50 protein-coding genes, 1 tRNA gene and 1 pseudogene (1 of these 52 only partly in view) are annotated in these 57,474 nt (G+C 72.5%); 28 read left to right on the top strand and 24 right to left on the bottom strand.

The window, feature by feature from the left end:
- Positions 1-438: 438 nt before the first annotated feature.
- Positions 439-756, top strand: a pseudogene (locus F8271_RS02845) (tyrosine-type recombinase/integrase); the annotation flags it as partial.
- Positions 757-823: 67 nt separating this feature from the next.
- Here the strand turns inward: F8271_RS02845 and F8271_RS02850 are convergent.
- Both F8271_RS02850 and F8271_RS02855 read right to left on the bottom strand, forming a co-directional pair.
- Positions 824-900 (bottom strand) — tRNA-Pro (locus F8271_RS02850).
- Positions 901-1,065: 165 nt separating this feature from the next.
- Positions 1,066-1,959, bottom strand: a complete 894-nt coding sequence (locus F8271_RS02855) for a metallophosphoesterase (RefSeq protein ID WP_151488025.1) — start codon at positions 1,957-1,959, stop codon at positions 1,066-1,068.
- A 25-nt stretch (positions 1,960-1,984) separates the two neighbouring features.
- On the opposite strand from F8271_RS02855, the gene F8271_RS02860 reads away from it, so the two are divergent.
- A complete protein-coding gene (locus F8271_RS02860) occupies positions 1,985-2,440 on the top strand; it encodes a GatB/YqeY domain-containing protein (protein WP_151488026.1) in 456 nt (151 codons plus the stop codon).
- 166 nt (positions 2,441-2,606) lie between these two features.
- Here the strand turns inward: F8271_RS02860 and F8271_RS02865 are convergent, their stop codons facing one another.
- Positions 2,607-5,030, bottom strand: a complete 2,424-nt coding sequence (locus F8271_RS02865) for a transglycosylase domain-containing protein (protein WP_151488027.1) — start codon at positions 5,028-5,030, stop codon at positions 2,607-2,609.
- Positions 5,031-5,434: 404 nt separating this feature from the next.
- Between F8271_RS02865 and F8271_RS02870 the strand changes: the two genes are divergently transcribed.
- Complete coding sequence (locus tag F8271_RS02870) at positions 5,435-5,755, top strand: WhiB family transcriptional regulator (protein WP_151488028.1); 321 nt, start codon at positions 5,435-5,437, stop codon at positions 5,753-5,755.
- Positions 5,756-5,761: 6 nt separating this feature from the next.
- Here F8271_RS02870 and F8271_RS02875 read toward each other — a convergent pair whose 3' ends face one another.
- The 3 genes from F8271_RS02875 to F8271_RS02885 are packed head-to-tail and all read right to left on the bottom strand — an operon-like array spanning position 5,762 to position 8,646.
- Positions 5,762-6,913, bottom strand: a complete 1,152-nt coding sequence (locus F8271_RS02875) for an ArsA-related P-loop ATPase (protein WP_192580115.1) — start codon at positions 6,911-6,913, stop codon at positions 5,762-5,764.
- Between the two features lie 54 nt (positions 6,914-6,967).
- Positions 6,968-7,945 (bottom strand): ArsA-related P-loop ATPase, encoded by a 978-nt coding sequence (locus F8271_RS02880; protein ID WP_151488030.1) that lies wholly within the window; start codon positions 7,943-7,945, stop codon positions 6,968-6,970.
- 26 nt (positions 7,946-7,971) lie between these two features.
- Positions 7,972-8,646, bottom strand: a complete 675-nt coding sequence (locus F8271_RS02885) for a hypothetical protein (protein WP_370461848.1) — start codon at positions 8,644-8,646, stop codon at positions 7,972-7,974.
- Between the two features lie 530 nt (positions 8,647-9,176).
- On the opposite strand from F8271_RS02885, the gene F8271_RS02890 reads away from it, so the two are divergent.
- The 7 genes from F8271_RS02890 to F8271_RS02915 all read left to right on the top strand — a co-directional run bounded on the left by F8271_RS02890 (position 9,177) and on the right by F8271_RS02915 (position 17,109).
- Positions 9,177-9,662, top strand: a complete 486-nt coding sequence (locus F8271_RS02890) for a hypothetical protein (RefSeq protein WP_151488031.1) — start codon at positions 9,177-9,179, stop codon at positions 9,660-9,662.
- Between the two features lie 44 nt (positions 9,663-9,706).
- Entirely contained in the window at positions 9,707-9,862 is a 156-nt protein-coding gene (locus F8271_RS32135) for a DUF4177 domain-containing protein (protein ID WP_007466198.1), read from the top strand.
- Between the two features lie 55 nt (positions 9,863-9,917).
- A complete protein-coding gene (locus F8271_RS02895; RefSeq protein ID WP_151488032.1) occupies positions 9,918-10,379 on the top strand; it encodes a RidA family protein in 462 nt (153 codons plus the stop codon).
- Positions 10,380-10,499: 120 nt separating this feature from the next.
- Positions 10,500-11,336 (top strand): MBL fold metallo-hydrolase, encoded by an 837-nt coding sequence (locus tag F8271_RS02900; RefSeq protein WP_151488033.1) that lies wholly within the window; start codon positions 10,500-10,502, stop codon positions 11,334-11,336.
- Positions 11,333-14,932 carry an adenylate/guanylate cyclase domain-containing protein gene (locus F8271_RS02905; protein ID WP_151488034.1) on the top strand — a complete coding sequence of 1,200 codons (3,600 nt, stop codon included), beginning with the start codon at positions 11,333-11,335 and terminating at the stop codon, positions 14,930-14,932. Before F8271_RS02900 ends, F8271_RS02905 begins: the two co-directional genes overlap by 4 nt.
- A gap of 113 nt (positions 14,933-15,045) precedes the next feature.
- The gene (locus tag F8271_RS02910) at positions 15,046-15,579 is read left to right on the top strand and encodes a hypothetical protein (protein WP_225854131.1); all 534 of its coding nucleotides are present in this window, start codon (positions 15,046-15,048) and stop codon (positions 15,577-15,579) included.
- Between the two features lie 30 nt (positions 15,580-15,609).
- The gene (locus F8271_RS02915) at positions 15,610-17,109 is read left to right on the top strand and encodes a serine/threonine-protein kinase (RefSeq protein WP_151488035.1); all 1,500 of its coding nucleotides are present in this window, start codon (positions 15,610-15,612) and stop codon (positions 17,107-17,109) included.
- Here the strand turns inward: F8271_RS02915 and F8271_RS02920 are convergent.
- A complete protein-coding gene (locus tag F8271_RS02920) occupies positions 17,096-17,437 on the bottom strand; it encodes a hypothetical protein (protein WP_151488036.1) in 342 nt (113 codons plus the stop codon). The two genes, F8271_RS02915 and F8271_RS02920, sit on opposite strands and share 14 nt — an antisense overlap.
- A 156-nt stretch (positions 17,438-17,593) precedes the next feature.
- Here F8271_RS02920 and F8271_RS02925 point away from each other — a divergent pair, with 156 nt between their 5' ends.
- The 5 genes from F8271_RS02925 (at position 17,594) to F8271_RS02945 (ending at position 22,350) form a co-directional block, all read left to right on the top strand.
- Positions 17,594-18,535 (top strand): transporter substrate-binding domain-containing protein, encoded by a 942-nt coding sequence (locus F8271_RS02925; protein WP_151488037.1) that lies wholly within the window; start codon positions 17,594-17,596, stop codon positions 18,533-18,535.
- Complete coding sequence (locus tag F8271_RS02930) at positions 18,532-19,677, top strand: hypothetical protein (protein WP_151488038.1); 1,146 nt, start codon at positions 18,532-18,534, stop codon at positions 19,675-19,677. Before F8271_RS02925 ends, F8271_RS02930 begins: the two co-directional genes overlap by 4 nt.
- A 193-nt stretch (positions 19,678-19,870) precedes the next feature.
- Complete coding sequence (locus F8271_RS02935) at positions 19,871-21,049, top strand: DNA cytosine methyltransferase (protein WP_151488080.1); 1,179 nt, start codon at positions 19,871-19,873, stop codon at positions 21,047-21,049.
- Positions 21,042-21,848: a GIY-YIG nuclease family protein gene (locus F8271_RS02940; RefSeq protein WP_192580116.1), complete on the top strand. Its 807-nt coding sequence runs from the start codon at positions 21,042-21,044 to the stop codon at positions 21,846-21,848. The genes F8271_RS02935 and F8271_RS02940 overlap by 8 nt, the downstream gene beginning before the upstream one ends.
- 73 nt (positions 21,849-21,921) lie before the next feature.
- Positions 21,922-22,350, top strand: a complete 429-nt coding sequence (locus F8271_RS02945) for a very short patch repair endonuclease (RefSeq protein ID WP_225854132.1) — start codon at positions 21,922-21,924, stop codon at positions 22,348-22,350.
- Between the two features lies 1 nt (position 22,351).
- Here F8271_RS02945 and F8271_RS02950 read toward each other — a convergent pair whose 3' ends face one another.
- The 9 genes from F8271_RS02950 to F8271_RS02990 all read right to left on the bottom strand — a co-directional run bounded on the left by F8271_RS02950 (position 22,352) and on the right by F8271_RS02990 (position 33,216).
- Positions 22,352-23,542, bottom strand: coding sequence for an acyl-CoA dehydrogenase family protein (locus F8271_RS02950; RefSeq protein ID WP_151488039.1), 1,191 nt, complete (start codon positions 23,540-23,542; stop codon positions 22,352-22,354).
- Complete coding sequence (locus tag F8271_RS02955; RefSeq protein ID WP_151488040.1) at positions 23,539-25,515, bottom strand: biotin carboxylase N-terminal domain-containing protein; 1,977 nt, start codon at positions 25,513-25,515, stop codon at positions 23,539-23,541. The genes F8271_RS02950 and F8271_RS02955 overlap by 4 nt, the downstream gene beginning before the upstream one ends.
- Positions 25,516-25,585: 70 nt before the next feature.
- Positions 25,586-27,187, bottom strand: a complete 1,602-nt coding sequence (locus F8271_RS02960; protein WP_151488041.1) for an acyl-CoA carboxylase subunit beta — start codon at positions 27,185-27,187, stop codon at positions 25,586-25,588.
- A gap of 55 nt (positions 27,188-27,242) precedes the next feature.
- Entirely contained in the window at positions 27,243-28,439 is a 1,197-nt protein-coding gene (locus tag F8271_RS02965) for an acyl-CoA dehydrogenase family protein (protein ID WP_151488042.1), read from the bottom strand.
- On the bottom strand, positions 28,436-30,112 hold the full coding sequence (locus F8271_RS02970) for an acyclic terpene utilization AtuA family protein (RefSeq protein WP_151488043.1): 1,677 nt from the start codon (positions 30,110-30,112) through the stop codon (positions 28,436-28,438). The genes F8271_RS02965 and F8271_RS02970 overlap by 4 nt, the downstream gene beginning before the upstream one ends.
- Positions 30,109-30,906, bottom strand: coding sequence for a TIGR03084 family metal-binding protein (locus F8271_RS02975; protein ID WP_151488044.1), 798 nt, complete (start codon positions 30,904-30,906; stop codon positions 30,109-30,111). Before F8271_RS02975 ends, F8271_RS02970 begins: the two co-directional genes overlap by 4 nt.
- A gap of 37 nt (positions 30,907-30,943) precedes the next feature.
- Positions 30,944-31,549: a TetR/AcrR family transcriptional regulator gene (locus F8271_RS02980; RefSeq protein ID WP_151488045.1), complete on the bottom strand. Its 606-nt coding sequence runs from the start codon at positions 31,547-31,549 to the stop codon at positions 30,944-30,946.
- Between the two features lie 135 nt (positions 31,550-31,684).
- Entirely contained in the window at positions 31,685-32,428 is a 744-nt protein-coding gene (locus F8271_RS02985; protein WP_151488046.1) for a metallophosphoesterase, read from the bottom strand.
- 110 nt (positions 32,429-32,538) lie between these two features.
- Positions 32,539-33,216 carry a Crp/Fnr family transcriptional regulator gene (locus F8271_RS02990; protein ID WP_007073398.1) on the bottom strand — a complete coding sequence of 226 codons (678 nt, stop codon included), beginning with the start codon at positions 33,214-33,216 and terminating at the stop codon, positions 32,539-32,541.
- A 143-nt stretch (positions 33,217-33,359) separates the two neighbouring features.
- Here F8271_RS02990 and F8271_RS02995 point away from each other — a divergent pair, with 143 nt between their 5' ends.
- The 5 genes from F8271_RS02995 to F8271_RS03015 all read left to right on the top strand — a co-directional run bounded on the left by F8271_RS02995 (position 33,360) and on the right by F8271_RS03015 (position 37,561).
- Complete coding sequence (locus tag F8271_RS02995) at positions 33,360-34,022, top strand: adenosylcobinamide amidohydrolase (RefSeq protein ID WP_151488047.1); 663 nt, start codon at positions 33,360-33,362, stop codon at positions 34,020-34,022.
- 172 nt (positions 34,023-34,194) lie between these two features.
- Complete coding sequence (gene nth, locus F8271_RS03000; protein WP_347403782.1) at positions 34,195-34,983, top strand: endonuclease III; 789 nt, start codon at positions 34,195-34,197, stop codon at positions 34,981-34,983.
- Positions 34,980-35,630 (top strand): TlpA disulfide reductase family protein, encoded by a 651-nt coding sequence (locus F8271_RS03005; protein WP_151488049.1) that lies wholly within the window; start codon positions 34,980-34,982, stop codon positions 35,628-35,630. The genes nth and F8271_RS03005 overlap by 4 nt, the downstream gene beginning before the upstream one ends.
- Positions 35,627-36,319, top strand: a complete 693-nt coding sequence (locus tag F8271_RS03010) for a CoA pyrophosphatase (RefSeq protein ID WP_151488050.1) — start codon at positions 35,627-35,629, stop codon at positions 36,317-36,319. The genes F8271_RS03005 and F8271_RS03010 overlap by 4 nt, the downstream gene beginning before the upstream one ends.
- A 63-nt stretch (positions 36,320-36,382) precedes the next feature.
- Positions 36,383-37,561: a MarP family serine protease gene (locus F8271_RS03015; RefSeq protein ID WP_151488051.1), complete on the top strand. Its 1,179-nt coding sequence runs from the start codon at positions 36,383-36,385 to the stop codon at positions 37,559-37,561.
- A 13-nt stretch (positions 37,562-37,574) separates the two neighbouring features.
- Here F8271_RS03015 and F8271_RS03020 read toward each other — a convergent pair whose 3' ends face one another.
- The 4 genes from F8271_RS03020 to eccCa all read right to left on the bottom strand — a co-directional run bounded on the left by F8271_RS03020 (position 37,575) and on the right by eccCa (position 44,546).
- Complete coding sequence (locus F8271_RS03020; RefSeq protein WP_151488052.1) at positions 37,575-38,279, bottom strand: phosphatase PAP2 family protein; 705 nt, start codon at positions 38,277-38,279, stop codon at positions 37,575-37,577.
- Between the two features lie 37 nt (positions 38,280-38,316).
- The gene (locus F8271_RS03025) at positions 38,317-39,105 is read right to left on the bottom strand and encodes a phosphatase PAP2 family protein (RefSeq protein WP_151488053.1); all 789 of its coding nucleotides are present in this window, start codon (positions 39,103-39,105) and stop codon (positions 38,317-38,319) included.
- A gap of 56 nt (positions 39,106-39,161) precedes the next feature.
- On the bottom strand, positions 39,162-40,490 hold the full coding sequence (mycP, locus tag F8271_RS03030; RefSeq protein ID WP_151488054.1) for a type VII secretion-associated serine protease mycosin: 1,329 nt from the start codon (positions 40,488-40,490) through the stop codon (positions 39,162-39,164).
- 75 nt (positions 40,491-40,565) lie between these two features.
- Positions 40,566-44,546, bottom strand: coding sequence for a type VII secretion protein EccCa (eccCa, locus tag F8271_RS03035; protein ID WP_151488055.1), 3,981 nt, complete (start codon positions 44,544-44,546; stop codon positions 40,566-40,568).
- Positions 44,547-44,647: 101 nt separating this feature from the next.
- Here eccCa and eccD point away from each other — a divergent pair, with 101 nt between their 5' ends.
- Positions 44,648-46,051 (top strand): type VII secretion integral membrane protein EccD, encoded by a 1,404-nt coding sequence (gene eccD / locus F8271_RS03040; protein ID WP_151488056.1) that lies wholly within the window; start codon positions 44,648-44,650, stop codon positions 46,049-46,051.
- 31 nt (positions 46,052-46,082) lie between these two features.
- On the opposite strand, the gene F8271_RS03045 is transcribed toward eccD, so the two are convergent.
- Positions 46,083-46,589: an inorganic diphosphatase gene (locus F8271_RS03045; RefSeq protein WP_039907066.1), complete on the bottom strand. Its 507-nt coding sequence runs from the start codon at positions 46,587-46,589 to the stop codon at positions 46,083-46,085.
- Between the two features lie 572 nt (positions 46,590-47,161).
- On the opposite strand from F8271_RS03045, the gene dacB reads away from it, so the two are divergent.
- The 3 genes from dacB (at position 47,162) to tilS (ending at position 50,738) form a co-directional block, all read left to right on the top strand.
- Positions 47,162-48,562 (top strand): D-alanyl-D-alanine carboxypeptidase/D-alanyl-D-alanine-endopeptidase, encoded by a 1,401-nt coding sequence (gene dacB / locus F8271_RS03050; RefSeq protein ID WP_192580117.1) that lies wholly within the window; start codon positions 47,162-47,164, stop codon positions 48,560-48,562.
- Between the two features lie 101 nt (positions 48,563-48,663).
- On the top strand, positions 48,664-49,734 hold the full coding sequence (locus F8271_RS03055; protein WP_151488058.1) for a zinc-dependent metalloprotease: 1,071 nt from the start codon (positions 48,664-48,666) through the stop codon (positions 49,732-49,734).
- 11 nt (positions 49,735-49,745) lie between these two features.
- A complete protein-coding gene (gene tilS, locus F8271_RS03060; RefSeq protein ID WP_151488059.1) occupies positions 49,746-50,738 on the top strand; it encodes a tRNA lysidine(34) synthetase TilS in 993 nt (330 codons plus the stop codon).
- A gap of 2 nt (positions 50,739-50,740) precedes the next feature.
- Here the strand turns inward: tilS and F8271_RS03065 are convergent, their stop codons facing one another.
- On the bottom strand, positions 50,741-51,703 hold the full coding sequence (locus F8271_RS03065) for a GlxA family transcriptional regulator (protein WP_151488060.1): 963 nt from the start codon (positions 51,701-51,703) through the stop codon (positions 50,741-50,743).
- 138 nt (positions 51,704-51,841) lie between these two features.
- Between F8271_RS03065 and F8271_RS32140 the strand changes: the two genes are divergently transcribed.
- From F8271_RS32140 to folE, 4 genes are all read left to right on the top strand, one after another.
- Entirely contained in the window at positions 51,842-51,991 is a 150-nt protein-coding gene (locus F8271_RS32140) for a hypothetical protein (RefSeq protein ID WP_192580118.1), read from the top strand.
- 100 nt (positions 51,992-52,091) lie between these two features.
- Positions 52,092-52,667 (top strand): hypoxanthine phosphoribosyltransferase, encoded by a 576-nt coding sequence (hpt, locus tag F8271_RS03070; RefSeq protein ID WP_030328005.1) that lies wholly within the window; start codon positions 52,092-52,094, stop codon positions 52,665-52,667.
- A 464-nt stretch (positions 52,668-53,131) separates the two neighbouring features.
- Positions 53,132-55,150 carry an ATP-dependent zinc metalloprotease FtsH gene (gene ftsH, locus F8271_RS03075; protein WP_151488061.1) on the top strand — a complete coding sequence of 673 codons (2,019 nt, stop codon included), beginning with the start codon at positions 53,132-53,134 and terminating at the stop codon, positions 55,148-55,150.
- A gap of 35 nt (positions 55,151-55,185) precedes the next feature.
- Positions 55,186-55,851, top strand: a complete 666-nt coding sequence (folE, locus tag F8271_RS03080; RefSeq protein WP_151488062.1) for a GTP cyclohydrolase I FolE — start codon at positions 55,186-55,188, stop codon at positions 55,849-55,851.
- A 72-nt stretch (positions 55,852-55,923) separates the two neighbouring features.
- Here the strand turns inward: folE and F8271_RS03085 are convergent, their stop codons facing one another.
- Together F8271_RS03085 and F8271_RS03090 are read right to left on the bottom strand one after the other, a co-directional pair.
- Entirely contained in the window at positions 55,924-56,622 is a 699-nt protein-coding gene (locus F8271_RS03085) for a hypothetical protein (protein WP_151488063.1), read from the bottom strand.
- Between the two features lie 28 nt (positions 56,623-56,650).
- Positions 56,651-57,474 carry the 3' portion of an FtsK/SpoIIIE domain-containing protein gene (locus F8271_RS03090; protein WP_151488064.1) on the bottom strand. The gene runs 1,738 nt beyond the window's last position, so the window shows 824 of its 2,562 coding nt (coding positions 1,739-2,562); its start codon lies beyond the right edge, outside the window — the gene reads right to left on this strand; its stop codon occupies positions 56,651-56,653.

Consider the following 57,474-nt stretch of genomic DNA (forward strand, 5'->3'; position numbering starts at 1 on the left):
CGATCACCAACCTCACCGCCGAGCAGGCCGACCCCGCCGAACTAGCCGACTGGCTACGCGGTCACTGGTCCATCGAGGTCCTACACCACATCCGCGACACCACCTACCGCGAAGACGCCAGCCGCCTGCGGACCGGCAACGCACCCCGCGCCCTGGCCACCCTCCGCAACACCGCGATCAGCCTGCTCCGCCTGGCCGGCATCACCTCGATCGCGCAAACCCTACGACGAAACAGCCGGGAACCCGCACCGATCCCTACAACTACTCGGAATCGACTAAACGGGCATACCTCCACCTTGCGAACGCCCTGCCCGGTTCACCGAGGCGTGCGATGCGCCCAGCACGTCGAAGACTGTGCGGGAACCCTGTCGCTCAAGGCTCGGTGCGATTCGCAAACCCGGCCGCACGGCTCGGAGCTCTTGGACGGGCGTGCTCCGCAAGGACTGGCAGCCGCTCGGGCTGGTCTTCGCCTTGACTGTCGGCACTGCCCTCGATGCGGCCAACGTCCGCCGGGCCTTCCGCCGAGTCGTCACCCTGGCTGGCCTCGATCCGGCCGCCTGGACACCTCGTGAGCTGCGGCACAGCTTCGTGTCACTGCTCTCCGACAGCGGGGTGAGCCTGGAGGACATCGCCGACCTGTGCGGGCACTCCGGCACCACCGTTACCGAGCTGGTCTACCGTCACCAGCTCCGGCCGGTGCTGCTCCAGGGCGCGGCGGTCATGGACCGCATCTTCGCGCCGACCAGTGAGGCGTAGTCACTCAGTTGGTCACCCAGGACGCACCAGAGGGCACATCCATGGATCGGATGTGCCCTCTGACCTCTGGTCGGGGTGGCCGGATTCGAACCGACGACCTCTTCGTCCCGAACGAAGCGCGCTACCAAGCTGCGCCACACCCCGAGGCGTGCCGACAAATAGTAGCCCATCCGCCCCGATGGTCAAACTCGGTACCCCGCCCGGACGGGTCGGCAGCAACATCCCTGACGTTGTGCGGATCCCGCCACCGGGGACGGCCCGGGACGGCGGCGCCGGCGGGGGTGCCACCGGCGCCGGCGGGGGTGCGCGTCAGCGGGGGATGAGGGTGAGGATGCTGGCCTCCGGGGGGCAGGCGAAGCGGACCGGCGCGGTCGGGTGGGTGCCCAGGCCGGCGGAGACGTGCAGCCAGGAGTCGGATCCCGGCCACCGGTGCAGGCCACGCGCCATCGAACGGGGCAGCCCGCAGTTGGTCACCAGCGCCCCGTAGCCCGGTACGCAGACCTGCCCGCCGTGGGTGTGCCCGGCCAGCAGCAGTCCGAAGCCGTCCGCCGCCATCTGGTCGAGCACCCGCGGTTCGGGGGAGTGCGTCAGCGCGATGGACAGGTCGGCCGAGGACGAGACCACGCCCGACACGGCCGGGTAGTCGTCCCGGTCGATGTGCGGGTCGTCCACGCCGACCACGTCGATCTGCCGTCCGCCGGCCTTCAGGGTGGTCCGCGCGTTGTTGAGGTCCATCCAGCCGGCGCCGGCGAACACCTGGCGCAGCTCCTCGTAGGGCAGGTCGACGCCCTCGGTGTACTCCCGGTCGGGCAGGAAGTAGGTGAACGGGTTCTTCAACACCGGCCCGGTGTAGTCGTTGGAGCCGAACACGAACGCGCCCGGAAAGTCCAGCAGGGGTTGCAGCGCCCGCAGCACGCCCGGCACCGCGCCGGGGTGCGCCATGTTGTCGCCGGTGACGACCACCAGATCCGGGTCGAGAGCGGCCAGCGACGCCACCCAGCGCTGCTTGCGCGCCTGGTCGGGCATCATGTGCAGGTCCGACAGGTGCAGTACGCGCAGCGGCTCCGCGTCGGCCGGCAGCATCGGCACGTCGTACCGCCGCAGGGTGAACATGTTGCGCTCGACGAGCGACGCGTACGCGAGGGTGGCCGCGCCGACCGTGGCGGTTCCGGCGGCAAGCCGGAATAGTGTGCGCTTTCGCATGGCGTTCAGGGTAGTTTGACCGACCATGAGCACGCTGAAGGACCGCCTCACCGCCGACATGCGTTCCGCGCTCAAGGCGCGCGACGAGCTGACCACCTCCACGCTGCGGATGGCCCTGGCCGCCGTCGGCACCGCCGAGGTCGCCGGCAAGGCCAAGCGTGAGCTCACCGACGACGAGGTGCTCGCGGTGCTGACCAAGGAGTCCAAGAAGCGCCGCGAAGCGGCGACCGCGTTCGCCGACGCCGGTCGCTCCGAGCAGGCCGCGAAGGAGACCGCCGAGGGTGAGGTGTTGGACCGCTACCTGCCCAGGCAGCTCTCGGACGCCGAGCTGACCGAGCTGGTGGCGGGGGCGCTCGCCGAGGGCGGCTTCACCGGCAAGGCCCAGATGGGCCCGGCGATGAAGGCGGCCCAGGCCGCGGTGGCCGGCCAGGCCGAGGGTGGCCGGGTGGCTGCCGAGGTACGCCGACAGCTCGGTCTCTGACCCGTCGGCTCTGCGGCGCGCGGCACCTGCCCCCGGCAGCGGGCGCGGCCCTGCGGCGTGGATCGGCAACTCTGCTCGCGGCCGTCCGGCAGCGGCAGGTCCGGCCAGACGAAACGGGCGGGCACCCGACGTGGGTGCCCGCCCGTTCGCGCGTACTGCTGGTCGATCAGCCGCCGGGGCGGCCAGGTGGGTTGCCGGGTTGGCCGGGCTTGTTGCCGGCCGGCGGGGTGCCACCGCCGCTGCTGACCTGGATACTGACCACGCCGCCCTTGATGGTGCGCCCGTCGGGGCTGGTGCCGGCGGCGGTGCCCGCCGGGCAGGACGACGCCACCTTCGTGTCGGAGACGACCGGCTCGAAGCCCGCGCCCTTGATCCGGGACTTCGCGGTGTCCACCGGCTGGCACTTCACGTCGGGGATGCTGCGCTGGTCACCCTCGGAGATCTTCTGCCCCGGAGGCTCGAAGTTGATGCGCGGCTTGCCCTTCATGGCGTCGCGCAGCGTCTCGTACACCGGAGGGTTGATGCCGTCCTTCTCCGCGTGCTTCATCTTGACGTTGGTCTGCGGCCAGTCCGGGTCGGCCATGATGCCGGCCACCGCGTACTGCTTGGTCATCGCGACGATGGAGGCGGTCTTTCCCGAGTCGGTGGTGCCGGTCTTGCCGGCCACCGGCGCGTCGACGATGCCCTTGACCACGCTGGCGGTGCGGCTGTTGCCGCACTTGCTGGTCGAGGAGTTGTCGCCGAGCGGGCAGCGGGCGGCGTCCACGGCGGCCCGGGCCACGTCGGTGCTGAACCGCTTCTCGCAGCGCGGGTTGGCGACGTCCAGCTTCTTGCCCTCGGGGTCGCGGATCTCCTGCACCGGGATCGGATCGCAGTACTTGCCGTCTGCCGCGAAGGTCGCGTACGCGTTGGCCAGGTCCAGTGGCGTGGTGGCGGAGACGCCCAGGGTAAAGGCACCCCACTGGTGCGCTGCCTCTTTGGTCCCGCCGAACTTGGCGTCGCTGCTGGACCGCAACTGGATGCCGGCCCGCTTGGCGGCGTCGACCACGTTCTCCGCACCGACCTGCTGCTGTAGCGGCACGAAGTAGGTGTTGATCGACTGGGCGAACGCGGTCCACATGTTCTGCGGGCCGGCGGCCTTGAGGTTGGCGTTCGTCGGGCAGTAGAAGTGCGTGCCCTTACAGGCGGCCGGACTGCTGCTGTCGATGATGTACTCCGACTTGAACTGCTGTGGCGCGTTGATGGTGTAGCTGAGCGGTATGCCCTTCTCCAACGCGGCGACGATGGTGAAGAGCTTGAACGTCGAGCCGGCCTGGTACCCGGCGACGCCGTCACCACCGGTGATCAACGGGTTGACGGTCGCCGGGTAGTTGCCCCGGATGCCCTGCTTGCTCTTCGCCGGATCGCTGGACAGTTTGTTCTTCGGGTGCCGCGGGTCGTCGAGCTTGAACTGCCGGTTCACCGCGAGCGCCCGTACCCGGCCGGTGCCGGGCTCGACCACCGCGACCATGGCGGCTTCCTTGCTGTTCTCGCTCTTGGCCTTGCGGACCGCCTTGTCCGCGCTCCGCTGCGCCTGCACGTCGATCGACGTCACGACGGTGTAACCGCCGCTCTTGAGCCGCCGCTCCCGGTCGTACGTGGTCGAGCCGAACGTCTCCTGCTGCATCCACCAGCGGTAGAAGTAGTCACAGAAGAAGCCCCAGCTGTTGACGTTGGCGGCGATGCAGCCGTTCGGGGTGCGCTTGTCCTTCACCGCCAGCTTCGTCGCCTTGGCGGCGTCGGCCTCCTGCTGGGTGATGGCCTTGATGTCGACCATGTTCTGGATGACGTAGTCGCGCCGGTCCAGGGCGAGCGGGTAGCCGGCCTTGGTGGTCGGGTCGTTGGTGGTCGGCGCCTTCACCATGCCGGCCAGCAGCGCCGCTTCCTCGATCTTGAGCTTGCTCGGCGGCTTGCCGAAGTAGACCTGGCTGGCGGCGTAGATGCCGTACGCCCCGTTGCCGAACGAGGCGAGGTTGAGGTAGCGGGTGAGGATCTCGTCCTTGGAGAACTCCTTGTCGACCTGGAGGGCCAGCCGCATCTCGCGGAGCTTGCGGGCGCTGGTGTCCTCGGTCGCCGCGACCACGTCGGCCGGGTGAGTGGCCGAGTAGGCGATGGCCAGCCGGACGTACTGCATGGTCAGCGTCGAGGCGCCCTGCCGGCCGGAGCCTTCGCTCTGGTTGTTCACGAACGCGCGGGCGACACCGTTGATGTCGACGCCGTTGTGCTTGTAGAACTCATGGTCCTCGGCCGCGATGATGGCCTTCTGCATGTACGGGGAGATGTCGGCGAGCTTCACGTCCCGCCGGTTCTCGTCGTACATCGTCGCGAGCGGTGTCTTGCCGTCCGAGGCCAGCAGGTAGCTGATCTGTGGCGCGCGGGCCACCGTGAACTCCGTCGGCAGGGCGCCGAAGGTCTCGGCGCCGGCCTTCGCGGCCAAGCCGGACATCGCCACCGCGGGGAAGGCCGCCGCTGCGACCACCACGCCGGCCAGTAGGCCACACACAAGCAGCGATGCGGCGTTGGTCAGCACATTGTGGTCACGTTTCCGCATCCAGGTCACCTCGACAGGGTACGCGAGTAGGGAACGAGGGGCGCTGGGGCGTTCTTTCCCCATTTCCTGCGCGCGCTGCCCTCGTTGTGCTAAACGCACGACCCCCGGTGCGTGGTTGCGTGTGACCTGCCGCGAGTCTCCTCCGATCGGAAGAGGCCGCGCAGCGTTTTCGCCGACCTCGGCGGGGTAACCGGCGGTCGAGCGCCCGGGAAGCCGGGACTGTCCGGAATGATGGATTTCGTCGACAACGTTGCGTAATCAGTCGACTACAGAGCATGATGGGGGCGGCGACAGCGCCACATGTCGTCCGCGCCGCCTTGGGGAAGGCAGGCCGGGCGATCGGGGGGAATTGCCGGCTGACGCGCATCGAGGTCGGTAGGTACTGCAAGGGGGGACGTGTACACATGGGCATGATCACTGACTGGCCGTCGCTGGCGGCGTGTCAGAACGGGGACCCGGACGCGTTGTTCGTACAGGGCGCCGAACAGAACGTGGCAAAGCGGATCTGCCGGAGCTGCCCAGTTCGGTACGAGTGCCTGGCCGACGCACTGGACAACCGGATCGAGTTCGGTGTGTGGGGTGGCATGACCGAACGCGAACGCCGGGCGTTGCTGCGTCGTCACCCTCAGGTGACGAGCTGGCGCAAGATGTTCGAGGCCGCGATGAAGAAGAACAGCAAGGACAAGTCCGGTAAGGACAAGATCCTGGTCAGCGCGGCCACCTGACGCCGATCACGGCCGGCTGATCGCCGTGCCGATCGTCCGCAGCCCGTCGACGTCGTGCACGTCGGCGGGCTGCGCCGTCACCGACACCGCCGGCACGGCCGGGAACGCCTCGGTGAACCGCGCGGCCACCTCCTGCTCGCGTACCGCCTGGCGGGCCAACGCGGCGTGCGCCCGCAGCACGTCGGCGGTGGCCTCATGCCCACCCAGCTCGGTCAGCCGCTCCGCGGCGGCCCGGCTCTGCGCGGCGTCCAGCTCCGGCACCGCCGGCCGGTGCACCCGGTTGAGCACCAGACCGGCCAGCGGCATCTTCTCCTCCCGCAGCCGGCCGGCGAAGTAGGCGGCCTCCCGGACCGCGTCCGGCTCCGGGGCCGCGACCAGCACGAATGCCGTCTCCCGTGCCTGCAGGATGCGGTACGTCTGCTCGGCTCGCTGCCGGAATCCGCCGAACATCGAATCCAGTGCGGCCACGAACCCGGACAGGTCGGTGAGCAGTTGCGCGCCGAGCACCTTCTGCACCACCTTCGAGAACATCCCGAACGAGGCCGTGACCAGGGTGAACATGCTCCGGCCGCCGCTGCGGGCCGGAGCCAGCAGCAGGCGCAGCATCCGGCCGTCGAGGAAGCGGGACAGCCGGGCCGGCGCGTCCAGGAAATCCAGTGCCGAGCGCGACGGCGGAGTGTCCACGACGATCAGGTCCCACTCGCCGCGGGCGTGCAACTGGCCCAGCTTCTCCATCGCCATGTATTCCTGCGTGCCCGCGAAGGTGGAACTCATCGCCTGGTAGAACGGGTTCGCGAAGATCTCCGCGGCCTTCGCCGGATCGGTGTGCTGAAGCACCACGTCGTCGAAGGTGCGCTTCATGTCGAGCATCATGGCGTGCAGTTCGCCGCCGCTGGTCTCGACGTCGATCCCCTTGACCTGGCGGGGGGTGTTGTCCAGCTCGGTCAGGCCCAACGACTGGGCGAGCCGGCGGGCCGGGTCGATGGTGAGCACCACCGTGCGCCGGCCGTGCTGCTCGGCGGCCCGCAGCGCCAGCGCCGCGGCCGTGGTCGTCTTTCCCACCCCGCCGGCACCGCAGCACACGATGATCCGCACGCCGGGGTCGGCGAGGATCTGGTCGACGTCCAGCCGCGGCGCCGCGTCTTCGGAAGGCACCAATCGAGCGTATCGGGCCGCGTGGGTCCGTGCGCCCGTGCCGAGCTCAGGTGTGAGTCAATCCGCCCTGACGAGGGCCTGGGCCAGTGTCGTGAGACCCGCCCGGTCCACCCCGTCCGGCAGCAACGGCAGCTCCACCATCGGCAGCCCCAACTCCACCAGGTCGGCCCGGAGCGAATCCTCCAGCTCGCGGCGGATGAGTTGGTCACGGGCCTCGTCGTGCAGACCGGCCACGATGTCCCGGTCGGCCGGCAGACCCGCGGCGACCAGCCCGCGCTTCAGCTCCGCCGCGGTGACGGCCCGACCGGCGGGCAGTGGCGGGCGGGTGCCGTTGACGATCACCTTGCCGACGCCGAAGCCGAGCGAGGTCAGGTCGGCGATCGCGTCCACCGTCTCCTGCACCGGCATCTCCTCCAGCAGCGTGACCACGTGCACCGCGGTCATCGGGGACCGCAGCAGCGCGGCGACCCCCTCGCTCTGGGTCTTGATCGGGCCGACCTTGGCCAGGCGGGCCGTCTCGGCGGTGACGTTGAGGAACCGGCCGATCCGCCCGGTCGGCGGGGCGTCCAGCACCACCGCGTCGTACGCGCGCCGTTGACCCGAGGTGCGGGTGGTGGCCTCCTTCACCTTGCCGGTGAGCAGCACGTCGCGCAGGCCGGGGGCGATGGTGGTGGCGAAGTCGATGGCACCCAGCTTGCGCAGCGCCCGGCCCGCCGCACCCAGCTTGTAGAACATGTCGAGGTACTCGAGCAGGGCCTCTTCGGCGTCCACCGCGAGCGCGCGCACCTCACCACCGTCCGGCGCGTCCGTGAGGTGCCGCTCCTCGTAGGGCAGCGGGTCGATGCCGAAGAGTTGGGCGATGCCCTGCCGGCCCTCGACCTCCACGAGCAGGGTGCGCCGGCCGCCGGCGGCCAGCGCCAGGGCCAGCGCCGCCGCCACGCTGGTCTTGCCGGTGCCGCCCTTGCCGGTCACCACGTGGAGACGCGCCGACCATCCGGTACCGGCCGGGTCGGTCGGCCGCTCAGCTGCACGCACCCGTCGAGCCTATCCAGGCCCGCGGGTCACGCGACCTCGCAGACCCACCAACCCGTCTTCTGCACCACCGTGAAGCGCAGGTCCTGGTCGGCCACCTTCTCGTCGGCGGTGGTCATGGTGACCCGGGTGGAGACGGTGGCCCGGTCCCCGGTCTGGTTGTCCACCTTCGGGGTGGTCCACCGGAAACGGGGGTTCTGGTACTCGGAGGCGTACTTCTGCACCTCGGCGACCTTCGCGGAGATCTTCTTGTCGTCGCGGGACGCGGCGCAGACGTGGCTGGCCGCCTTGCTGGCGTCGCGATCCTTGTAGATCGCGGTGAGGAACTCGTCGACGGCCACAGCCGGCTCCTTGGCGCCCTCGCCGTTCTCGGCGTTACGCAGGGTCAGGAACGCCACCGCGCCGCCGCCCACGCAGAGCACCATGATCACGACCAGTGCGATCGCCGCGATCAGCAGGCCGCGCTTCTTCTTCGGCGGCTCGACGGCAGCCTGGTAGGGCGGGTAGGCAGGTGGTGGCGGCGGGATCGACCCCGGGGCCTCGGTGCCCGGTTCCGACGGGGCCGCCGCGCCGCCGGAGGTGTCCGGCTGGGGGACACCGGCCGGCGCACCGGGCTGGGTGGGGACGGTCGGCTGCGCCGGGAGCGCCGGCCGGGCGGGCTGCGCGGGAAGGGCGAGCTGGCCGTGCTGCTCGGCGGCGGGCAGCTGCGCGGGCTGAGCGGGGATGGACGGAGCGCCGGGCTGGCCGGAGGTGGCTGCCGGGACGCCGGGCTGGCCGGAGGTGGCTGCCGGAGCGCCGGGCTGGCCGGCGGTGTCCGGGTGGTCGGCCGACGGGAGAGCGCGCGGGCCGGCCTGGTCGCCGCTGGGCGGTTGGGTCATCTCGTTCCCCCGGGGGTGCGGCGCCCGGCCGCCACCGGTGGCGCCGAGCGTGATCGAGCGGGCGGCCGGGCGCAGCGCGACCGTCCGACCGGAAGGGTAGCGGTCAACCAGGGGGTCGGTGTCGCCCCTACTGCGCCGTCCGGCCCATCGGCTCGACCGACCGGGCGGCGAAAACAGTCGCAGTCGGGATTCCTACCTCCAATGTGTCACATATGTGACTCTACGTGACTGATCGTGCGCGCCCTGTTGGCGGGACTGCCACTGCGGACCTACCTTCGTCCCGGTGCGGGGGGGCCGGAATGGACGAATCGTCCGGACGGTAAGCGAGATCCGACTGGTACGACCGGAGGCAATGCATGCGCGACGCGGACAACATCCCTCGCACCCAGTTCCCGACCAACGACCGGCTCCGCCGGACGGGTTCCGTGGGTGAGGCGGCCAGCGGGCTGTTCGGCAGCCTGCCTGTCAACGAGCGGTCGTACCGTCGGTTTCCCGAGCCGCCGGAGGTCGTCCGCGCGTCCAGCCGTCCCAACGAGCGGGTCCGGGACGACGACGAGCCGGGCTTCGTCATCCACCTGCCGATCCGGGTGCCCGACCTGGCGGCGGCCACCGTGCTGGCCGGTCGGGTCGCGGAATCCCTGGGTTTCCTGCCGGAGCTGGACGCCGGCGAGACCACCGTGTCGAACGCCGACGACCAGAACAACCGGCACCGGGTCTTCTGCGACCTGCTGCTGCCCGACCGGTCGCGCTGTCCCCAGGGGTACGAGCACGCCGGGCCGTGCGGTGAGCTTCCGGCGCCGCCGGAGCAACGTCCCGCACCTCGCTCGGCCAGCGGACCGTAGGCTGTGCCTCGAACAATTCCGCACCGAGAGGGAGCCCTTCAGCGATGCAGAAGTGGGAATATTCCACGGTCCCGCTGCTGGTCCACGCGACCAAGCAGATCCTCGACAACTGGGGCGAGGACGGGTGGGAGCTCGTCGCCGTGGTCCCCGGCCCGAACCCGGACCAGCTGGTCGCCTACCTGAAGCGGCCCAAGGCGTGAGCGCGAGGAGTGCAGCGCAGCGGAGCCCCGCAGTCGCGAACAACGGGGTGACGCGATGAGCAGCGGCCCGCACGCGAAGCTCGCCGAGTTGGGTCTCGAACTGCCCGAGGTGGTGCCGCCGGTGGCCAGCTACGTGCCGGCCGTGCAGTCCGGGCAGCACGTGTACGTCTCCGGTCAGCTTCCGATCGCCGAGGGGAAGCTGCTGGCGACCGGCAAGGTCGGCGCCGGCATCTCTGCCGAGCAGGCGAAGGATCTGGCCCAGCGCTGCGCGCTCAACTCCCTGGCGGCGGTCGATTCGCTGGTCGGTCTGGAGAACGTGGTCAAGGTGGTCAAGGTGACCGGATTCGTGGCCTCCGCGCCCGGCTTCACCGGCCAGCCCGCCGTCATCAACGGCGCCTCCGACCTCTTCGGCACCGTCTTCGGCGAGGCCGGACGCCACGCCCGCAGTGCCGTAGGGGTGGCCGAACTCCCCCTGGACGCCCCGGTCGAGATCGAGCTGATCGTCGAGGTCGCCTGACCCGTCCGCCTCCCGCGATCTTGCACTTTCTGCCCCGACGAATGTCGTGAACGGGCACGAATCAGGTGCCGCAAGTGCAAGATCGCGGGGCGTGGCGAGCGGGGTCGTACGATCGCAGCCATGAGTGGGCACGTGACGGGGGCGGTGGCGGCGCTTGCCGACGAGCTGCCCCGCTGGGTTTCGCTGCTGCGTGCTCCCAACCCGGGGCCGATGACCCTCGACGGCACCAACACCTGGGTGCTGCGCGCCCCGGAGGCGGACCACTGCGTCGTGGTCGACCCGGGGCCGGCCGACGAGGGGCACCTGGCCCGGATCGCCGAGCAGGGCCCGGTCGGGCTGATCCTGATCACCCACGGCCACCTCGACCACACCGAGGGCGCCGCCCGACTGAGCGAGCTGCTCGGCGGCGTGCACGTCCTGGCCGTCGATTCCGCACACACCATCGGCGGTGACCCGCTCACCGAGCCGGCCGAGCAGCTCGGCGGCTTCGGCCTGGAGATCCGCCTGCTGAACACCCCCGGGCACACCGCCGACTCGGTCTGCTTCCTCGTCGAGCACGGCGGCGAGCGGGTGGTGCTGACCGGTGACACCATCCTCGGCCGGGGCACCACCGTCGTCGCCCACCCGGACGGGCACCTCGGCGACTACCTGCGCAGCCTGGAGCTGCTCTCCGCGTACGCCGGGATCCCGGCTCTGCCGGGCCACGGCCCGGCGCTGGCCGACTGCGCCGCCGCCGCCGACTTCTACCTGGCCCACCGGCACGCCCGGCTGGACCAGGTCCGGGCGGCGGTCGACGCTGGCGCCCACACCCCCGCCGAGGTGGTTGGGGCGGTCTACGCGGACGTGGACCGCTCGCTGTGGTGGGCGGCCGAATGGTCGGTCCGTGCCCAACTGGAGTATCTGGGCGTCGGCACCGGGGAATCAGCGCCGGGGGTCAGTGGGTTGGAGCACACGTGACCTGCCCGGTGTGCGGAACCGTCGCCGTACCCGGCGCACGGTTCTGCCACAACTGCGGTGCCGCGCTGCCGGCCGCCGCGACGTTGCCGGCGGCCGAGCGCCGGGTCGTCACCGTGCTCTTCGGCGACCTCTCCGAATTCACCTCATGGTCGGAGGATCTCGATCCGGAACGCGTCGGCGCGGTCACCGACCGGGTGCTCGCCGCCCTCGCGGGCGCGGTGAAGACCTTCGGTGGGCACGTCGACAAGCTGACCGGCGACGGGATCATGGCGGTGTTCGGGGCCCCGGTCGCGCACGAGGACGACGCCGAACGCGCGGTCCGTGCCGCCCTGTCCATGCAGCGGGCGGTCCGCCGGGTGCTCGACGACGAGCGGGGCGGCGGTGCGCCGCTCGGGCTGCGGGTGGGGCTCAACACCGGTGACGTGATCGCGGGCATCCAGGCCGCCATCGAGTACACGGTCATCGGGGACACGGTGAACACCGCCGCTCGACTGGCCGACGCCGCCGCCGTGGGCGCGGTCTACGCGGGTGGCCGGACCGCCGCCGCCACCCGGCACGTCGCGTCCTGGCGGGCGCTGCGTCCGCTGCGGCTCAAGGGCAAGCGTGAGCCGGTCGAGGCGTACGAGCTGCTGGGTCTGCTGGACGCGCCGGGCACCCGTTCGGGGCTGGGCGACGAGGCACCGTACGTGGGCCGGGAGACCGAGATCGGCCGGGTGGCCGGCCGGCTCGCCGAGGTGATCGACCAGGGCGACCCGCGGGTGCTGTTGATGACGGCCGAGGCGGGCATCGGCAAGTCCCGGTTCGCCGCCGAGGTGGAACGCCTCGCCGCCGGGTACGACGTGGGCGCCGGCCGGTACGCCGCGCACACCGGCGCCCGGGTGCTCTCGGTGCGCTGCGCCGCCTTCGGTGAGCGACGCCGACTCGCGCCGCTGGCCGACCTGGTCCGCGCCGCCGTGGGCCTGCCGAGTGACGCGGCCACCGCGTTGACCCGCCCCGCCGTGGAGGAGCGGCTGCGTCGGCTCGGCCAGCGGCTCGTCCGTGCCGACGCGGACGCGCCCCCGATCGCCGTCGACCAGTTGCTCGCCCTGCTCGGCTACGCCGAACTCCCCGTGCACGCCGGCACCGACAACGGCGAGTGGGGCGGCGCGGGCGTGCCGGCCGACGCCGAGGCGGTGCCGAACGCGGTCGCCGACCTGCTCAGCGGGCTCGCCGCCGAGGCACCGCTGGTGATCGTGGTGGACGACCTGCACGACGCCACCGCCGAGACGATCCGCGCCCTCGGGGTGACCCTGTCCCGGCTCACCGGCCCGGTGCTGGTGCTGCTGCTCGGTCGGCCCGAGCTGGTGCGTACCGCCGGCGCCCTGACCCGGGTCGCGGACGCCGAGGTGCACTCCCTGCCGCCGCTGCGCGGTGCCGACGCGGCCCGGCTGCTCACCAGCTATCTCGGCGGCGGCAAGTTGCCCCAGGCCGACGCCGACCGGCTGCTCGCCACCGCTCAGGGCAACCCGTTCTACCTGGCCGAGCTGGTCACCCTGCTCATCGAGCGGGGCGCGCTCACCACCGCGGAACGGCCCGCCCCCGGCGTACGGGACCAGGGTCCGGCGTCCGGCTGGCGGTTGGTGCCCGGCTCACTGGGCAGTCGGCTGCTCTCCCGGGACCTCGCCGCCGTGCTGGCCGCCCGGATCGACGCGCTGCCGACGGACGCCCGCTCGGTGCTGCGCGACGCCGCGGTCGTCGGTGACACGGTGCCGACCGGTGCGCTGGAGGCGCTGCGGGAGCAGCGCGCCGGCCGGGACGGCCGACCGTCGGCGGTGGTCGCCGTGGAACTCGACCGGGCCGTGGAGGAGCTGCTGCAACGCCGGATGCTGCACCGCACCCGTGCCGGCTACGCGTTCGCGACGCCCCTGATGCGGGAGGCCGCGTACGCCGGGGTGAGCAAGGCGGAGCTGGCCGAGCGACACGCCGCGCTGGCCCGCTGGGCGGCACCGGTGGACGGGACCACGGCCGGCACGGTGGGCGGGTTCAGCGAGGAGGCCCGCGACGACTTCGTGGCGACGCACGTCGAGCGGGCCGCGAGGCTCGCCGACGCGGTGAAGCTGCGCCCCGACGCGTCGGCCCGGGCGGTGGGCCCGCTCGGCGTCGCCGCGCTCGGTCGGGCCGCCCGCCGCTCGCTGTCCGCCGGGGAGCCGGCGATGGCCGTGGAGTACGCCGAACGCGCCGCCGACCTGGCCCGCGACGGGGTGCCGCCGGCCGACCGGGTCGTGCACGCGCGGGCGTTGCTCCAGATCGGCCGGGTCGTCGACGCGCTCGCGTTCGCCGAGAAGATCGCCGCGAACACGGGCGACGAGGCGGTGCGGGCCAGTGCCCTGCTGCTCGCCGGTCAGGCCCAGCAGACCCTCGGCGACCAGGACCGGGCGGTGTCCGCCTGGCAGGAGGCGTTGCAGGTCGCCACGGCCGGCGAGCTGCCCACCCTGCGCGCCTCGGCGATGCGCCGGCTCGGCATGGCCGACTTCGTGGCTGGACGGCTGAGTCAGGCCAGCAGCCGGCTGGCCGCCGCGTACCAGGTGAGTCTCAGTGCGCAGGATCGACACGGGCAGGCCTGGTCGTTGCAGAACCTGGCCTGGGTGACCACCACCCGGGGTGACTTTGCCGGCACCGACGCGGTGCTCGGCCGGGCCGCCCGGCTCTTCGCCGAGCTGAAAGACCCGTACGGGCGCGCCTGGCTGCGGGGTACCACCGCGTTCGCGCGCCTGCTCGCCGGTCGGTTGGGCGAGGCGTGTCGGCTGGCGCAGGTCTTCCTGCCGTTCGGTGAGCGGGTCGGCGAGGCGTGGGCGGTGGGCACGCTGCGCGCGGTGGCGGCGTACGCCACGGCCGAGCTGGGTGAGCTGGCCGAGGCGGACCGGGAGGCCCGTCGGGCGTACCGCGAGTTCGCCGCCGCGTCCGACGACTGGGGGCGCGGGTTCGCGCTGGTGGTCCGGGCCGTGGTGGCGCGTGGGCTGGGCGAGCCGGAGCACGCGGCGGACCTGCTGACCGACGCCCTGTCGTACGCGGAGCTGACCTCGCATCCGCTGCTCACCGGGATGGCCGGGACGCTGCGCGGCTTCGTGGCCCTCGACATGGGCGACTGCCAGACGGCCGAGCGGGTGGCCCGTGAGGTGCTGACCGCCGTGGAGCCGCACAACCCGCAGGCACCGGCGCAGGTCGCGCCCCGGGTGCTGCTGGCCACCGCCCGGCTGGCCGGCGGTGACTCGGCGACCGCGGTCGGGCTGCTCGCACCGGTGGCGACCGCCGCCGCGAGCGCGCCGTCACTGCTCTTCTCCCGTCGCCAGACGATGGCCCGGTACGCGTCGGCGCTGCTGGCGCACGGCCAGCGGGAGCAGGCGTTGGACTGGGCGCGGCGGGCGGTCAGCGCACCGGCCGAGGACGTGCGCAGCCAGGTGATCGCGGCGGGTGTGCTGGCCGAGGCGTTGGCGGCCTGCGGTCACCCGCAGGAGGCCCGGTCCTGCGCGGACGAGGCGGTCCGCCTGGCGTACGCCACCGAGCAACGCAGCGAACGTGCCGCCGCGGACGCGCTGCGCCTCCGCCTCTCTTCGTGACCTGAATCTGGCGGTTTCGGGGATGTGGTTCGTCGGGCCCAGGGGCTAGCGTGGTAGCACCGTCGACCGGTCCACAGTGGTGGCCGTCGCCGTCGTGCCTGGGGAGGCCTGTCATGAAGCTGCCGCGTTCCATCGCGGGCTGGACCATCGCGGTCTTCGGTGTGCTGGCGCTGGTGATGGGTGCGCTCGGGCTGCTCTGGCCGGAGGTGCAGCTGCGCATGCTCGGGTTCGAGGTGCCGGCGACCCGTGCCGCCGGTGACTACACGGGCACGTTCCTGCTGGCGTCCTCGATGGCGGCGTTCAACATGGGCGTCTACTACCTGCTCGCCTCGGTCACCGAGTGGCGGGTGTTCTACCGGTTCACGGTGGTCTTCCGGCTGGTCACGTTCACGGTGTTCACCATCGCGGTGCTGGCCGACATCGCACCGGACCGGTTCTTCGGGGTGGCGGCCTGGGAGGGGCTGGGCGCGGTGGCCACCGCGATCGGTCTGCGCCTGGACGCCCGCAGGGCCGCGTCGGGCGACACCGACGCGACGTCCGGCGGTGCCGAGGGGACGCCCTCCGGCCGCGACGTGACGTCGTCCGGTGGCGGTGCGGCGGGCGACGTCGGGGACGCCGGGGCCGCTCCGGCGGACGCGGTGCGCTGAGCCGTCGGCCGGGTTGGGTATTTTCGAGCAGTGACCGACACCCCGACCGGCGGCTTGCCGGTGCCGATCGTGCCCGGTCTGACCGATCTGCGGGTCTTTGCCAGGGGCGGTTACGCCACCGTCTACCAGGCCACCCAGATCTCGGTGGGGCGCGAGGTCGCCGTCAAGGTGGAAAACCGGACGCTGGGCAACGAGCGCGACCAGGCCCGCTTCCTGCGTGAGGCGCGGGCGGCCGGCCGGATGTCGTCGCACCCGCACGTGGTGGATCTCTTCGACGTCGGGGTCACCGTCGACCAGCACCCCTACCTGATCATGGAACTCTGCGACGGGTCGTACGCCGAACGGATGCGCACCTCGCCGCTGGGCCCGGTCGAGGCCCGCGATCTCGGCATGAAGATCGCTGACGCGCTCGCCCACTCCCACGCAGCCGGAGTGCTGCACCGGGACGTGAAGCCGGCGAACATCCTCTACTCGAACTTCAACTCGGCGGTGCTCGCCGACTTCGGCCTGGCCGTGCTCGCCGAGGCCCGGGACGCCTCGGTCACCCTGGAGGTGCTCACCCCGGCGTACGCGCCGCCGGAGATGTTCAGCCACAGCCCGCCGTCGCCCGCCGTCGACGTGTACGCCCTCTGCGCCACCCTCTACGCGGTGATGCACGGCCGGCCGCCGCGCTGGCAGTCCGAGCGCAATCCCAGCCTGGTCACCGTGCTGGAGATGTTCAACCAGCCGCTGCCCGGCCTGCCGGGCGTGCCGGACGAACTGATCGACGTGCTGCGCGCCGGCATGGCCAACGATCCGGCCGAGCGGCCCTCCGCCCTCGAACTGCACGAGATGCTCGCCGGGCTGCCCCTCGGCCCACCGTCGGCGCCGGTCAGCGGTGCCCCGGTCAGCGGAGGCGCGACCTACGCCGGGCCGTACGTCACCAGCCAGCCGCTTCCCCGCCCCGCCGTCGAGGATGCCCATCCGACGGCCCCCGCCGGTCGGCGCTGGCGGCGACGCTGGTTCCTCGGCGGTGCGGGTGCGCTCGCGCTCGCCGCCTCGGCCACCGCCGGTGCCTGGGTGGCCGACAGTTCGCCGCCGGCCAACCCGTCGCCCTCGGCCAGCCAGGTCGCCGCGCTGGCGACCGGGCCGCTGCCCGGCTGCACCACCGGCCCCGGGGCACCGACCGCCCTGCCCGACGGTGCCCGTTGCCTGCCCGAGCTGGAGTGCTTCGGCCCGATGCGGATCCGCGGGACCCGCGCCGAGGCGGCCCGCGTCCCGTGCGCGGGGACGCACACCTGGGAGACGTACGCCGAGGGTCTGCTGCCGGTGTCGCTGGTCGGCGCCGAGTACGACGAGGTGGTCGCCGCCGAGCCGGTACGGCAGGTGTGCAGCGCCACCACCTTCCGGTTGACCACCGGGATCGCCGAACCGACCGGCTGGCACCTGGAGGTGCTGCCACCCGTCGAGGGCAGCGTCGACCGCGCCTACCGCTGTCTGGCCGGGCGGGGCGTGAACGCGCTCAGCGCGCCCACCCTCACCGATCGCTGAGCCCGTCCGACCCGCGCCGCCGGTCGCGTACCGCACGTAACGCGTCCCGGCTGTCCAGCGCGTCGAGGGTGTCCGCGTCGATCCCGTACGGCATCAACTCGGGTGGGCCGGCCGCTGCCGGACGATCCGCCGGCTCGGGCGTGTCACGCTGTCGGGCGGCGGAGGTGGCGACCCCGGCGACGGTGGCCAGTAGGACGCAGAGCAGCGCGAGCACCACGCCGAGCAGATCCTGCCGACGCCAGACGATCACTGTGGCCAGCAGCGCGAGGGCTCCCAGCGCCGCGACCACCGCGACCGTCCGCGCATCGGGCCTGGGTAGTTGACTCACCCCTCCAGCATGTCCGGCCCCGGTCGGCTGTCAACCGGAGAGCCGACGCCGCGCCGATCGTCCAATCCCGCCGGGTGGCCCGGCGCGTGCGCGTACGCAGTGGACCGGAGTGGTTACTCTCGGTGTTCCGCAGGCTGTTGCGTCAGCGAGGTCACCATGAACCCACGTAGATTCCAGTCCCGGCTCCGCGCCGTCGCGACGACGCTGGCGGTCGCCCTGACCCTCACCCTGGCCGCCGCCGGCGGCTGTGACAGTCGCAAGGAACCGGACCTGCCGTCGGTGCGGGAGAAGCTGCGCGAGACGCACATCTACGGTCAGTCGAAGCTGCGCATCGGCGTGGCCACCGACGAGCCGCTGATGGGCGACCTGCGCAACGGTCAACACGTCGGGTTCGACGTGGAGATCGGCCGTTACGTGGCCGCCTCCCTCGGCTACGAGGGGGACCAGCGTCTGGAGTTCGTCTCGGTGGCCACCGAGGACCGCATCCCGGCCCTGCAGGGCGGCATGGTCGACCTGGTGGTGTCCAGTTTCTCCATCACCGAGGAGCGCAAGAAGCTGGTGAGCTTCGCCGGGCCGTATTTCGTCACCACGCAGGAGGTGATGGTGACGACCCGACTCAAGGACAAGATCCACACCATTGAGGACCTGCGCGATCCGGCCTACAAGATCTGCACCAGCGGCGGCTCCACCACCGAGGCCGAGTTGGAGAAGCGCCAGGTCAAGGCGTTGGTGGTGAAGGACGTCGCGGACTGCGTCGAGGGCATCCGGGAAGGGCGCTACGACGCGGTCAGCTCCGACGAGACGATCCTCGCCGGATTCCTGGCCAGCTATCCCAAGGAGTTCGAGATCGTCGACCTGCCCTTCGGCACCAGCGAACTGCTGGGCATCGGCGTGCCGATCGGCGACCCGGCGCTGCGCGACCTCGTCGCGTTCATCCTGCAGAAGAGCTACCAGCAGGGCCGGGACGGCCAGGCGAGCCCGTGGCAGACCGCGTACAACCGGACCCTCGGCCCGTGGCTGCGCGCCGAGAAGCGCCAGCCGCAGCCGCTGGACGTGCCGAAGCTGGTCGACTTCGACGACAAGGCGCCCTCGAAGTGAGCACGGCACCGACCGCCATCGGTGGCGACAGTCCGGTCCCACCGCCCCGGGCCGCCGTGCCACCCGACGCCGGCGCCGTACCGGCCGGGTGGCCCGCCGCCGTGCCGGTGGCCGAACCCGCCGAGCCGATCGCCGACCGGGCCGAGCCGGGGCGCGTGCGGTGGGATCCGGCGGAGCGACGCGCGCGGGCCAGCCAGTCGTTCTGGACCGCCGTGGTGGGCGTACCGGCGATCTTCTCGGTGCTGCGACTCGGCGTGGAGGCCGGCGGGGAACTCCAGACCACACTGCTGCTGGTGGCCAACGTCGGCCCGGTCAACCTGCTCGCCGGCTTCCTCACCACCGCCGCCCGGCTGCTGTCCACCGGGCTGGTCGCCGTCTTCGCGCTCGGCGCGGTGCTGGCCGTCAGCGCGGACCGGCTGCCGCCGGGCACCCGTCGTCGTCCGCTCTTCGCCCGCTGGGCCGACGTGACCCCCGCCTGGGTGGTGCTCGCCAGCTTCCTGCTCGCCCTGCTCACCTGGCCGCTGCTCTACCTGCCGCTGCTGCTGCCCGCGTTCGTGGCCGCGTTCCAACTGCGCCCCGAGCGGCTGCATGAGCGGCACCTGCCCCGTGTGCTCCTGATCGTCGCTCTGCTCGCCGGGTACGGCTGGCTCCTGCTGCCCACGCTGCGCGACGCAACGGCACAGCGCGAGTGGTTGGTGCTGGCGCTCGTCGTGGTGCCGCCGCTGCTGGCCGTGTTCATCGCCGGGCCGCTGCCCGGCATGGTGATCCGACCGCTGGCGACGGTGACCGAGGTGGCGGTGCTGGCCATGCTGGTCTGGGCCGCGGTCCCGGTGATCAGCACCCCGGTGCTGCCGCTGACCGTCACCACCGTGGGCGCACCGGGCGGCCCCACCGAGGACGTACGCGGGCACGTGATCACCACCGACGACGTCAACATGGTGATCCTGCAGGAGCGCGGCGGCGTGCGGTACGTCCCGGTCGACCTGGTACGCGCGCAGGTGCTCTGCCCGAGCGAGGAGGAACTGCCCCGGCACCGGCTGCGTATCCACGACTTCCACGTCGAGGACTCGCTGCTGGAGGGCATGGGTCGCCGCGTCCGCCCGGTGCACCGGATCGACGCCGCCTGCCGAGCGCCGGGCTGATCACGCCCGCGTTGACGCTGCGCTATCCCCGAGAGCAGAACGCGCCAGTTAAAGACTGGCACCGGCACGTGGTGGCCCCACCGGCGTGCGGGCTGGCTGTCCCTTTCCGGGCAGAGCGAGCCGGTGCTGGCCGCTGCGACACTGAGCACGCAGGATCGATTTGCGGCGGAATTTGTCTTAGGGTCGCCAGGTGATGATCGCGCCACAACTGATCAGTGTTCCTGCCGGACCGGGCAGCGTCATGCCCAGGGCGGCCGAGTTCTTTGCCGGTATCGGTCTGGTGCGCCTCGGTCTGGAACAGGCGGGCATCAGGGTCGTGTGGTCCAACGACATCGAGCCTGCCAAGAAGGAGATGTACGTCGGCCACTTTGGTGAGGACGATGCACACGCCTTCAACCTTGGTGATGTCGGTGACGTCAAGGGCAGTGACATGCCCGACGGGTTGGACGTGGCTTGGGCCTCCTTCCCCTGCACCGATCTTTCTCTGGCGGGCTGGCGTCGAGGCCTCAGTGGTAGCGAGTCTTCGACCTTCTGGGGCTTCACGAAGGTGCTGGAGCAGATGGGCGACGCGCGTCCGTCGGTAGTTGCCCTGGAGAACGTCGTCGGATTCGCCACTAGCCATGGGGGCGAGGACCTGGCGACAGCGATCCGTGAGCTGAACCGTCTGGGCTACTCGGCGGACGTGCTGACGCTGGACGCGCGACGGTTCGTGCCACAGTCGCGGCCGCGTCTGTTCGTCGTCGCAGCGCTCAACCCGCCAGACGACGAGCCCATGCCTAACGGCGAGTTGCGTCCCGATTGGCTCCAGGCGCCCTTCGGCGATCCGACCTTGAGGACTCACCGCGCAGCGCTTCCTGCGCCGCCGCCTCCGCTGACGTCCGGTCTCTCGGCTCTCGTCGAACAGGTCGGGCCTGACGGCTGGTGGGACGACAAACGTCGCGAGGCCTTCCTCGCTTCGCTGTCGCCCATTCAGGCAGAGCGCCTCGCGGTGCTGAAGAAGCAGACGATGCCGTCATACCGGACTGCATACCGTCGGACGCGGAAGGGTAAGCCGACCTGGGAAATCCGACCTGACGACATCTCTGGATGCTTGCGCACGGCTCGCGGTGGCTCGTCGAAGCAGGCAGTGGTTGAAGCCGGGAGGCACCAGGTGCGCGTCCGTTGGATGACGCCGCTTGAGTATGCGCGGTTGATGGGTGCTGGTGACTACACCCTGACGGATCTCCGGAACAACCAAGCTCTATTTGGCTTCGGAGACGCGGTGTGCGTGCCGGTGGTGTCGTGGCTGGCCGAGCATTACCTGCTGCCCCTGGTCCGCGGAGAGATGCATGCGTCGTCCGCTCGGCTAGAGTTGGCAGTCGTCAATGGCTGACGCCAAGCGGCCGGCCAGGAACAAGCTCCCCGCGAACTCCGTCCGTGAGTTCCGATCGCTGCTCGACGAAGCGCTGTCTGCTCGCGATAGTGAGGGCCGCAAGTGGGCCGACGCGCGGTGGGGCTGCTATGCGTTTTTCGACTATGACGGAGAACCTATTTATGTCGGGCAGACGAACGAGAGGCTGCGTACCCGTGTCCGACGGCATCTGACGAACCAACGCACCGACGCCGTGGCGATGAGGATTCTAGACGTCTTCGAGGTGGCCGAGATCGAGTTCTGGCCGCTGTGGGAGTTCGAGGACGTCACAAAGAAGCGCGATCCAAGCGGGTTTAAGTTAGCGCAAGAGCGTTTGGATGCGGTCGAGTACACAGCTTATCTAAATGCGATTGAGGTCAGCCGATTTCGCGCAATCCTCAATGAAAAGATCCCACCCGTCTCATCGACGGTCAGATTGCCTGCCTCGCGGCGGTTCCAGTTAATCAGTAGAGAGGCGCGGGATGAGCGGGGACACCCCGATGTGCGGATTGCACGACGGGCTGAAACGATTGCGCGGCTTGCGGCAGTAGCGCACGAGCGGGGTGAAGTGTCGCCCGGGCTGCGCCGTGTACTGGTCATTCAGGCCGTCCGGCTGGCATACATCTCCGCGGCCCGCCTTGCGCACGTCGAGGGCAGGCCAGAGCCCGTGCCTTCCGCGATCGATGTGACTGGCCTGGTCGGCAGTGTGCTTGCCGAGCGGACTGACCCGTACGGGCGAACGGACGAGGACGACATGGAAGACGAAGAAGGCGAGGACTAGGTCGGCCGCCCGGCCGGCCAGCCTGTCGGTCTCGAATGCGGCCGAACGCACTCCCCGTCGTATAGTGGACCTCGTGTCTGACGAGTCGTGGGCGGCGAACTCAGTCGTTCGCCGGTCGATGCAGTCCAACCGGAGCCGAGACACCAAGCCTGAGTTGGTGCTGCGCCGCGCCCTTCATGCACGGGGACTTCGTTACAGGGTCTGCACGAAGCCGCTCCCTGATCTTCGTATGAAAGCAGACATCGTTTTTCGGCCCGCGCGCGTTGCTGTCGAAATCAAAGGCTGCTTCTGGCACGGCTGTCCGCAGCACTATCGTAGGCCTGCGGCGAACAGCGCCTACTGGTCCGCTAAAGTCGCGCGCAACATCGCGCGAGATGAGAAGAATGCTGAGGCGTTGGCGAACGCTGGCTGGCTTCTGATTGCTGTCTGGGAGCACGACGATTCGACCGCCACCGCTGCCATGATCAGTGACGCCGTGCATAAGCGACGGTATAGCTCGTAGCTCAATAGGACTTGTCCTGGCCGAGGACGTGCTGGGCGACGAAGTTGAGGATCATCTCCCGGCTGACCGGGGCGATCCGGCCGGCGCGCACCGCGCCGAGCAGGGTGGCCACCCCGTACTCGGTGGTCATGCCCGCCCCGCCGAGGGCCTGCACGGCGGTGTCCACGGCGAGCGCGGCGGCCTCCCCGGCGGCGTACTTGGCCATGTTGCCGGCCACCCCGGCCTCCAGGTCCCGGCCGGCGTCGTACAGGGTGGCCGCCTTCTGAATCATGAGGCGGGCCAGCTCGACCTGCACCGCCGCGTGGGCGAGGGGATGCGAGACGCCCTGATGTGAGCCGATGCTGCGGCCACCCCAGACCTTGCGGGTGGCGGTGTACTCGCTGGCCCGCTCGATGGCGTACCGGCCGGTGCCGGCACCCATCGCGGCGACCGTGATCCGCTCCGGGTTCAACCCGGCGAAGAGCGCCGGCAGTCCGGCGTCCAGCGACTCGCCGACCAGCGCGTCGGCGGGCACCCGCACGTCGTCGAGGTAGAGCAGGAACTGGTTCTCCGGGGACATGATCTCCATGTCCAGCTTGGAGCGGGTCAGTCCGGCCGCGTCGGTCGGCACCAGGAACAGCGCGGGCTTCAGCCTCTGCGGAGACGCGTCCCCTGAGCCGGCTGGGCCGTCATCGACGGCGACACGGGCCACCACCAGCACGTGACCGGCCTCGTCGACCCCCGAGATGTAGCACTTGCGGCCATTGAGCAGCCAGCCGTCACCGTCGCGGCGGGCCACCGTGCCGAGGCGGTGGAAGTTCGAGCCGGCCTCCGGTTCGGTGATCGCGAAAGCGATCTTCTGCGACCCGTCGGCGAGGCCGGGAAGATGCCGTTTGCGCTGCTCCTCGGTGCCGTGCCGGTTGAGTACGGTGGCCGCGATGGCGGGGGACACCACCAGCAGCAGCAGCGGGCAGCCGGCCGCGGCCAACTCCTCGCACACGATGGCCAGCTCGGTGATGCCGCCGCCCCCGCCGCCGTACTCGGGGGGGATGTTGACCCCCAGGTAGCCGAACCGTCCCGCCTCGGCCCACAGCTCGGTGGTGTGTTCGCCGGCCTTCGCCTTCTCGACGAAGTAGCCGTGGCCGTAGCGCCGGCCCAACGCCCGCACGGCGTCGCGAAGCTGGTCCTGCTCGGGGGTGAGGTCGAAGGTCATCGGGGGTCCTCCTCGGGGTTGACCACGGCCAGCACGGCTCCGGTGTCCACCTGGCCGCCGACCGGCACCGGCAGTTCCGCGACGACGCCGTCGGTCGGGGCGAGCACGGGATGTTCCAGCTTCATCGCTTCCAGGGTGAGCAGTGGATCGCCGGCCGAGACGCGCTGGCCGACCTCGACGTGCACCCGGGTCACCGCGCCGGGCAGCGGCGCGAGCAGCGACCCGGCCGCCAGCTCCACCGTGGGTAGCGGGAGACGGGGCAGCTCGGTGAGGCTCGCCGCCCCCGCCGGGCCGTCCACGAAGACCTCCGACCCCATCCGGTGTACGCGCAACTGCCAACGGCTGTCCAGCACGGTCAGCACCACCCGGTCCGGGGTGGCCTCCTCCAGCCGGGCCGGGATCTCACCGGCCGGATCCGTCGACCACTCGGCGAGGCTGCCGTCGCGGTCCAACCGGTAGCGGACCTCGATCTCCTGCCCGGCCCGGTCGACGTACCGGGCCACCTGGGGGAACGCCGGCACGTTGCGCCAACCGGAGGGGAGCCCGGCGAGCACGGGGGCGGTCGCCCGCCGCGCGGCGGCCGAGGCGAGCGCGGCGGCCAGCGCCGCCACCGGCAGCAGGTCGGCGGGCAGCAGCGGGGCGAACACCTCCGCATGTCGGTCGAGGAAGCCGGTGTCGACCTCCAGCGCGCCGAACTCGGGGCTGCGCAGCACCCGCACCAGCAGATCCCGGTTGGTGGCCACACCGTGCAGTTCGGCCCGCGCGAGCGCGCCGGCCAACGCCCGGGCCGCCTCGGCGCGGGTGGGCGCCCACGCGATCAGCTTGGCCAGCATCGAGTCGTAGTGCACGCTCACCGTCGAGCCGTCCAGCACGCCGGAATCCAGGCGCAGACCCTTGGTCGGCGTGAACTCGCCGGTCAACCCGGGGATGGCGAACCGGTGCAGGGTGCCGGTGACCGGACGGAAGTTCTGGGCCGGATCCTCGGCGCAGAGCCGTACCTCGATCGCGTGGCCGTCGGCCGGCGGAGTCGTCGTGAGCGGTAGCGGCTCGCCCTCGGCGACCAGCAGTTGCAGCCGGACCAGGTCCAGCCCGGTGACCGCCTCGGTGACCGGGTGCTCGACCTGGAGACGGGTGTTCATCTCCAGGAAGTGGAACTGGCCGTCGGGGGCGAGCAGGAACTCCACAGTGCCGGCGCCCACGTACTCGACGGCCCGACCGGCGGCCACCGCCGCCGCGTGCAGCCGGTCCCGCAACTCCGGAGCCAGGACCGCCGGAGCCTCCTCGACGATCTTCTGGTGCCGGCGCTGGATCGAGCAGTCGCGCGCCCCGAGGGCCACCACCGTGCCGTGGGTGTCACCGAAGATCTGCACCTCGACGTGCCGGCCGCGCTCGACGTACCGCTCGATGAAGACCGTGCCGTCGCCGAACGCCGCGGCCGCCTCGCGGCGCGCGGAGGCGACGGCCTCGGCGAGACCGTCCTGGTCGCGGACCACCCGCATGCCCCGGCCGCCGCCACCGGCGGTGGCCTTGACCAGCACGGGGTAGTCGGCCACCTGGTCGGCGTCGGTCCACGTGGGCAGCATCGGCACGCCCGCGTCGGCGAGCAGCGCCTTGGCGGCCATCTTGTCGCCCATCGCGGCGATCACCTTCGCCGGAGGGCCGACCCAGGTCAGCCCGGCGTCGTCGGTGACCCGCGCCGCGAACTCGGCGTTCTCGGCGAGGAATCCGTAGCCGGGGTGCACGGCGTCCGCGCCGGACCGGCGGGCCGCGCGCAGGAGCTGCACCATGTCCAGGTACGTCTCGGCGGGTGTGTTCCCGGGCAGGTGTACGGCCAGGTCGGCCTCGGCGACGAACGGCGCGTTCGCGTCCGCGTCGGAGTACACCGCGATGGTGGTGATGCCGAGGGCCCGGCAGGTGGCGAAGATCCGACGGGCGATCTCGCCTCGGTTGGCGACGAGAAGTCTGGTGATCACCGCGCCTGCCTTTCGTTCGCGACCTCGGTACTCCGCTTCGCTGCGTTCCTCGCGCTCACGGGGAGCCCGCTCACATCCGGAAGACGCCGAAACCGTCGGCGCCCCTCACCGGTCCGTTGTGGATCGCCGAGAGGCAGAGCCCGAGGACGGTACGGGTGTCCCGGGGGTCGATCACCCCGTCGTCGTAGAGCCGGCCGGAGAGGAAGAGCGCGCCGGACTGCGACTCGATCTGCTGCTCGACCATCATCCGCATCGCCGCGTCGGACTCCTCGTCGTAGTCCCGTCCACGGGCGGCGGCCGCCTGCCGGGCCACGATCGACAGCACACCGGCGAGCTGCGCCGGGCCCATCACCGCCGACTTCGCGTTCGGCCAGGTGAACAGGAACCTCGGCTCGTACGCCCGGCCGCACATCCCGTAGTTGCCGGCACCGTACGAGGCACCCAGGTTCACCGTCAGGTGCGGCACCGTCGAGTTCGACACCGCGTTGATCATCAGGGCGCCGTGCTTGGTGATGCCGCGCTGCTCGTACTCGGTGCCGACCATGTAGCCGGTGGTGTTCTGCAGGAAGATCAGCGGAGTGTCGGAGGCGTTGGCGAGCTGGATGAACTGGGCCGCCTTCTGCGCCTCCGCGCTGAACAGCACCCCGCGGGCGTTGGCCAGCACACCGATCGGCCAGCCGTGCAGCTCGCCCCAGCCGGTGACCAGCGCGTCCCCGTACGCCGGTTTGAACTCGTCGAAGTCGCTGCCGTCCAGGATCCGGGCCAGCACCGCACGCGGGTCGAACGGCACCTTCAGATCGGAGCTGACGATGCCGAGCAGCTCCTCCGGGTCGTACTTCGGCGGCTCCGGCACCGCCGTGCGTGGTGGCGGACCGTGCTTGCGCCAGTTGAGCCGGCGTACGCACTGCCGGGCCAGCCGGATGCCGTCGCGCTCGTCGGCGGCCAGGTAGTCGGCGAGCCCGGACGTGCCGGCGTGCATCGCCGCGCCGCCCAGCGACTCGTCGTCGGTGATCTCGCCGGTGGCCATCTTCACCAGCGGCGGCCCGGCCAGGTAGACCTGCGACCGGTCCCGAATCATGATCACGTGGTCGGACATCCCCGGCACGTACGCGCCGCCGGCCGTGGCGTTGCCGAAGACCACGCTGACCGTGGGGATGCCGGCCGCCGAGAGCCGGGTCAGGTCCCGGAACACCCGACCACCCGGGATGAAGATCTCCGCCTGGGTGGGCAGGTCCGCCCCCGCCGACTCGACCAGGTTGACCATGGGCAGCCGGTTGGCCAGGGCGATCTCACCGGCCCGTCGGGTCTTCGCCAGGGACCAGGGGTTGACCGCGCCGCCGCGTACCGTCGGGTCGTTGGCGACGATCAGGCACTCCACGCCCTCGACCACACCGATGCCGGTGACCACGCTGGCCCCCACCGGGAAGTCCGTGCCGTACGCGGCGACCGGCGACAGCTCCAGGAACGGACTGTCCGCGTCGACCAGCAGCTCGATCCGCTCCCGGGGGAGCAGCTTGCCGCGGGCGTGGTGCCGGGACACATACTTGTCGCCGCCGCCCGCCCGCGCCTGGTCCAACGCGGCGTCCAGCTCGGTCAGTCGCTCCAGCAGCGCCGCCCGGTTCGCCAGGTATCCGGGCGTGGCCGGGTCGATCGCGCTGTCCAGGATCGTCACGGTGCATCCTCGATTCGCGACTGCGGGGCTCGCAAGACCGGCTCACTCCTCGCGCTCACAGGCCCATGCCTTTTGCGATGATCTCGTTCATGATCTCGGTGGTGCCGCCGCCGATCCCGAGGATCCGGGCGTCCCGGTAGTGCCGCTCCACCTCGGCGTCGCGCAGGTAGCCGAAGCCGCCGTGCAGCTGCAGCGCCTGGTCGACGACGTGGTCGCAGGCGGCCACCGCCACGTTCTTGGCCATCGCCACCTCGGTCACCACCGGCTCGCCGGCAGCCACCCGAGCGGCGACCTCGTGCACGTACGACCGGGCCGCCTCGGCCCGCGTGTGCATCTCGGCCAACCGGTGCCGGATCAACTGCCGGCTCGCCAGTGGACGTCCGAAGGTCTCCCGGTCCCGGCACCAGCGCACGGCCAGCTCGACGCAGCGCTGCGCGGTCGCGTACGCCTGGGTCGCCAGCGAGAGCCGCTCCGCCGCGAAGTGCTGCATGATCGCCAGGAAGCCGGTGTTCTCCGCGCCGATCCGGTTGGTCACCGGCACCCGCACGTCGGCGAAGGACAGCTCGGCCGTGTCCGAGCAGTGCCAGCCCAGCTTCTCCAACCGGCGTCCCACGGTGAACCCGGGCGACCCCTTGCCGATGATCAGCAGGGTCAGTTCACCGCTGCCGGGGAAGTCGGTGCACACCGCCGTCGTCACGAAGTCCGCCCGGTGCCCGCTGGTGATGTAGGTCTTCGACCCGTTCACCACGTAGTGGTCGCCGTCGCGGCGGGCCGTGGTGCGGATGCCGGCCACGTCCGAACCGCCGTCCGGCTCGGTGATCGCCAGGGCACCGATCATCGTGCCGGCGAGGGTGGGCCGGACGTACCGCTCGATGAGGCCGTCATCGGCGGGCGGCGAGGTCGCGCCGAGCCGGCCGCCGAGCGAGCCACCGGTGCGGGCACCGGCCGCCGCCACCATGTGCGGCAACGCGATGCCGTGCGTGAACAGCGCTGCGACCAGCCCGGACGAGCCGCCGGAGCGGATCAGCTCCTCGGTCACGATGATCGAGTCGAGCAGATCCCCGCCGCTGCCGCCGACCGACTCGGGGAAACCGATGCCGAGCAGGCCGAGCTTCGCGGCGGTCGCGTGCAGGGCACGGGGTACCTCGCCGGCCCGCTCCCAGTCGTCCAGGTGCGGCAACACCTCCCGGGTCACGAACGAACGGGTCAGCTCGCGCAGCTGCCGCCGATCCGGGGTGTCCACGAGGGTCATCGGGCCGCTCCCGTCGGCAGGCCGGCCGGCAGGTCGACGATCCGGGCACGCAGCAGCTCACCGAGCGCCTTGGCCTGCGGGTCGAACCGGGTGGACGCGGCCACCCCCGCCCCGAGCAGGCCCTCGATCACGAAGTTGACCGCGCGCAGGTTCGGCAGCTCGTAGCGCCGCACCGACAGCGGCGCGGTCTCCGGCAGCAGTTCGGCCAGCCGCTCGACGGTCAACCAGGCGCGCAGCCACGCGTACCCGGCGTCGGAGCGCGCCCAGACACCCAGGTTGGCGTCGCCGCCCTTGTCGCCGGAGCGCGCGCCGACCAGCTCACCGAGTGCTCCGCGCCGGCTCGGACCGTCGACCGGCGCGTCGCCGCCCGAGGTCGTCCCGTCCGGCGACGCGGGTGCGGTACGGATCGGCGGGGCGATCGGCACCCGCGCGCCGCCGGGCAGCACCGCGACGTGGTCGACCCCGTCCTGCGGCACCTCGTCTGCGGTGAAGACGCCGTACGGTGTCGCGTCGCCCGGCAGGGTGGTCAGCGTGCAACCCGGGTACGAGGCGAGCGCCAGCTCCACGGCGGCGGCCGAGAAGGCCCGCCCGGCCCGCGTCCGGTCACTGTCACGCAGGTGTACGTGCAGCAGCGCGCTCGCGGCCTCGGTGTCGGCGGCGTCCGGGTGGTCGGTCCGGGCCAGCGTGAACTCCAGCCCGTCCTTGCCCACCGACTCCTCGATCTGCCCCCGGACCAGCGCCGCCTTCGCGTCGATGTCGAGTCCGCAGAGGACGAACGTCATCGAGTTGCGGAAGCCGCCGAGGTTGTTGACGCCCACCTTGAGCGTGGGCGGTGGTGGCGTGCCCCGGGCACCGGAGACCCGGACCCGGTCCGGCCCGTCGGGGCGCAGCCTCACCGTATCCAGCCGGGTGGTCACGTCCGGCCCGAGGTAGGCGGGCCCGCCGACCTCGTAGAGCAGTTGGGCGGTGACGGTCTCCACGGTGACCGCGCCACCGGTGCCCGGATGTTTGGTGAGCACGGTGGAACCGTCCGCGTACACCTCGGCGATCGGGAAGCCGGGGCGGTGCCCGCCGTCGGGCAGTTCGGTGAAGAAGCTGAAGTTGCCGCCGGTGACCTGCGCGCCGCATTCGATGAGGTGCCCCGCGACGGTCGCCCCGGCCAACTCGTCGAGGTCGTCGCGGCCCCACCCGTACCGGGCGATGGCCGGGCCGACGACCAGCGAGGCGTCGGTGACCCGGCCGGTGACCACCACGTCCGCCCCACCGTCGAGGCAGGCGGCGATCCCGAACGCGCCCAGGTAGGCGTTCGCGGTCAACGCGTCCGGCCGCGAGATGGCGTCACCCTCGACGTATCCGATCCGGGCCGGCAGGCCCAGCCGGGTGGCGAGAGTCTCGATGGCCGTGGCCAGGCCGGCGGGGTTCAACCCGCCGGCGTTGGTCACGATCCGGACCCCCCGGTCGAGGGCGGTGCCGAGGCAGGTCTCCAGTTGACGCAGGAACGTCTTCGCGTAGCCGAGGCCGGGGTCGCGCAGCCGGTCCCGGCCGAGGATCAGCATGGTCAACTCGGCGAGGTAGTCGCCGGTCAGGACGTCGAGTTCGCCACCGTCGAGCATCTCCTGCCAGGCGGTGAACCGGTCGCCGTAGAAGCCGGACGCGTTGCCGATGCGGATCACGCCGGTGCTCCGTTCCCGCTGACCGGCTCCCGGCCGCTACCCGGCGGCCCGGCGAAGGCCTGCGCCACGTCGAGCCACTCCTCGGCGACCGGGCCGCTGGCGAGCAGGGCGAGGTCCGCGCGGTGGCGGCGCTGGGTGACCAGGAGGCAGAAGTCGAGGGCGGGGCCGCTCAGCCGCTCGGCGGCGTCCGCCGGACCCCAGGCCCAGGTGTCGCCGCCGGGCCCGGCCAGCTCGACCCGGATCGGCGTCGTCGGTACCGGACGGCCGTGGGCGGCGAAACCGTGCCCGAGGGTACGCACGCCCAGGTGCGCCACGTGCCGGAGCCGGTCGCTGGCGGGGCGGACGACACCGAGGGCGTCGCCCACGTCCTCGCCGTGCGCCCAGGTCTCCATCATCCGGGCGGTCGCCATCGAGGTGGCCGACATGCGGGTGCCGTACCAGGGCAGTTTCGCGCCGGCCGGGACGGCGGCCAGGGCGTCGGCCAGTGCCGCCCGACCGGCGCGCCAGCGGGCGAGCAGCTCGGCCGGTGGCGCGAGGAACGCCTCGGCGCCGTGGTCGACGAGTCGGGTCACGTCCGGCGCCTCGGTCACCGTCGCGTAGAACGCCTCGGGATCGGTGGCGGCCAGCAGCGCCACGTGGTCGGTCCAGGCGAGGTGGGCGATCTGGTGCCCGATGCTCCAGCCCGGTGCGGGGGTCGGCCGTGTCCAGTCGCTCGCGGGTAATGGTGCCACCAGGGCGTCCAGGTGGGCGGACTCGTCGGCCAGGTCCGTGAGCAGGTCGGTGAGGTCGACCATGGTGCCTCCGGTGGGTGGGGGCCGGTGCGGCCGGCGGTCAGGGCGTGAGCAGGGTGGCGAGCTGCCGTTTCCAGGTGGTGAGCAGGGCGGCGCGGCGGGCCGAGTCGTCGCTGAGCAGGTTGGCCACCCCGAGCCCGCGCAGCAGGTCGAGGGTGGCCTGCACCGCCTCGCGGACGCCGGGTCGGCGCTCGTCGACGCCGAGCAGGGCAACGGTGAGGCGGTGCATCTCCCGGCCGACGGTCGCCTCCAGCGGCACGAGGGCGTCCCGAAGCTCCCGATCCGTGCGGGCGGCGACCCAGAGTTCGAGCGCGGCCACGAACAGCGGCCCGGTGAACGCCGCACCGAGCAGGTCGACCACCCGGTCCAGCCGTTGCGGGCCGGCCGGCAGGGCCTCGGCCTCGGTGCGCAGCTCGTCGGCCCGCCGTTCGGCCAGATGGGCCACGGCGGCCGTCACGAGCGCGGCCTTCGTCGGGTAGTGGTGCAGCTGAGCGCCGCGCGACACTCCGGCCCGGGCGGCGACGACCGTGGTGGTGGTGCCGGACCAGCCGTGCTCGATCAGGCAGTCGACGGTCGCCTCCAGCAGCCGGGCCTGGGTGGCGCGGCTGCGCTCCTGCTGAGGGACACGCGTCGATGCGGCGGACACGGGAACAGCCTGCGGCCTACGAAACAAACAGTCAAGACTGACTTTTTCCAGTGATGTCGTTGAGCGCATCAACTCCAAAGGCACCCTGACCCATGGCCCAGCTGCTGCTCAGTAAGTGTGGCGCCGCAGGGTGGGTCAGCGGCCGTCGCGTAGGCCGAAGACGGCCAGCGCGTCGGCGTCGCTGTGTTGGGAGCGCAGGTACTCGTCGGCCCAGACGGCGGCGTCGGGGAAGGTGGACTCCGCGGCTACCCGGGCGCAGGCCGCGTCCACGTCGAAGGCGGTGCGGCGCAGCTGCACGCCCGGCCCGAGCAGTGCCCACCACGCCCCCGCGCCCCCGTACGGCATGCCGATGCTGCCCGGGTTGACCACCAGGCGTCGATCGACCAGCCGGGTGAAGGGCATGTGCGTGTGGCCGCAGACCACGGTGGAAATCTCCGCCGGAAGCCCTCCGAACACCTCCGCCCAGCGCGCCATCCGGGAGTCGACGAGCACGACCTCCTCGTCGTCGCGGGGCGTCGCGTGGCAGAACAGCGTCGGCCCGAGGCCGTCGATCTCCACGGTCACCGTCGGCGGGAGCGCGGCCAGCCGGGCCACCTGATCCTCGCGCAGCTGCCCGGCGGCCCAGTTCGACACCTCGATCGACGCCGGTCGGCCAGAGCGTGCCTCGACCAGCTCACGTTCGCAGTTTCCGCCCACCCAGCAGACCCGGTCACCGAGGTCGGCGAGCACGTCGAGCACCTCGACCGGCTGCGGGCCGGCAGCGATGTCGCCGGTCAGCACGATCAGGTCGGCGGCGGCGACGTCCGGCTCGGCCAGCACGGCCTCCAGCGCGGGCAGTACGCCATGGATGTCGGAGAGCACGGCAACGCTGTTCGTCATCGCCCCACCCTTGCCGCCGGGGGCCGCCACGAACCAGCGATTCTGCGGCGGGCAGACGAAACCGTCCCCGCCTCCCGTCGGTGACGAGGGGCGGGGACGGGACGTACCGCTCAGACGCGGGCGCGGCGGGCCAGGCGCTCCGGGTCCAGGATGATGATGCTCTTGCCGTCCAGACGCAGCCAACCGCGCGAGGCGAAGTCGGCCAGCGCCTTGTTGACCGTCTCCCGAGAGGCGCCGACGAGCTGGGCGATCTCCTCCTGAGTGAGGTCGTGGGTCACCCGCAGCACGCCGCCGTCGCGGGTGCCGAACCGGCCGGCCATCTGGAGCAGGTTCTTCGCGACCCGGCCCGGCACGTCCGTGAAGATCAGGTCGGCGAGCGAGTCGTTGGTCCGACGCAGTCGCCGGGCCAGCACCCGCAGCAGCTGCTCGGCGATCTCCGGGCGGTTGTTCAGCCACGGCCGCAGCGCCTGCTTGCGCAGTCGTACGAGCCGGGTGTCGGTCACCGCGGTGGCGGTCGCCGTACGCGGACCCGGGTCGAAGAGCGACAGCTCACCGACCATGTCCGACGGGCCCATCACCGCGATCAGGTTCTGTCGGCCGTCCGCGGCGCGGCGACCAACCTTGATCTTCCCGGACAGCAGGATATAGAGACTGTCACCGGGCTCGCCCTCATTGAAGACGACCTCGCCCTTGCGGACCTCGATCGTCTCCATCTCCTTGGCGAGCGCCTCGGCAGCTTCCGGGTCAACACCCTGGAAGATCCCGCTGCGGGCCAGTACCTCATCCATCGCGCACCTCCGGTTGCGCGTGCCGTCCGTCGGCCGGGGCCGCCGTCCGCTGATCCCCTCGCGCGCCGCCAAGTCTAGGCGCACGTGAGCACGAATCAGAGGTCGGCCCTGGAATCTTGATCGGTAGGCGTAACCTGCCCGACGTGCTGAGCGAGCCAACTCTGACCAGTCGCGCCGAGGACGGGCGGGACATCCCACTGCTCGTCTGGCATGCCGACACGCCCCTGCGGGCGGTCAGCAGCGGCCCGCTCGGCGGTGGAATCGGTGTCCGGCGCTGGATCGTGAACGCGACCGTGCCGATGTCGTACGACCGGGACGACCCGGCCGCCCACCTGGCCGCGCTCGCCGCGGACCTGGCCCTCGACGGGCCCGGGGTGGGTCTGCTGACCGGCGTGGACGTGACCGAGGTGGTGGACCGCATCGACACCGGCGTGCGGGCCTGGGCGACGGTCGGCCTCGGCATCCCGATGCCCGCCGCGGCGCCGGCTCCGTCGGCGCTCGCGCAGCGGGTCGGCACGGTCAACATCGTGGTGTACGTGCCGGCCCGGCTGGCCGACTCGGCACTGGTCAACGCGGTGGCCACCGCGACCGAGGCGAAGACCCAGGCGATCATGGAGCTGGGGTTGCCGGGCACCGGCACCCCGACCGACTCGGTCACCGTGCTCTGCCCGGTGGACGGGCCGGAGGCCACCTACGGGGGGCCGCGCTCGACCTGGGGTGCCCCGCTGGCCCGCGCGGTGCACGCGGCGGTGCTCGCCGGCGGTGACCGGCCGGTGGTTCCGTGGTCGGAGCGGCTGACCAGCTGAACATTCGACCGATCGGCCCTCGTCGGCGCGTTACGGCCCGGTAGGGTCGCGGGCGATGTACACCCCCGCCCCCCTCGCGTCCCGCCCGCTTCGACGGGCAGGGCAAGATCACTGCGCCGACCGGCGGTTGACCCGCGGGGGAACGTCCGGGGCGCGACGTAGGCTGACCGTCGTGACCAGTAGCCCACCCGGTGCCAGCGAGACCGACCTCGGGCGCAAACGTCGTGCCCGCAAGATCGGCCGGGTGCTGGCCGAGACGCACCCCGACGCACACTGTGAACTGGACCACTCCAACGCACTGGAGCTGGCCGTCGCCACCATCCTCTCCGCCCAGTGCACGGACAAGAAGGTCAACGAGGTCACCCCCAAGCTCTTCGCCCGCTACCCGACCGCGGCCGCGTACGCCGGGGCCGACCGGGGCGAGATGGAGGAGCTGATCCGGCCCACCGGCTTCTACCGCAACAAGACCGACTCGCTGCTCAAGCTCGGGCAGGCCCTCCTCGACCGGTACGACGGCAGGGTCCCGGGGCGGCTCGTCGACCTGGTGACGCTCCCCGGGATCGGCCGCAAGACCGCCAACGTGATCCTGGGCAACGCCTTCGACGTCCCGGGCATCACCGTCGACACGCACTTCCAGCGGCTGGTCCACCGGTGGCGGCTGACCACCGAGACCGACCCGGTCAAGATCGAGCACGCGATCGGCGCGCTGTACGACAAGCGCGACTGGACCATGCTGTCGCACCGGATCATCTTCCACGGGCGGCGGGTCTGCCACGCCCGCAAGCCCGCCTGCGGCGCGTGCACGCTCGCGAAGCTCTGCCCCTCGTACGGCACCGGCCCCACCGACCCGACGGCCGCCGCCAAGCTGCTCAAGGGCCCCCGGGCACGTGACCTCGCGGTGGCCGCCGGGGTCGACCCGGAGCTGGTGCCGGCCCAGGCGGTCGCCGCGGAGGTGCCGTGAACCGGCAGCCCGCACATGCCGCGAAGCGCCGCCTCGCCCTGCTCGTCCTGCCGCTGGCGCTGATCGTCGGTGGCTGCACCGCGGGCACGGCCGACGACCCCGCACCGAGGCAGGCGGTCACCGAACGCCCGTCGCCGTTCCGGGACTGCGCCGCACTGGGCACGCCACCCACGGCCGGGTCCCCCGCCCCGTCCGTCAGCGCCACGGCGGCACCCGGCAGCGGGCAGGTGCTGCCGGAGCTGACCTTCGCCTGCTTCACCGGCGGTGCACCCGTCGCTCTGCGGGACGTGGCCGGGCCAGCCGTGATCAACGTGTGGGCGTCCTGGTGCGGGCCGTGCCGCAAGGAACTGCCCGCCTTCCAACGGCTCAGCGAGCGGACCGCCGGCCACCTCCAGGTGGTCGGGGTGAACACCCGCGACAGCCGGGGCGGCGCCCAGTCGATCGGTGAGGACTTCGGCGTACGGTTCCCGATCCTGGTCGACCAGGGCGACGCGCTGCAACGGGAGTTGAAGCGCAACGCCTTCCCGCTGACCCTCTTCGTCGACGCGCAGGGCCGGATCCGGCACATCGACGCCACCGGGGCCCTCGACGACGCCCAGCTCGCCAAGCTCGTCCGCCAGCACCTGGGCCTGGTGGTGTCGGCGTGACCCGCCAACCACCCGACTGGATCGAGCCGCTGCTGACCCGGCTGGGCACCGCCCGCGTCGAGGACTTCACCCGGCTCACCACACCGGCCGAGGGCGGCCGGGAGAGCGCCGTGCTGGTGCTGCTCGGTGAACAACCCGGCATCGGCCCGGACGTGCTCGTCCTGCAACGCGCCGCCACCCTGCGCAACCACGCCGGGCAGCCGGCCTTCCCCGGTGGCGCCGCCGACCCGGAGGACGCCGACGTCCGCGCGACCGCGCTGCGCGAGGCGAACGAGGAGGTCGGCCTCGACCCGTCCAGCGTGACCGTGCTCGCCGAGCTGCCGAAACTGTGGATCCCGGTCAGCGACTTCGTGGTCACTCCCGTACTGGCCTGGTGGCACGACCCACACCCGGTGCATCCCCGGGAGCCCGCCGAGGTGGCGCACGTGGCGCGACTGCCGGTCCGCGAACTGGTCGACCCGGCGAACCGGCTGCGGGTCCGCCACCCGAGCGGGTGGATCGGGCCGGCGTTCTCGGCGCGCGGGATGCTCGTCTGGGGTTTCACCGCCGGGGTGCTGGCGACCCTGCTGGAAATGGGCGGCTGGGCGCGTCCGTGGCCGCACGGCCGGGTGGTGGAGCTGCCCCCGACCGGGGCGACCCCGGCACCCTCGGCCGGCACCGACGAGATCGACGAGACGGCCCTGCGCTGATCGCGCGGTCACCTTCCGCAAGCGATGGTCATCTCGCGGGCGTCCTGCCCGTACGCTTGAGCCGTGTCCGCCGTGGATCTCGTCCTGTTGCTGCTCATGCTCGTGTTCGCGATCAGCGGATACCGCCAGGGCTTCGTCATCGGAATCCTGTCGTTCTCCGGCTTCTTCCTGGGCGCTCTGCTGGGCCTTCAACTGGGGCCGCTGCTGGCGCGACAATTCGTGGACAGCGGCATCCGGGTGCTGATCTCGCTGGTGGCGGTCTTCGGGCTGGCCGCGCTCGGTCAGGCGTTGGCCGGCTGGCTCGGCTCACACCTGCGTAAGACGATCACCAGTGAGGTGGGTAAGCGGGTCGACGACGTCGGCGGGGCGTTCGTCTCGCTGTTCGCGGTGCTACTGGTCGCGTGGCTCGTCGCGGTGCCGCTCGGGTCGTCCTCGTTGCCCTGGCTGGCCGCCTCGGTGCGCAACAGCGCGCTCATCACGGTGGTGGACCGGGTGCTCCCGGACCAGGCACAGCAGCTCTCCACCGCGCTGCGGGACACCGTCGACACCAACGGCTTCCCGGACGTCTTCGGTGACCTCGCGCCCACCCGGGCCCGGCAGGTCGAGCCACCGGATCCGGCGTTGGCCGGCTCGCAGGTCGTGGTCAACGGCCAGCGGTCGGTGGTCAAGGTGCTGGGCTCCGCGCCGAGCTGTTCGCGTCGCATCGAGGGCTCCGGTTTCGTGTACGCCGACGACCGGGTGATGACCAACGCGCACGTGGTGGCCGGCACCCGTTCGGTGTCCGTGGAGCTGGGCGGCAAGCGGTACGACGGCCAGGTGGTGGTGTACGACCCGGACCGCGACCTGGCCGTGCTGCACGTGCCGGGGATGCCCGGCCCGTCGCTGCGCTTCGCGGCCGGCAACGCGGGCAGCGGCGCCGACGCGATCGTGCTCGGCTTCCCCCTCGACGGCCCGTACAACGCGCAGTCGGCGCGGGTACGCGACGTCGACCGGATCACCGGGCCGGACATCTACTCCTCCGGTGACGTCACCCGGGAGATCTACACGATCCGGGCGCTGGTCCGCAGCGGCAACTCCGGCGGCCCGCTGGTCTCGTCCAACGGGCTGGTGCTCGGCGTCATCTTCGCGGCGGCTGCCGACGACCCCAACACCGGCTTCGCGGTGACCGCCGCGGAGGCCCGCCCGGTGGCGCTGGCCGGCGCCGAGCGCACCCGGGGCGTCGGCACCGGCGAGTGCACCTGAGCGTCGCGCCGGGTCAGCTCCGGGCCGAGACGGCGGGCCGCCCGGTTGGCAGCTGCGCCCGTCCCCACCGCAGTCCCCGGTCCAGCACCGCGCGCGCCATGATCGCGACGCAGGTGCCGCCGTTGAGGAAGGACGCCAGCACGTCGCTCGGGTGGTGCATCCCCCGGTACATGCGGGTCAGCGCCACACCCAGCGGCACCACCAGCAGCAGGGTCCACCAGGCGACCTTCGCCCCGGTGCTCCGCGCCCGCAGTGCCATCAGCACGGCGATACCGACGTAGAGCGCCACCGCCGCCGAGGTGTGCCCGGACGGGAAACTCGACGTGGGTGGCGAGACGTCCATATGCTCCACGGCGGGCCGCTGCCGGTCGATCGCCAGCGTGGTCAGCAGGAACACCAGCGCCTGGGCGGTCACCGCCGCGCACAGGAACAGCGGTTCCCGCCAGCGCTTCAGCCAGAGTCGCAGCGCCAGCGCCACCAGCACGGTGACCACGACGATCATCTGGGTGCTGGCCAGGGTGCTGAACACCAGCGAGACGTCGTTCCAGCCGGCGGTGCGGTCGCCGGCGAGCTCCCGGTTCACCGCGTCCTCCACGGTGAACGGCCAGGTCCGGGCGAACACCCGGGTGACGAGCACCCCCAGCAGCACCATGAGGCCGAGCAGGAGGGACACCGGCAGCAGCACCCGCCGGACGATCTGGACCACGGTGTCGGACATGAGCCGGCCAATACCCGCCCGGCGTCGTCGGCACGCCTCAGGTCTCGTCCGGATGCCGATCGACCTCGGGAGCGATGCCCTCCCGGGCCGGCCGGACCGGTCGGAGGCCGGTGTGCGCCCGCCAGCTGGTGAACGCGGCGGCGGTCGCCGCGACCACCGCCGCGCCGAGCAGCCAGCCGCCGACCACGTCGCTGGTGAAGTGCACACCCAGTGCCACCCTGCTCAACCCGGTCACCACGGTGAGCAGCACGGCGACGACCCACAGCACGACCCGCCACACCCCCCGCCCGGCGTACGGCAGGAGCACCAACAACAGCACCCCCGCCGCCAGGGTCGCGTTCAGCGCGTGCCCGGAGGGGAACGAGTAGCCGGCGGCCCGGGCCACCGGGTCGAGCAGCTCCGGCCGGTCCCGGCCGACGAGCAGCTTGAGCAACGGGCCCATCAGGCCACCGACCACCAGGGTCGTGACGGTCCAGACGGCCAGCCGGCGGGCTCCCCGGCGGAGCAGCCAGATCACCAGGAGCAGGGCGGCGGCCCGTAACGGCAGGGGTGCGAACACCTCGGTCCAGACCCGCATCAGCACGACCCAGGCGGGGTGGTCGAGCGCGTAGCCGTGCAGCGCGTCGGTCACCGACATGTCCAGCCGGTGCAGCGGCGCCCACGCCCCGAGCACCAGCAACGCGAGTAGCGAGAACGGCACCAGCACCAGGAACGCCGCCGTCACCGCCAGGGTCAGCCGCAACCCCAGCGCGTGATCCGGGTCGAGGCGGCGGCGCTGCCAGGACGGGCGGGCGGGGGCGACGGTGTGCGGGCCGGACGTGCTCATGGCGACCGTTCTACCCCACTTGCGGCCCGCTCAGCCCTGCCGGTGCGAGCCCGGGATCAGCGGACCCGTTGCCGGAACCGGCGCACCATCAGCGCCGTACCCGTCACCAGGGCGACGAAGAGCACCGCGCCGACCCACAACTGTTCGGGTGCCGAATCGGCCGGTGCGCCCGCCGGGCGGGCCGTCCAGCGGGTCTGGTGGCGGGGGGCGGTGAGCCCGAGCGGGTCGGTGCCCGCGCCGGCCACCGGGTTGTCGTCGGCGGAGCCGGGAGCCGGACCGAAGCCGACCACACCCGGCGACGTCTGGTCGTCCAACGGGTTGGCGGTCACCGGCGGCACCTGCGCGGTCAGCGCGGCGACCGGGTCCACCACCCCGTACCCGAAGCGGTCGTCACGGCCGGTCGGGCCGATGTCCCGGGCGGTGACCAGCAGCCGGTTGACCACCTCACCCGCGGACATCTGCGGGTAACGCGACCGGACCAGCGCGGCGGTGGCGGCCACCAGCGGTGCGGCGAAGCTGGTGCCCTGCACCCGCCAGTACCCGCTGGGAGGACGCGCGCCAACGAGACCGTTGGCGGGGGCGGCGAGCGCCGTCGCCCGGCCGGTGATCGACCCGGACCACAGGTTGTCGCTGTTGCGTTCCAGGCCGGACACCGCGATCACGCCCGGCTCCCGGGCCGGATACCAGACCTTCAGGTCGGTGGAGGTGGCCAGGTTGCCGGTGCAGGCGACCACCACCACGTCCCGGGCGAACGCGTAGTCCAGGGCCGCGGCCAGCGCCGGGCTGTCACCGCTACCGCCCAGCGACAGGTTGATCACGCGGGCACCGTGGTCGACCGCCCAGCGTACGCCCTGCGCGACGATCAGGGCGTCGTCGTACCGGTTCCGCTCGTCGAGCACCCGCACCGGAAGGATCCGGGCATCCGGTGCCAGGCCGACGACGCCCCGCTTGTCGTCCCTGCGTCCGGCGATCAGGCCGGCGACGGTGGTGCCGTGCCCCACCGGGTCCGGTCCGGCGCCACCGGCGACGCCCACCAGGTCCTTGCCGGGCAACACCTGCCCGACGAGGTCCGGATGGTTCGCGTCCACTCCGGAGTCGATCACCGCCACCGTCACGCCTCGGCCGGTCGAACTGCGCCACGCCGTCTCGGCCCGCAACTCGTCGAGCTGCCACTGCTCGTCGCGGACCTGGTCGGTGCGGCTCACGCTGTCGCCGGGGGCCACCGCCAACGGCGCGCCGGCCAGCTGACCACCGGTGGTGGGCACGGCGACGGGGACGGCGGCTGCGGTCGGGGCCGCCACGGCGAGCACCGCCGCCAAGCCGAGAAGCGCCTGCCGGGCCGCTGCCGGACCGCTGTGCCGAACCCCAGTCACATCCCCAGCCATTCATCCCGACGGAACCATGACGATCGGAGATTACCGGTTTCCCCACCCGTCACGGGAAGAACCGGGGGGAACAGGTCACGGTGGCGGCAGTTGAGCGAGCTGCACGAGGCGTACACCCTCTCGACGGGTGACCAACCGACCACGGCCCGGCGGCAGCGGGCCGGGCCGGACCGGCCCGACCAGCGCGCCCTCGTCCGGGCTGCCGGCCATCACCAGACCGGCGGTGGACAGCTCCCGCAGCCGCTGGATCATCGGCTCGTACTGGGCCCGGCCCGCACCACCCGAACGGCGGGCCAGCACCAGGTGCAACCCCACGTCCCGGGCGTGCGGCAGATGCTCCTCCAGCCCCCGCAACGGGTTCGCCGGCCCGGCCGCCACCAGGTCGTAGTCGTCGACCAGAACGAACAGCTCCGGTCCGGACCACCAGGACCGGTCGCGCAACTGCTGCGGGGTGACCTCCGGGCCGGGGGCACGCCGCTCCAGGTAGCCGGCGGCCGACTCGACCAGGTCGGCGGTGTGCGCCGCCGCGGTGCCGTACCCGATCAGGTGGGGCGTCTCGATGGCGCCGAGCAGGCTGCGCCGGTAGTCGACCAGGATCACCCGGGCCTGTTCCGGAGTGAACCGGGTGACGATCGAGGTGGCCAGCGCGCGGAGGAACGACGACTTGCCGCACTCCGCGTCGCCGAAGACCACGAAGTGCGGCTCGGTGGCGAAGTCGAGCACCACCGGGCGCAGGTCCGCCTCGGCGATGCCGATCGGCAGCCGCAGCCCGGTCGTCGCGGTGAGATCCAGATCGGCGTACGACAGCACCGGCGGGAGCAGCCGCACCCGGGGTGCCGCCTTGCCATTCCACCCCTCGGCTACCCCCTTGACCAGGTCGGCGGTGTCCCCGCCGGCGGCGAGGCGGGGCAGTGCGGTGAGGAAGTGCAGGCTCTCCGCGGTCACCCCCCGGCCGGGGCGCTCCGGCACGTTCGCGGCTGCCCGCCGGGCCACCAGCGAGTCGGCCGGGTCGCCGAGACGCAACTCCAGCCGGGAGCCGAACAGATCCCGGATCGCCGGACGGAAGTCCAGCCAGCGCAGCGCGGTGGCGACGACGTGCACCCCGTACGACAGGCCCCGGGTGGCGAGGTCGGTGACCAGCGGCTCCAAGTCGTCGTACTCGCCACGGACGGTGCTCCAGCCGTCGATAACCAGGAACACGTCGCCGAACGGGTCGGCGCCCGGCTGGCCAGCCGTCCCCGCCGCCGCACGGCGCTGCCGGTACGCGGCCATCGACTCCACGCCCAACTCCGCGAAGCGGCGTTCCCGGTCGGCCAGCAGGGTCGTCATCTCGCCGACGGTGCGTCGTACCGCGGTCGGGTCGGCCCGCCCGGTCACCCCGCCCACGTGCGGCAGGTCGCGGACGGCGGCCAACCCGCCACCACCGAAGTCGAGACAGTAGACCTGCACCTCGGTCGGGGTGTGGGTGAGCGCAAGCGCGCAGATCAGCGTGCGCAGCACGGTGGACTTGCCGCTCTGTGGCGCGCCGACCACCGCGATGTGCCCGGCGGCGCCGTCCAACGCCAGCCACAGCAGGTCGCGGCGCTGCTCCAACGGCCGGTCCACGACGGCCACCGGCACCCCGAGCGCGCCGTGCAGCTCCGGGTTGCCCACGACGAGCCCGCGCGTCGGGTCCACCTCGACCGGCCCGAGTAGCTCGTCCAGGGCCGGTGGCTCGCCGAGCGGCGGAAGCCACACCTGGTGGGCGGGTGGGCCCTGCCCGACGAGCCGGTCGACCAGCAGGTCGAGCAGTGTCTCCTGCCCGCTCTCGTCCTCGGCCACCATGGGCAGGGCGGGTGTGGCCGGCTCGGGCACCGGCACGACGTGGGTGGTGAAGGTGAGCAGCCGGGCGCCGCCGCCACCGGTGGCGCCCGCCGGCACGGCCCGGCGGCGCACCGCGCCGGACACGTACGCGGCCTTGAATCGGGCCAGCGGGTCGGTGCCGGCGCGCAGGTAGCCGTGGCCCGGCGAGCGGGGCAGCTCGTGCGCGTCCGGCACCCCGAGCACCGTGCGGGACTCCAACGCGGAGAAGGTGCGCAACCCGATCCGGTACGACAGGTGAGTGTCGAGCCCACGGAGCCGACCCTCCTCCAGGCGCTGACTGGCGAGCAGCAGATGCACACCGAGCGACCGGCCCAGCCGACCGATCTGCACGAACAGGTCGATGAAGTCGGGTTTCGCCGAGAGCAGTTCGGAGAACTCGTCGCAGATCAGCAGCAGCGACGGCAGCGGGGCCAGCGGGCTGCCGGCGGCACGCGCCCGCTCGTAGTCCCGCACGCTGGAGAAGTTGCCGGCGCGTCGCAGCAGCTCCTGCCGACGTACCAGCTCCCCGTTGATCGCGTCGACCATCCGGTCGACCAGGGGCAGCGCGTCGGCCAGGTTGGTGATCACCGCGGCGGTGTGCGGCAGACGGTCGAACGACGCGAACGTGGCGCCGCCCTTGAAGTCGACGAGCACGAAGTTGAGCTGCTCGGAGCTGTGCGTGGCGGCCAGCCCCAGCACCAGCGTACGGAGCAGTTCGGATTTGCCCGAGCCGGTGGCCCCGATGAGCAGGCCGTGCGGGCCCATCCCGTCCTGGGCGGACTCCTTGAGGTCCAACTCGATGGCGCCGCCGTCCACGCCCACCCCGATCGGCACCCGCAGCCGGTCCCGTGCCGACCGGGGCGCCCAGCCCTGCTCGGCGGTGAAGCTCTCCGGGTCGCCGAGGCCGAGCAGTTCGGGCAGGCCCAGCTCGGCCTGGAGCGGGGCGTCCGGGCCGCGTGCCGCGCCGGCCAGCCGCAGCGGCGCCAACCGCCGGGCGACCGCCTCGGCGTCGGCCGGGTCGAGCTGGTCGGCCGTACCCACCTCGGCGTGCCCGTCGATCGACAACGAGTGCAGCCGCCGGCCGCGCAGTTCCAGCAGCAGCGCGTACCGGTCGAGCAGGCGCGGCGGCGGGGTGTCCAGGTCCAGGACGGTGACCGCGTCGATGCCGCCGTCGCCGGTCAGGTCGGTGGCGCCGGTCAGGTCGCCGCCGTCGAGGACCACCACCACGTGCGGGCCGTCGGTGGCCGGGCCGGCCGGACTGAACCGGGACCGGCTGGCCAGCACGTCGCCCAGCAGCCGCTCCAGCTCGACGGCGGAGCTGGTGACCAGCCGGACCGGGCCGAGCGCGTCGGTGCGGCCGGGATGGTGGGCGTGCGGCAGCCACTTCACCCACTCCCAGCCGGCCCGCCGTTCCGGTCCGGCGCAGATCGCGACGAGCAGCTCGTCGGGCGCGTGGAAGACGGCCAGTTGGGTCAGCATCGCCCGGACCAGCGCCTGTGCCGCCGCGTCGCCGGTCGGCGGGCCGGCGCTCGGCGGGCCGCCGCCGGTCCGGCCGGCGGTCCGCACGTACACCCGGGCGAAGCTGCGCAGCGACAGCGCCACCGGCAGGTCCGGCACGACGGAGTACGCGTCCAGGAAGCGACGCAGCGCGCCGGCGGTCATCGGCTCCAGCTCCTCCAAGGGCCGGGTGACCGGCGGGACGAGCGGGGTGGCCAGGGTCTGCGGCCCGACGCCGACGCGGACCACCGCGAAGTCCGGGTCGGCGGGACGGCGTTCCCAGACCCGGTGGCTGTCCACCGTCGACCACAGGCGGCCGGGGTCGGGGTGCCGGTAGTAGAGCCCGGCCCGCTGCCGCCCGGCGGTCTGCCGGACCCGGCGGCGCAACGTTGCCAGGTGCCGCAGGTACTCCCGTCGGGCGGCCATCATCTCGGACTTCTTCGGAGTGCCCGAGGCGCTGCCCCACGAGGTCACCAGCATCGCCAGCGAGGACAGCCCGAACATGCCGCCCACCACGTACGAGTAGGCGCCGCCGCCCCGGCCGAACATCATCGCCATCGCCACCGTGCCGCCCAGCATGGGCAGCAGCATGAGCATCTGCTGCCACCGCCCCCCGGTCACCGCCGGGATCTCCGGTGGCGCCTCGACCGGCAGCTCACCGGCGGGGATCTCGGGCGCCGGCCGGCGGGGCGGGCGCTTGATGACGACGGTGGACACTCGGCCTCCTGACAGCGCTGGGTAACCCGAGCCTGGCTCATGGTAGGTAAAGTCCTGTCGTCCGCGCAGCCTCCGATCCCCCTCGATATGGAGATCAGCCGATGACAACCGGGCTGGCCCGCGTCACCATCAGCGCGCCGCAACGGCGGGTGGACGTCGCCCTTCCGGAGCAGGTGCCGCTGGCCGAGCTGCTGCCCGACGTGCTCCGGCACGCCGGTGAGGGCCTCGCCGACGACGGCGAACAGCACGGCGGTTGGGTGCTGCGCCGCACCGACGGCGCGCTGCTGACGACCGCCCAGGCGCTGCTACCGCAGGGGGTCCGCGACGGCGAGGTGCTGCACCTGGTGCCGGCCCGCGCGCACTGGCCCGAGCTGGAGTACGACGACGTGGTCGAGGCGATCGCCGAGGGCGCCCGTCGCCGGGGCGGCGCCTGGTCGGCCGGAGCCACCCGTGCGGCCGCCCTGGCCGGTGCCGCCGTACCCCTCGGTGTGGGGTTGCTCGCCCTGCTCGCCGGTGGCCCCGGGCACCGGGCCGGCTGGCTGGCGGCGGCCGTGGTGGCGCTGCTGCTCACCGTCGCCGGCGCGGTCGCCTCCCGTGCCCATGGCGACGGTGCCGCCGGCGCGACCCTCGGCGGCTATGCCCTGCCGTACGCGTTCGTGGCCGGCGCCCTCGCGGTCGGCTCCGGCGACCCGGTCGGGCCGTTCGGGCCGGTGCGGTGGGTGGGCGCGCCCGAGTTGCTGACCGGGTCGGTGGCGTTGCTGCTGTCGGCGCTGCTCGGGCTGCTCGGGGTGGCCAGCCGGCTGCGGGTCTTCGTGGCCGGCGTCACGGCCGGTCTGGTGGGCGCTGCGGCGGCGCTCGGCGGGCTGCTGCTGCCCCCGGCCGGCACGGCGGCGGTGCTGCTCAGCGCGCTGGTCTTCGCCGTCGGGGTGGTTCCGCTGCTGGCCATCCGGCTGGGCAAGCTGCCGCTGCCGCCGATCACCCTGCCGGCCGCGGGCCCCGCCGGGGAGCCGGAGCGGGTCCGGGATCTGCCGGACCGGGGCCGCGTGCACGCGGCGGTGATCCGCACCGAGGAGATGCTCACCGGCATGCTGCTCGGGCACGCCCTGCTCGTGGTGGCGGCGGCGGGTGTGCTCGGGGTGGCCGGCGGAACGTCCGGGCGGGTGCTGGTGGCGGTCGCCTCGGCCGTGCTGCTGCTGCGGTCGCGGCTGTTCGTGGCGCTGCGCCACCGCGTACCGACGGTGCTCGCCGGTCTCGCCGGCTACGCGGTGCTGGGTGCGGTGCTGGCCGGTCGGGCCGACGACGCCGGGCGGCTGGCGCTGGTCCTCGGCGGCGCGGCGCTGGCCCTGGTGGCCGCCGCGGCCGGCACCGGGTACGCCCACCGGCCGGTCTCGCCGTACCTCGGTCGGATCGCGGATCTCACCGACACGGCCCTGGTGGTCGCGGTGGTGCCGGTCGCCTGCGCGGTGCTCGACCTGTACGACCGGGCCCGGGGGCTGCTCGGTTGAGCGGCACCCGGGCCCGGTCGGTCAGCGTTCGTCAGTGGGTGGACTCGCCACGCGCCTCGGCGTCCCTGGCCCGCTGGTAGGAGGCCCGGATCTCGGCCTCGGCCTCGGTGCGGCCGACCCAGGTGGCGCCCTCGACCGACTTGCCGGGCTCCAGGTCCTTGTACACCTCGAAGAAGTGCTGGATCTCCAGGCGGTCGAACTCGCCCAGGTGGTGAATGTCGCGCAGGTGCTCCTGGCGGGGGTCCTCGTAGGGCACGCAGAGGACCTTGTCGTCGCCGCCCTTCTCGTCGGTCATCCGGAACATGCCGATGGTCCGGCAGCGGATCAGGCAACCCGGGAAGGTCGGCTCGGGGACCAGCACCAGCGCGTCCAGCGGGTCGCCGTCCTCGCCCAGCGTCTCCTCAATGAACCCGTAGTCGGCCGGGTACTGGGTAGACGTGAACAGGGTGCGGTCCAGCCGGATCCGGCCGGTCTTGTGGTCCACCTCGTACTTGTTCCGGTGACCCTTGGGGATCTCAACCGTCACGTCGAAATCCATCTGCACGCTCCCTCGTCTGCCCACGCTGGCTAACGGAACCACTGGCGGCCCTCCGGACAGGTGAATGCCCACCCGCCGACTCCGGCCGCCGCATAGTCTTCGGACCGAAGTAGTGTCACCCAAGCCAATTTTCGCTGGGGGAGGAGGGGGCCGTGGGGAGGGAAGATTCACACTACCGCCCGGACGGGGGCGTCGCGCGCGGTACCGGACGATCCGGCGCCGGCGGTGCCACCGGGCGGGTTCCGGTGCCCGACGCGCACCTCCCGCGGGCTCCCGAGCCGCAGTCGGCACCGGAGCCGGTGACCGAGCGTCCCGCTCCGCTGCCCTGGCATCCACCTGCGGGTTCGGCCCCGGTCGTACCGAACTCGGGCCGTTTCCCGGTCGCCGGTGGTGATCGACCCACCGGCGCGCCGCGCGGCAGCGCCACCGTCCCGACCGGCCCGGCCCGGCCCGGCTACGCGCCCGCCGCGCCGAACGCCGTCCCACCGCTGGGCCCACCGATCTCCGCGCTGCCCGCGCCCGCCGGCGCCGCGCCCGAACCCGCCGCGCCGACCCGTCGGCGCCGGCTGCCGATGGTGCTGGCCCTCGTGGTCCTGCTGGTGCTCGCCGGCGTCGGGGTCGTCGTGACCAGGCCCGGGCCGGTCGCCGGATGGCTGGGCGACGACGCCGGGTCCGCGCCCACCGCTGCGGCCGCGACCCCCGAACCGGACCCGTCGGACGTGCTGGCCGGTCCGGACCCGAACGCTCCGGTGCCCAGCCCCGACGGGGTACGCGCCGCGCTGGACCCGCTGGTGGGTGCCGCCGCGCTGGGCGACCGGGTGAACGTCTCGGTGGCCGACGTGACCTCCGGCCAGACGCTGTTCGCCAAGGGAGCGGACGACGGCACGGTGCCCGCCTCGGTGACCAAGCTGGCGACCGCGGTGACCGTGCTGGCCGCCCGTGGCCCCGGGTACCGGATCCCCACCCGGGCGGTGGCCGGTGCGAAGCCCGGCGAGGTGGTGATCGTCGGCGGCGGCGACCCGACGCTCGCGGTCGACAAGAAGGGCTACTACCCCGGTGCCGCGCGCCTCGACGACCTGGCCGCCCAGGTGCGTACGGCGCTCGGCGGCACCGCCCCGACCAGCGTCATCGTCGACGGTTCGGTCTACTCGGGCCCGGTCTACGGCCCGGGCTGGGACGACGACATCCCCACCGGCGGGTACGGCGGCGCGGTGACCGCGTTGATGACCAACGGCGCGCGCAAGGACCCGGGTGCCGCCAGCGGTGGCGCCGTGCGGGTCGCCGAGCCGGATCTGACCGCCGGCCGGTCGTTCGCCAAGCTGCTGGGCGTACCGGCCTCCGCCGTGAAGCGCGGCACCGCTCCGGCGCCGACCGCGGCCGGTGGCGCCCCGGCACCCGGCACCGAGCTGGGCGTGGTGCAGTCCCCGCCGCTGATCCGGTTGGTCGACATCATGATCAGTCAGAGTGACAACCTGGTCGCCGAGGCGCTCGCCCGGCAGGTGGCGCTGGCCCGCAACCGGCCGGCCTCGTTCGACGGAGCCGCCGCGGCGATGGACGCCGAGTTGGCCGAGCTGGGGCTGCCCGCCGAGGAGATCACGCTCTCCGACGGCAGCGGCCTGTCCCGCAACAACCGGATCAGCCCGTCGCTGCTGACCGACCTCATCCGACTGGCCGCCAGCACGGACCATCCGGAACTCGCCGGTGTGTTCGGGGGCCTGCCGGTCGCCGGCTGGTCCGGCACCCTGGACGACCGTTACCGCGGTGCGCCCGGCACGGCGGCCGGGGCGGGTGCCGTGCGGGCCAAGACCGGCACGCTGACCGGGGTGCACGCCATCGCCGGCCTGGTCACCACGGCTGACGGCCGGTTGCTCACGTTCGCGGTGCTCACCGACAAGGTGCCCGGCGGCACGGACACCGCCCAACCGGCACTGGACCGGATCGCCGCCGCCTTGGCCGGCTGCGGCTGCGGCTGACCGCCCCGGATGCGGTCCCCGGCCACCCGCTGGGCGGCGACCGTCGTCGATAGCCGACGCGAGCCCGGGCCGGGGTGTCGCGGCGCGGGTACGGTGGGTCCATGGCGCAGTTCGTGGACTGGGATCTGGCCGCCGCCACCGCGGGGGCGTTGAGCAAGTCGGGCCCCCGGGTGTCGTACACCGAGGCCACCGACGTGGTGGGCGATCTGCGACGGCTGACCGACGAGGCGGCCGGGCACGTGGCCGACTACACGGGGCTGCGGGCGCAGGTGGCGCATCCGCCGGTCCGGGTGGTTGACCGCCGGGACTGGGCCGCCGCGAACATCGCCGGCCTGCGTGAGGTGATCACCCCGCTGGTCAGTCGGCTCTCCGGCGAGAAGCCGCCCGGCGCGTTGACCGAGGCGATCGGGTCCCGGCTGACCGGGGTCCAGGCCGGCACCGTGCTGGCCTACCTGTCCGGCCGGGTGCTCGGCCAGTACGAGGTCTTCTCCGCCGACCCCGGCCAGTTGCTGCTGGTCGCACCGAACATCGTCGAGGTGGAGCGCAAGCTTGGCGCCGACCCGCGGGACTTCCGGCTCTGGGTCTGCCTGCACGAGGTCACCCACCGCACCCAGTTCACCGCGGTGCCGTGGATGCGGGCGTACTTCCTCAGCGAGGTGCAGGCTTTCGTGGACGCCTCGTCCAGCGGCGGCGAGCACCTGACCGAGCGGCTGCGACGCGGCGTCGCGACCCTGTCCGAGGCGGTCCGCGACCCGGAGAGCCGGACCAGCGTGCTGGACATCGTGCAGACTCCGGCGCAGCGGGCCGTGCTGGATCGGCTGACCGCGCTGATGACGCTGCTGGAGGGCCACGCCGAGTTCGTGATGGACGGCGTCGGCCCGCAGGTGATCCCGAGCGTGGAGCGGATCCGGGCGTCGTTCAACCGGCGTCGCGAGGCGGGCAATCCGCTGGAGAAGGCGATCCGTCGCCTGCTCGGGGTGGACGTGAAGATGCGTCAGTACGCCGAGGGTCGCAAGTTCGTGCACGGCGTGGTCGAGCGGGTCGGCATGGACGGCTTCAACTCGATCTTCAACTCGCCGCTGACCCTGCCCCGGCTGTCCGAGCTGGCTGACCCGGATGCCTGGGTGGCCCGGGTGCACGGCCCGGCCGGCACCATCCCGGCCGCCGGCTGACCCGCCCTCCGGTGGCTGCGCTCGCCCCGCCGGTGGCCGCGATCCGGGTGGCGGTTCGCCGCGCCCTGATCGGTCTGCCGACCGGAGGGCCGGTGCTGGTCGCCTGCTCCGGTGGCGCCGACTCGCTCGCCCTGGCGGCGGCCGCCGTGTTCGTGGCGCCCCGGCTCGGCTTGGCCGCCGGCCTGGTGACCGTCGACCACGGCCTGCAGGCCGGTTCCGCGCAGCGGGCCGCCGAGGTGGCGACCTGGGCCCGTGACGCCGGCTTCCCGCTCGTGCAGGCCGTCCGCGTCGAGGTGGCCGGCCGCCCGGGAGGGCCGGAGGCGGCCGCCCGGGAGGCCCGGTACCAGGCGTTGACCGAGGTGTCCCGGCAACATGACGCGGTCGCCGTGCTCACCGGGCACACCCGTGACGATCAGGCGGAGACCGTGCTGCTCGCGCTCGCCCGCGGTGCCGGCCCGCGCGGGCTGGCCGGGATGCCGGCCCGGCGGGACCTGTCCGGTGTGCCACTGCTGCGCCCGCTGCTGGGGATCGCCCGGGAGCAGACCCGCGCCGCGTGCGCCGTGCTCGGGCTCCAGCCGTGGCAGGACCCGCACAACACCGACCCGTCGTACGCCCGGTCCCGGGTGCGGGCCGACGTGCTGCCAGCTCTGGTGCGGGCGCTCGGGCCCGGCGTGCTGGACAACCTCGCGCGCACGGCCCTGCTGGTGGCGGCCGACAACGCCGCCCTCGACGAGCTGGCGGAGACGGCGCTGACGGCGGCCCGGCATCCCGAGGGTGGGCTCGCGGTGCCGGCGTTGACCATCCTCGCCCCCGCCGTACGCGGCCGGGTGCTGCACGCCTGGGCGCGTGAGCTCGGCGCCCTGCCGGGTGCCCTGTCCCATCGGCACGTCGCCGCGCTGGACGCGTTGATCACCGACTGGCACGGTCAGGGGCCGGCCGATCTGCCCGGGGGGGTCCGGGTGCTCCGCCGCGCCGACCGGCTCGCTCCGGTGAGCCCGGACTGACCTCAGACGCTGTGTGTCCGGTCCCGGAAGGTGGTCCGGTAGCTGTGCGGGGTGGCACCGACCCGGCGGCTGAAGTGGTGCCGCAGCGCCGCCGCGTCGCCGAAGCCGGCCTGGTCGGCGACCTCCTCCACGCTCAGCGGCGTCTCCTCGAGCAGCCGTCGGGCGAGCAGCACCCGCTGGTTGGTGAGCCAGTCGTGCGGGGTGGTGCCGGTTTCGGCGCGGAACCGGCGGGCGAACGTGCGGGGAGCCATGCCGGCGCGGGCGGCCAGCTCCTCCACGGTGATCGTCCGGTCGAGGTGTCCCATCAGCCACTCCAGCACCGGCTCCAGGGTGGGTGCCTCGGGCACCTTCGGGATCGGCGCCTCGACGTACTGTGACTGGCCCCCGTCGCGGTGCGGCGGGACCACCATCCGCCGGGCCAGGCGGGTCGCGGTGGCCGAGCCGTGCTCCTGTCGGATCAGGTGCAGGCAGGCGTCGATACCGGCCGCGGTGCCGGCGCTGGTGAGCAGCCGCCCGTCCTGGACGTAGAGGGAGTTGCAGCGCACCCGGGCGCGGGGATGACGGCGTTGCAGCTCGTCGACGTACCGCCAGTGGGTGGTGCACTCCCGGTCGTCGAGCAGCCCCGCCTCGCCGAGCAGGAAGGCGCCGGAGCAGACGCTGAACAGGTGCGCGCCGCGGGCGTCGGCGCGGCGCAGCGCGTCGAGCACCGGGCCCGGAACGACGGTGCCCTGCGTGTGCGCGGGGACGGCCACCAGGTCGGCGTCCTCCACCGGGCCGAGGTCGGCGTGCGGGGTGAGGTGGAAGCCGGAGGAGGTACGGACGGCCGCGCCGTCCGGGCTGCACAGCTGGAAGCGGTAGCCGGGGAAACCGTCGACCGTCCGGTCGGTGCCGAACACCTCGGCGAGCACGCCGAGCTCGAACGGAGCGACCTGGTCGAGGACGAGGACGGCGACGTTGCGGAGCATGTGACGAGGGTAACCCCAGAGGTGGCAGTAAATCGATGCCCAGTGGCATCACTGCCACTGTCCGGTCGGCGCGAGGGGTCGCAGACTGGTGTCAGTCCGGTGCGCACCGGCGGCGAAACCGACAGCAACCATGCGAAAGTGAGCGCCGCCATGGAGTTCCTGCTCTTCCTCCTGTTCCTCGTCCTGCTCGTCGCCGCCTCGGCGACCGGCCTCACCGCCGACAGTCACGATTCGGCCGACTGGAAGCCCAGCGAGGACGGCCGCCGCTGGCGGTCACGTACGAGCTGAGGTGTTAGCGGCTTATGCGACGAAAAATCCCGGGCGGGACCGCGCCAAAAGGTGCGGCCCCGCCGACGGAGGCCATCCGACGTACGGCAGGCTAGGAGTCATGGCTGACGGCTCCTGGTACGACGCCGACATCGACCACGTGATCATCTCCGAGGCGCAGATCCGCGAGAAGACGGCGGAACTGGCCAAGCAGGTCTCCGCCGACTACGCCCACGTGGGCGACGGACTGCTGCTGGTCTGCGTGCTCAAGGGCGCGGTGATGTTCATGGCGGACTTCGCCCGGGCGTTGGGCCGCAACGGCCCCCCGGCCGAACTCGACTTCATGGCCATCTCTTCCTACGGCCAGGGCACCACCTCCTCCGGCGTGGTGCGCATCCTCAAGGACCTCGACCGGGACATCGCCGGTCGGCACGTCGTGGTCGTCGAGGACATCGTCGACTCCGGCCTGACGCTGTCCTGGCTGCTGCGCTACCTGGAGTCCCGCTCGGCGGCGAGCGTCGAGGTCGTCGCGCTCTTCCGCAAGCCGGACGCGGTCAAGGTGCCGGTGCCGGTGAAGTACGTCGGCTTCGACATCCCCACCGAGTTCGTCGTCGGGTACGGCCTGGACTTCGGCGAGCGTTACCGGGAGCTGCCGTACGTCGGGGTGCTCAAGCCCGAGGTCTACGCCCGCTCCTGACGGCATGCCGTGGCCGCCGGCAGACGGTGTGAGGCCAACTCGTATCGGTATCCGTCAAGCCGACGTTCAGCGGGCTCTCAGTTGTTGCGGTTACCGTGGAGCCCGGTGGCGCGGAATGTAACTCCGCGTCCGGCTCCCTCGACCGCGTGACCGGGCGTTCGGGTGGCCGGGACGGACTCCCCGCCACGCCGGTTTTCGCCCGGACCCGCCGTACGTCGGTGCGGGGCTGGCGGGCCTGCCCACGGTGTGCGCCGTCGATGTCGAAGGTGCGCGAAGTGCGGGGCTCGCAAGCTCACTCCTCGCGTACACGGTGTACCGTCGAATGACCGCGGCGCGGCAGTTGCGCGCCTCGGGGTCGAGGCCGGCCCGCACGGCGGCTCCGGCCGCCGCACACCGCGGCGACACCATCAGACGGTCAGGACGTCGATCAGGAGGATGCGGGCGCCCCGGCGCTCGACAACAGTATGGAACGTACGCGTTTCTTCCGCCGACCGGTGGTCTGGATCATCCTGGTCATCCTCGGCGCCGTTGTGCTCAGTCAGCTGTTCACCGCTGGTCCCAGCTACCACCGCGTGGACACTTCCGTTGCGCTCGACCAGCTGCACACCGCCAAGATCAATAAGGTCGTCTTCCAGGACAAGGAGCAGACGCTCCAGCTCGACCTGGCCCAGAAGACGAAGTTCGGCGAGACCACCACCAACAAGATCGAGGCCCAGTTCCCGTACCAGGTGGGCGACGAGGTCTGGAACGAGGTGCTGGCGGCCAAGGCGGCGAACCGGGTCACCGGCCCGGCCGACGCCAAGGTCTCGTCGGACAGCATCTGGATGAGCCTGCTCATCAACCTGCTGCCCATCGCGCTGCTCGTGCTTTTGCTGCTGTTCTTCATGTCGCAGATGCAGGGCGGCGGCTCCCGGGTGCTCAACTTCGGCAAGTCCAAGGCGAAGATGATCACCAAGGACACCCCGAAGACGACCTTCGCGGACGTCGCGGGCGCCGAGGAGGCCGTCGAGGAACTGCACGAGATCAAGGACTTCCTGCAGAACCCGGCGAAGTACCAGGCCCTCGGAGCCAAGATCCCGAAGGGCGTGCTGCTGTTCGGCCCGCCCGGTACCGGTAAGACGCTGCTGGCCCGCGCGGTCGCCGGCGAGGCCGGGGTGCCGTTCTACTCCATCTCCGGCTCCGACTTCGTGGAGATGTTCGTCGGCGTCGGCGCCAGCCGGGTCCGTGACCTCTTCGAGCAGGCCAAGGCGAACGCCCCGGCGATCGTCTTCGTCGACGAGATCGACGCCGTCGGTCGACACCGTGGCGCCGGCATGGGTGGCGGCCACGACGAGCGCGAGCAGACGCTCAACCAGTTGCTCGTCGAGATGGACGGCTTCGACACCAAGGGCGGCGTCATCCTGATCGCGGCCACCAACCGACCGGACATCCTCGACCCGGCGCTGCTGCGCCCGGGCCGGTTCGACCGGCAGATTCCGGTGGACGCCCCCGACATGGAGGGCCGCAAGGCCATCCTGCGGGTGCACGCCAAGGGCAAGCCGTTCACGCCCGACGTCGACCTCGACTCGGTGGCCCGGCGTACCCCGGGCTTCAGCGGCGCCGACCTGGCCAACGTGATCAACGAGTCGGCTCTACTCACCGCCCGCAAGGACCAGCGGGCGATCACCAACGACTCGCTGGAAGAGTCGATCGACCGGGTGATCGCCGGTCCGCAGCGACGGACCCGGGTGATGAGCGACCAGGAAAAGAAGATCACCGCGTACCACGAGGGTGGGCACGCGCTGGTCGCCTGGGCGCTGCCGCACGCCGCTCCGGTGCACAAGGTGACGATCCTGTCCCGTGGTCGCTCGCTGGGCCACACCCTGGTGCTCCCGACCGAAGACAAGTACACCCAGACCCGCGCCGAGATGATCGACACCCTGGCGTACGCGCTGGGCGGCCGGGCCGCCGAGGAACTGGTCTTCCACGAGCCCACCACCGGTGCCGGCAACGACATCGAGAAGGCCACCCAACTGGCCCGCGCGATGATCACCCAGTACGGCATGAGCTCCAAGCTCGGTGCGATCAAGTACGGCACCAGCGGGGACGAGCCGTTCCTCGGCCGCAACATGGGCCACGAGCGGGACTACTCGGACTCGGTGGCCGCCGAGATCGACGGCGAGATGCGGGCGCTGGTCGAGCTGGCGCACGACGAGGCCTGGGAGATCCTGGTCGAATACCGGGACGTCCTGGACAACATCGTGCTCGAGCTGATGGAGAAGGAGACCCTCTCCACGGCCGACATGGCGCGGATCTGCTCCCGTGTGGTCAAGCGCCCGCCGCTGGCACCGTACAACGGCTTCGGCAAGCGCCAGCCCTCCACCGAGCCGCCCGTGCTCACCCCCGCGGAGAAGGACAAGCTCAAGGCACAGGCCCAGGCCGACGGCGCGCAGGCGTCCGTCGGTGGTGGGGCGCCGTTCAACAACTCGGACGGTACGCACTGAGCAACGACCCGACGGCCAGCTCCCCCCACCGGGAGCTGGCCGTCTCCGCGACCGAGCCCGACGGCGACGACGGGCTCGACTACGTGGCCGCCCGGCTGATCAGCGGCAGGCTGACCGGCCGACCGATCGAGGACGCCGTCGACCTGGGCCGCATCGAGAAGGCGGTCCGGGAGATCCTCATCGCGGTCGGCGAGGACCCCGACCGCGACGGACTCCAGCAGACACCCGCCCGGGTGGCCCGCGCGTACGCCGAACTCTTCGCCGGCCTCCGGGTCGACCCGGCCCAGGTGCTCAGCACCACCTTCGAGGCCAACCACGAAGAGCTGGTGATCGTGCGGGACATCGACGTGATGAGCCTCTGCGAACACCACCTGCTGCCGTTCCGGGGCAGCGCGCACATCGGCTACATCCCCGGCCCGGACGGGCGGATCACCGGCCTGTCCAAGCTGGCCCGGCTGGTCGAGGTGTTCGCCCGCCGCCCCCAGGTGCAGGAGCGGCTCACCTCGCAGGTCGCCGACCTGCTCATGAGCAAGCTCGCCCCGCGCGGCGTCGTCGTCGTGCTGGAATGCGAGCACATGTGCATGGCGATGCGCGGCATCCAGAAGTCCGGTGCGAAGACCATCACGTCGGCCGTACGCGGACTCCTGCAATCGGACTCCAAGTCACGGGCCGAGGCGATGGCGCTGATCATCCCCCGCTGACCGTTCGACCGAACCCGGCCGGCCGTCCCCACCAGGGCGGCCGGCCGTCCCGTACGCACACCCCGCCGTCGGTCAGCCGGCCAGCAGGGCCAGCGACAGACCGGCCGTGACCAGCACCGCCGGCACCAGGCAGACCAGCGCGCCGAAGCGCACCGTACGGTCCAGACGCTCACCCGGGTCGGGCCGGAACACCCGTCCGACACCCAGCCAGGCGACGGCGAAGGCGACCGCCGGCATCGGCAGCCCACAGATCACCGCGGCCACGCTCGCCGGACCCGTCCCGGTCGCCGCGTACACCACGATCTGGATCAGCGGCACGAGCAGTGCCAGCGGCCCGTACACCAGCAGATTGCGCACCCGGGCGGGCCAGGACCCCGGGCGGAGCCGGCGGCGCGCGGCGAGCGCCGCGTCCGCACCCTCGGCCCACCCCCGCGCCGTCCGCAGCGAAGCCAACACGGCCGCCGGGCCGCCCGCCATCGACCGGGCCGCCTCGGACAGCTCCGGCGGCGACGGCACCAACGAGATCGCCGGTACGCCCAACTCCCGCAGCCGTTCCTGCTGACTCGCCAGCCCGGTCCGGACCAGCGTCAGCTCCTCCCGAGCAGCCTCCGCCGACCGGGCCTGCTCACCGGCGGCAGCCGCCGCGCCGCGGCGTACCCCATCCAGCTGGCGGGCCGCGGCGAGGTACTCCGACCAGGCCGTCGTGGGTTCCGCGTCGGGCCCGGCGGTACGCTGCCGCCCCGGCCCGGTCACCGTCGCGTTCGGACCCACACCCACACCCTCCGCGTCCACCGCCGGATCACCCGGCCTCGTCAGCGAACGGCACCAGAACCGTGCCCCGCTCGTCCGGACCGTCCCAGAGCACCGCCCGATCGGGGCGGCCCCGCCACTCCACCGGCCGGCCGAAGACCGCGGAGAGCTGCGCGGCCGGCACGTCCACCACCGCCACGGCCGCCACCTTGTTCACCTCGCCGTCCGGCTCCAACAGCGCGGCGAACGGCGGCACCGCCCGCCACCAGCCCAACAGGTGTCGACCGGCCGGCGGCCCGTCGCGCAGCAGCGCGCGCAGCTGGTCCACCGGCAACTCCCGCGGCCCCGGCCGGTCCAACCCGAAGACCACCAGATAGGTCGGCAGGTCAGCGTCCACGTCCGTGAGCAACGTCGGCAGGTCCACCATGCTGGCCGGATGGCGGGCGGCCAGCTCGGCGGTCAACGCCTCCGCCAGCGGCCGGGCACCCGGATCCGGTGCCGCCACCAGGAACCGGGCCGTGCCCGGCGGATGATGGACGGCCGTGCTGCGGGCCGCCGTCGCGAGCAGCCCGCCCGCCGCCGGCCCCGACCCCAGCACCGCGAGGTTGCGTCCCGCAGCCGGCCCCAGCGGTACGGCGACCGTCGAGCGGGCCACGTCCACCGCCCGCCCCAGCAGAGCCGCCGGCCCGTGCGCCTGCCCGGCCGACGCCGCCCGGTAGCGCGGATCATTGCCCAGCAGCGGTCGGGCGTACCCGGCGAACACCACCGGTGGCACCGAACCCGCCGGCCGGGCCTCCCACAGCTCGTGTCGCAGCCGCTCCACCACCTCCGGGTGGTCCTGCGGGTCCGGATGCCGGATCAACCGCTCGTGAC

Origin of the sequence: Micromonospora sp. ALFpr18c (assembly GCF_008868155.1) — a bacterium.
GTDB lineage: Bacteria > Actinomycetota > Actinomycetes > Mycobacteriales > Micromonosporaceae > Micromonospora.

What these genes read in the sequence shown, in the direction of transcription:
- F8271_RS03065 (WP_151488060.1), bottom strand. Translation starts at nt 51,703, where the DNA reads ATGCTCCGCAACGTCGCCGTCCTCGTCCTCGACCAGGTCGCTCCGTTC.
- F8271_RS02865 (WP_151488027.1), bottom strand. Translation starts at nt 5,030, where the DNA reads ATGCGGAAACGTGACCACAATGTGCTGACCAACGCCGCATCGCTGCTT.
- ftsH (WP_151488061.1), top strand. Translation starts at nt 53,132, where the DNA reads ATGGAACGTACGCGTTTCTTCCGCCGACCGGTGGTCTGGATCATCCTG.
- F8271_RS02895 (WP_151488032.1), top strand. Translation starts at nt 9,918, where the DNA reads ATGAGCAGCGGCCCGCACGCGAAGCTCGCCGAGTTGGGTCTCGAACTG.
- eccD (WP_151488056.1), top strand. Translation starts at nt 44,648, where the DNA reads ATGACAACCGGGCTGGCCCGCGTCACCATCAGCGCGCCGCAACGGCGG.
- F8271_RS02950 (WP_151488039.1), bottom strand. Translation starts at nt 23,542, where the DNA reads ATGACCTTCGACCTCACCCCCGAGCAGGACCAGCTTCGCGACGCCGTG.
- mycP (WP_151488054.1), bottom strand. Translation starts at nt 40,490, where the DNA reads ATGGCTGGGGATGTGACTGGGGTTCGGCACAGCGGTCCGGCAGCGGCC.
- F8271_RS02925 (WP_151488037.1), top strand. Translation starts at nt 17,594, where the DNA reads ATGAACCCACGTAGATTCCAGTCCCGGCTCCGCGCCGTCGCGACGACG.
- F8271_RS02985 (WP_151488046.1), bottom strand. Translation starts at nt 32,428, where the DNA reads ATGACGAACAGCGTTGCCGTGCTCTCCGACATCCATGGCGTACTGCCC.
- F8271_RS02870 (WP_151488028.1), top strand. Translation starts at nt 5,435, where the DNA reads ATGGGCATGATCACTGACTGGCCGTCGCTGGCGGCGTGTCAGAACGGG.
- F8271_RS02910 (WP_225854131.1), top strand. Translation starts at nt 15,046, where the DNA reads ATGAAGCTGCCGCGTTCCATCGCGGGCTGGACCATCGCGGTCTTCGGT.
- F8271_RS02890 (WP_151488031.1), top strand. Translation starts at nt 9,177, where the DNA reads ATGCGCGACGCGGACAACATCCCTCGCACCCAGTTCCCGACCAACGAC.
- hpt (WP_030328005.1), top strand. Translation starts at nt 52,092, where the DNA reads ATGGCTGACGGCTCCTGGTACGACGCCGACATCGACCACGTGATCATC.
- F8271_RS02990 (WP_007073398.1), bottom strand. Translation starts at nt 33,216, where the DNA reads ATGGATGAGGTACTGGCCCGCAGCGGGATCTTCCAGGGTGTTGACCCG.
- F8271_RS03020 (WP_151488052.1), bottom strand. Translation starts at nt 38,279, where the DNA reads ATGTCCGACACCGTGGTCCAGATCGTCCGGCGGGTGCTGCTGCCGGTG.
- F8271_RS02935 (WP_151488080.1), top strand. Translation starts at nt 19,871, where the DNA reads ATGATCGCGCCACAACTGATCAGTGTTCCTGCCGGACCGGGCAGCGTC.
- F8271_RS03055 (WP_151488058.1), top strand. Translation starts at nt 48,664, where the DNA reads ATGGCGCAGTTCGTGGACTGGGATCTGGCCGCCGCCACCGCGGGGGCG.
- F8271_RS03025 (WP_151488053.1), bottom strand. Translation starts at nt 39,105, where the DNA reads ATGAGCACGTCCGGCCCGCACACCGTCGCCCCCGCCCGCCCGTCCTGG.
- F8271_RS32135 (WP_007466198.1), top strand. Translation starts at nt 9,707, where the DNA reads ATGCAGAAGTGGGAATATTCCACGGTCCCGCTGCTGGTCCACGCGACC.
- F8271_RS03045 (WP_039907066.1), bottom strand. Translation starts at nt 46,589, where the DNA reads ATGGATTTCGACGTGACGGTTGAGATCCCCAAGGGTCACCGGAACAAG.
- F8271_RS02940 (WP_192580116.1), top strand. Translation starts at nt 21,042, where the DNA reads ATGGCTGACGCCAAGCGGCCGGCCAGGAACAAGCTCCCCGCGAACTCC.
- F8271_RS02855 (WP_151488025.1), bottom strand. Translation starts at nt 1,959, where the DNA reads ATGCGAAAGCGCACACTATTCCGGCTTGCCGCCGGAACCGCCACGGTC.
- F8271_RS02860 (WP_151488026.1), top strand. Translation starts at nt 1,985, where the DNA reads ATGAGCACGCTGAAGGACCGCCTCACCGCCGACATGCGTTCCGCGCTC.
- F8271_RS02975 (WP_151488044.1), bottom strand. Translation starts at nt 30,906, where the DNA reads ATGGTCGACCTCACCGACCTGCTCACGGACCTGGCCGACGAGTCCGCC.
- F8271_RS02965 (WP_151488042.1), bottom strand. Translation starts at nt 28,439, where the DNA reads ATGACCCTCGTGGACACCCCGGATCGGCGGCAGCTGCGCGAGCTGACC.
- F8271_RS02900 (WP_151488033.1), top strand. Translation starts at nt 10,500, where the DNA reads ATGAGTGGGCACGTGACGGGGGCGGTGGCGGCGCTTGCCGACGAGCTG.
- dacB (WP_192580117.1), top strand. Translation starts at nt 47,162, where the DNA reads ATGGTGCTGGCCCTCGTGGTCCTGCTGGTGCTCGCCGGCGTCGGGGTC.